Annotated in this window: 49 protein-coding genes, 2 tRNA genes and 2 pseudogenes (2 of these 53 only partly in view); 25 read left to right on the forward strand and 28 right to left on the reverse strand. The window is 67.1% G+C overall.

Going from position 1 to position 57,671, the window contains the following annotated elements; genetic code table 11:
* The 6 genes from IPI67_14595 to IPI67_14620 all read left to right on the forward strand — a co-directional run.
* Positions 1–1,116, forward strand: partial view of a serine protein kinase PrkA gene (locus tag IPI67_14595; protein MBK7581427.1) — the 3' portion only. It extends 1,140 nt beyond the left edge of the window; the window shows 1,116 of its 2,256 coding nt (coding positions 1,141–2,256); its start codon lies beyond the left edge, outside the window; it ends in the stop codon at positions 1,114–1,116.
* 9 nt (positions 1,117–1,125) lie between these two features.
* Complete coding sequence (locus IPI67_14600; protein ID MBK7581428.1) at positions 1,126–2,391, forward strand: APC family permease; 1,266 nt, start codon at positions 1,126–1,128, stop codon at positions 2,389–2,391.
* A gap of 178 nt (positions 2,392–2,569) precedes the next feature.
* Positions 2,570–7,204, forward strand: coding sequence for a hypothetical protein (locus IPI67_14605; protein ID MBK7581429.1), 4,635 nt, complete (start codon positions 2,570–2,572; stop codon positions 7,202–7,204).
* A gap of 151 nt (positions 7,205–7,355) precedes the next feature.
* Positions 7,356–8,156: a TatD family hydrolase gene (locus IPI67_14610; protein ID MBK7581430.1), complete on the forward strand. Its 801-nt coding sequence runs from the start codon at positions 7,356–7,358 to the stop codon at positions 8,154–8,156.
* A 6-nt stretch (positions 8,157–8,162) separates the two neighbouring features.
* Positions 8,163–9,506 carry a TonB family protein gene (locus IPI67_14615; protein ID MBK7581431.1) on the forward strand — a complete coding sequence of 448 codons (1,344 nt, stop codon included), beginning with the start codon at positions 8,163–8,165 and terminating at the stop codon, positions 9,504–9,506.
* 37 nt (positions 9,507–9,543) lie between these two features.
* Positions 9,544–9,617: transfer RNA gene (locus tag IPI67_14620), tRNA-Met, on the forward strand.
* A gap of 39 nt (positions 9,618–9,656) precedes the next feature.
* Here IPI67_14620 and IPI67_14625 read toward each other — a convergent pair.
* Both IPI67_14625 and IPI67_14630 read right to left on the reverse strand, forming a co-directional pair.
* A complete protein-coding gene (locus IPI67_14625) occupies positions 9,657–13,388 on the reverse strand; it encodes a VCBS repeat-containing protein (protein MBK7581432.1) in 3,732 nt (1,243 codons plus the stop codon).
* A gap of 88 nt (positions 13,389–13,476) precedes the next feature.
* Entirely contained in the window at positions 13,477–14,085 is a 609-nt protein-coding gene (locus IPI67_14630; protein ID MBK7581433.1) for a response regulator, read from the reverse strand.
* 143 nt (positions 14,086–14,228) lie between these two features.
* Here IPI67_14630 and IPI67_14635 point away from each other — a divergent pair, with 143 nt between their 5' ends.
* Positions 14,229–14,816, forward strand: coding sequence for an HD domain-containing protein (locus tag IPI67_14635; GenBank protein ID MBK7581434.1), 588 nt, complete (start codon positions 14,229–14,231; stop codon positions 14,814–14,816).
* Here the strand turns inward: IPI67_14635 and selD are convergent, their stop codons facing one another.
* Together selD and IPI67_14645 are read right to left on the reverse strand one after the other, a co-directional pair.
* Positions 14,817–15,779, reverse strand: a complete 963-nt coding sequence (selD, locus tag IPI67_14640; GenBank protein ID MBK7581435.1) for a selenide, water dikinase SelD — start codon at positions 15,777–15,779, stop codon at positions 14,817–14,819. It lies immediately after the preceding gene.
* A gap of 174 nt (positions 15,780–15,953) precedes the next feature.
* On the reverse strand, positions 15,954–16,454 hold the full coding sequence (locus tag IPI67_14645) for a hypothetical protein (GenBank protein ID MBK7581436.1): 501 nt from the start codon (positions 16,452–16,454) through the stop codon (positions 15,954–15,956).
* A gap of 136 nt (positions 16,455–16,590) precedes the next feature.
* Between IPI67_14645 and IPI67_14650 the strand changes: the two genes are divergently transcribed.
* Positions 16,591–17,190 (forward strand): helix-turn-helix transcriptional regulator, encoded by a 600-nt coding sequence (locus IPI67_14650; protein ID MBK7581437.1) that lies wholly within the window; start codon positions 16,591–16,593, stop codon positions 17,188–17,190.
* Here IPI67_14650 and IPI67_14655 read toward each other — a convergent pair.
* The 7 genes and pseudogenes from IPI67_14655 to IPI67_14685 form a co-directional block, all read right to left on the reverse strand.
* Positions 17,162–18,508, reverse strand: a complete 1,347-nt coding sequence (locus tag IPI67_14655; GenBank protein ID MBK7581438.1) for a tryptophanase — start codon at positions 18,506–18,508, stop codon at positions 17,162–17,164. The genes IPI67_14650 and IPI67_14655 overlap by 29 nt on opposite strands.
* Before the next feature lie 11 nt (positions 18,509–18,519).
* Entirely contained in the window at positions 18,520–20,700 is a 2,181-nt protein-coding gene (locus IPI67_14660) for a hydrogenase iron-sulfur subunit (protein MBK7581439.1), read from the reverse strand.
* Position 20,701: 1 nt separating this feature from the next.
* The gene (locus IPI67_14665) at positions 20,702–21,775 is read right to left on the reverse strand and encodes an SCO family protein (protein MBK7581440.1); all 1,074 of its coding nucleotides are present in this window, start codon (positions 21,773–21,775) and stop codon (positions 20,702–20,704) included.
* 54 nt (positions 21,776–21,829) lie between these two features.
* A pseudogene (locus IPI67_14670) lies at positions 21,830–23,533 on the reverse strand (cbb3-type cytochrome c oxidase subunit I).
* 91 nt (positions 23,534–23,624) lie between these two features.
* On the reverse strand, positions 23,625–24,152 hold the full coding sequence (locus IPI67_14675) for a cytochrome C oxidase subunit II (GenBank protein ID MBK7581441.1): 528 nt from the start codon (positions 24,150–24,152) through the stop codon (positions 23,625–23,627).
* A 10-nt stretch (positions 24,153–24,162) separates the two neighbouring features.
* On the reverse strand, positions 24,163–24,312 hold the full coding sequence (locus IPI67_14680) for a hypothetical protein (GenBank protein ID MBK7581442.1): 150 nt from the start codon (positions 24,310–24,312) through the stop codon (positions 24,163–24,165).
* A 23-nt stretch (positions 24,313–24,335) separates the two neighbouring features.
* A complete protein-coding gene (locus IPI67_14685) occupies positions 24,336–25,811 on the reverse strand; it encodes a hypothetical protein (protein MBK7581443.1) in 1,476 nt (491 codons plus the stop codon).
* 93 nt (positions 25,812–25,904) lie between these two features.
* On the opposite strand from IPI67_14685, the gene IPI67_14690 reads away from it, so the two are divergent.
* Positions 25,905–26,390 (forward strand): Rrf2 family transcriptional regulator, encoded by a 486-nt coding sequence (locus IPI67_14690; protein ID MBK7581444.1) that lies wholly within the window; start codon positions 25,905–25,907, stop codon positions 26,388–26,390.
* 58 nt (positions 26,391–26,448) lie between these two features.
* Here IPI67_14690 and IPI67_14695 read toward each other — a convergent pair whose 3' ends face one another.
* The gene (locus tag IPI67_14695; protein ID MBK7581445.1) at positions 26,449–26,859 is read right to left on the reverse strand and encodes a c-type cytochrome; all 411 of its coding nucleotides are present in this window, start codon (positions 26,857–26,859) and stop codon (positions 26,449–26,451) included.
* A 349-nt stretch (positions 26,860–27,208) separates the two neighbouring features.
* Here IPI67_14695 and IPI67_14700 point away from each other — a divergent pair, with 349 nt between their 5' ends.
* Entirely contained in the window at positions 27,209–28,327 is a 1,119-nt protein-coding gene (locus tag IPI67_14700; GenBank protein ID MBK7581446.1) for a TIGR04053 family radical SAM/SPASM domain-containing protein, read from the forward strand.
* 2 nt (positions 28,328–28,329) lie between these two features.
* On the opposite strand, the gene IPI67_14705 is transcribed toward IPI67_14700, so the two are convergent.
* The 7 genes from IPI67_14705 to IPI67_14735 form a co-directional block, all read right to left on the reverse strand.
* A complete protein-coding gene (locus IPI67_14705; protein MBK7581447.1) occupies positions 28,330–29,043 on the reverse strand; it encodes a Crp/Fnr family transcriptional regulator in 714 nt (237 codons plus the stop codon).
* Between the two features lie 89 nt (positions 29,044–29,132).
* Positions 29,133–29,993 (reverse strand): hypothetical protein, encoded by an 861-nt coding sequence (locus IPI67_14710; GenBank protein MBK7581448.1) that lies wholly within the window; start codon positions 29,991–29,993, stop codon positions 29,133–29,135.
* 43 nt (positions 29,994–30,036) lie between these two features.
* Positions 30,037–31,089 (reverse strand): WYL domain-containing protein, encoded by a 1,053-nt coding sequence (locus IPI67_14715; protein MBK7581449.1) that lies wholly within the window; start codon positions 31,087–31,089, stop codon positions 30,037–30,039.
* A gap of 39 nt (positions 31,090–31,128) precedes the next feature.
* Positions 31,129–31,419, reverse strand: coding sequence for a hypothetical protein (locus IPI67_14720; GenBank protein MBK7581450.1), 291 nt, complete (start codon positions 31,417–31,419; stop codon positions 31,129–31,131).
* Positions 31,420–31,507: 88 nt separating this feature from the next.
* Positions 31,508–32,128, reverse strand: coding sequence for a ribonuclease H-like domain-containing protein (locus tag IPI67_14725; protein ID MBK7581451.1), 621 nt, complete (start codon positions 32,126–32,128; stop codon positions 31,508–31,510).
* 90 nt (positions 32,129–32,218) lie between these two features.
* Positions 32,219–32,701 carry a J domain-containing protein gene (locus tag IPI67_14730; GenBank protein ID MBK7581452.1) on the reverse strand — a complete coding sequence of 161 codons (483 nt, stop codon included), beginning with the start codon at positions 32,699–32,701 and terminating at the stop codon, positions 32,219–32,221.
* 93 nt (positions 32,702–32,794) lie between these two features.
* Complete coding sequence (locus IPI67_14735) at positions 32,795–33,988, reverse strand: hypothetical protein (protein ID MBK7581453.1); 1,194 nt, start codon at positions 33,986–33,988, stop codon at positions 32,795–32,797.
* A gap of 92 nt (positions 33,989–34,080) precedes the next feature.
* Between IPI67_14735 and IPI67_14740 the strand changes: the two genes are divergently transcribed.
* Positions 34,081–34,434 (forward strand): hypothetical protein, encoded by a 354-nt coding sequence (locus IPI67_14740; protein MBK7581454.1) that lies wholly within the window; start codon positions 34,081–34,083, stop codon positions 34,432–34,434.
* Positions 34,435–34,491: 57 nt separating this feature from the next.
* Here the strand turns inward: IPI67_14740 and IPI67_14745 are convergent, their stop codons facing one another.
* Positions 34,492–34,791, reverse strand: a complete 300-nt coding sequence (locus IPI67_14745; protein MBK7581455.1) for a hypothetical protein — start codon at positions 34,789–34,791, stop codon at positions 34,492–34,494.
* A 125-nt stretch (positions 34,792–34,916) separates the two neighbouring features.
* On the opposite strand from IPI67_14745, the gene IPI67_14750 reads away from it, so the two are divergent.
* Positions 34,917–36,641: a hypothetical protein gene (locus IPI67_14750; GenBank protein MBK7581456.1), complete on the forward strand. Its 1,725-nt coding sequence runs from the start codon at positions 34,917–34,919 to the stop codon at positions 36,639–36,641.
* 124 nt (positions 36,642–36,765) lie between these two features.
* Here IPI67_14750 and IPI67_14755 read toward each other — a convergent pair whose 3' ends face one another.
* The 4 genes from IPI67_14755 to IPI67_14770 form a co-directional block, all read right to left on the reverse strand.
* Entirely contained in the window at positions 36,766–37,656 is an 891-nt protein-coding gene (locus IPI67_14755; protein MBK7581457.1) for a hypothetical protein, read from the reverse strand.
* Positions 37,653–38,708, reverse strand: a complete 1,056-nt coding sequence (locus tag IPI67_14760) for a hypothetical protein (GenBank protein MBK7581458.1) — start codon at positions 38,706–38,708, stop codon at positions 37,653–37,655. The genes IPI67_14755 and IPI67_14760 overlap by 4 nt, the downstream gene beginning before the upstream one ends.
* 112 nt (positions 38,709–38,820) lie before the next feature.
* Positions 38,821–39,447 carry a hypothetical protein gene (locus tag IPI67_14765; GenBank protein ID MBK7581459.1) on the reverse strand — a complete coding sequence of 209 codons (627 nt, stop codon included), beginning with the start codon at positions 39,445–39,447 and terminating at the stop codon, positions 38,821–38,823.
* A gap of 255 nt (positions 39,448–39,702) precedes the next feature.
* Positions 39,703–39,776: transfer RNA gene (locus tag IPI67_14770), tRNA-Pro, on the reverse strand.
* 204 nt (positions 39,777–39,980) lie between these two features.
* On the opposite strand from IPI67_14770, the gene IPI67_14775 reads away from it, so the two are divergent.
* Together IPI67_14775 and IPI67_14780 are read left to right on the forward strand one after the other, a co-directional pair.
* The gene (locus tag IPI67_14775; protein MBK7581460.1) at positions 39,981–41,312 is read left to right on the forward strand and encodes a hypothetical protein; all 1,332 of its coding nucleotides are present in this window, start codon (positions 39,981–39,983) and stop codon (positions 41,310–41,312) included.
* Positions 41,313–41,381: 69 nt separating this feature from the next.
* On the forward strand, positions 41,382–41,894 hold the full coding sequence (locus tag IPI67_14780; GenBank protein ID MBK7581461.1) for a hypothetical protein: 513 nt from the start codon (positions 41,382–41,384) through the stop codon (positions 41,892–41,894).
* Positions 41,895–41,905: 11 nt separating this feature from the next.
* Here the strand turns inward: IPI67_14780 and IPI67_14785 are convergent, their stop codons facing one another.
* Positions 41,906–42,889, reverse strand: coding sequence for an electron transfer flavoprotein subunit alpha/FixB family protein (locus IPI67_14785; protein MBK7581462.1), 984 nt, complete (start codon positions 42,887–42,889; stop codon positions 41,906–41,908).
* A gap of 15 nt (positions 42,890–42,904) precedes the next feature.
* Positions 42,905–43,735, reverse strand: coding sequence for an electron transfer flavoprotein subunit beta/FixA family protein (locus IPI67_14790; GenBank protein ID MBK7581463.1), 831 nt, complete (start codon positions 43,733–43,735; stop codon positions 42,905–42,907).
* Between the two features lie 245 nt (positions 43,736–43,980).
* On the opposite strand from IPI67_14790, the pseudogene nadB reads away from it, so the two are divergent.
* From nadB to IPI67_14820, 6 genes and pseudogenes are all read left to right on the forward strand, one after another.
* Positions 43,981–45,589 (forward strand): annotated as a pseudogene (nadB, locus tag IPI67_14795) (L-aspartate oxidase).
* A 7-nt stretch (positions 45,590–45,596) separates the two neighbouring features.
* Complete coding sequence (locus IPI67_14800; protein MBK7581464.1) at positions 45,597–46,688, forward strand: patatin-like phospholipase family protein; 1,092 nt, start codon at positions 45,597–45,599, stop codon at positions 46,686–46,688.
* Between the two features lie 86 nt (positions 46,689–46,774).
* On the forward strand, positions 46,775–47,776 hold the full coding sequence (locus IPI67_14805) for a PrsW family intramembrane metalloprotease (GenBank protein MBK7581465.1): 1,002 nt from the start codon (positions 46,775–46,777) through the stop codon (positions 47,774–47,776).
* The gene (locus IPI67_14810; GenBank protein MBK7581466.1) at positions 47,773–48,654 is read left to right on the forward strand and encodes a zinc-ribbon domain-containing protein; all 882 of its coding nucleotides are present in this window, start codon (positions 47,773–47,775) and stop codon (positions 48,652–48,654) included. The genes IPI67_14805 and IPI67_14810 overlap by 4 nt, the downstream gene beginning before the upstream one ends.
* A 14-nt stretch (positions 48,655–48,668) precedes the next feature.
* Complete coding sequence (locus tag IPI67_14815) at positions 48,669–49,139, forward strand: hypothetical protein (GenBank protein ID MBK7581467.1); 471 nt, start codon at positions 48,669–48,671, stop codon at positions 49,137–49,139.
* A 129-nt stretch (positions 49,140–49,268) separates the two neighbouring features.
* Positions 49,269–49,727 (forward strand): hypothetical protein, encoded by a 459-nt coding sequence (locus tag IPI67_14820; GenBank protein MBK7581468.1) that lies wholly within the window; start codon positions 49,269–49,271, stop codon positions 49,725–49,727.
* Here the strand turns inward: IPI67_14820 and IPI67_14825 are convergent.
* Positions 49,666–50,085, reverse strand: a complete 420-nt coding sequence (locus tag IPI67_14825; protein MBK7581469.1) for a hypothetical protein — start codon at positions 50,083–50,085, stop codon at positions 49,666–49,668. The two genes, IPI67_14820 and IPI67_14825, sit on opposite strands and share 62 nt — an antisense overlap.
* Positions 50,086–50,249: 164 nt before the next feature.
* On the opposite strand from IPI67_14825, the gene IPI67_14830 reads away from it, so the two are divergent.
* On the forward strand, positions 50,250–51,305 hold the full coding sequence (locus IPI67_14830) for a ketoacyl-ACP synthase III (protein ID MBK7581470.1): 1,056 nt from the start codon (positions 50,250–50,252) through the stop codon (positions 51,303–51,305).
* On the opposite strand, the gene hflX is transcribed toward IPI67_14830, so the two are convergent.
* Positions 51,228–52,937: a GTPase HflX gene (gene hflX / locus IPI67_14835; protein ID MBK7581471.1), complete on the reverse strand. Its 1,710-nt coding sequence runs from the start codon at positions 52,935–52,937 to the stop codon at positions 51,228–51,230. The genes IPI67_14830 and hflX overlap by 78 nt on opposite strands.
* An 81-nt stretch (positions 52,938–53,018) precedes the next feature.
* Here hflX and IPI67_14840 point away from each other — a divergent pair, with 81 nt between their 5' ends.
* The 4 genes from IPI67_14840 to argH all read left to right on the forward strand — a co-directional run.
* Positions 53,019–53,972, forward strand: coding sequence for a homoserine kinase (locus IPI67_14840; GenBank protein ID MBK7581472.1), 954 nt, complete (start codon positions 53,019–53,021; stop codon positions 53,970–53,972).
* 70 nt (positions 53,973–54,042) lie between these two features.
* Entirely contained in the window at positions 54,043–54,939 is an 897-nt protein-coding gene (locus IPI67_14845) for a M48 family metallopeptidase (GenBank protein ID MBK7581473.1), read from the forward strand.
* A 145-nt stretch (positions 54,940–55,084) separates the two neighbouring features.
* A complete protein-coding gene (locus IPI67_14850) occupies positions 55,085–56,833 on the forward strand; it encodes a dynamin family protein (GenBank protein ID MBK7581474.1) in 1,749 nt (582 codons plus the stop codon).
* Positions 56,834–56,877: 44 nt separating this feature from the next.
* Positions 56,878–57,671: the 5' portion of an argininosuccinate lyase gene (argH, locus tag IPI67_14855; protein ID MBK7581475.1), read on the forward strand. It continues 538 nt past the right edge of the window; only the first 794 of its 1,332 coding nucleotides appear in the window; it begins with the start codon at positions 56,878–56,880; the stop codon falls past the right edge of the window.

Genomic DNA, 57,671 nt, shown 5'->3' on the forward strand with positions numbered 1-57,671 from the left:
GAGCACCCGGAGTTCGAGAGCTTCCGCGGTCGCCTCGAGCTTTTGAAGGTCCCGTACCTGCGGAGTTGGCTCGAAGAGCAGCGCATCTACGACGCTCAGATCGCGCCGCAGGTCCGGAAACACGTCGCCCCGCACGCGACTCGCATGGCGGCGATGTTCGCCGTTCTGACCCGCATGCGTCGACCGAACTCCGATCGCTACGAAAAACCTCTGAAGAGCCTGGTCGGTGATCTGACCGCGATGGAGAAGCTGGACCTCTACGCCACGGGCACGGCGCCTGCCCGGCTGGACGAAGAGAGCCAGAAGGTCCTGCGCGCGTCCATCGGTGACCTCTACTACGAGAGTGACACCTACCCGATCTACGAAGGGTCGACGGGGGCCAGCCCGAGGGAGATGCGCACGTTGCTGCTGGATGCGGCGCAGAGCCCGCTCTACAGCTGTTTGTCGCCGCTGGCGGTGCTCGAAGAGCTCGACCGGCTGTGTGAGCGCACGAGCGAGTACGCATGGCTTCAGGAGGAGAAGGTCGCCGGCAGTTATCACGACCATCGCCAATTTCGCCTGGAGCTGCGCGAGCGTCTGCTGGAGACGCTCGAGGACGAGCTGCGGGTGGCCAGCGGGTTGGTGGACGAGACTCGGTACCGCGAGCTCTTCGACCGCTACATCACCCACGTGAGTTACTGGGTGAAGGGGGAGAAGCTGCGAAACCCGCTGACTGGACAGTACGAAGATCCGGATCCTCGCCTGATGGGTGAAGTCGAGACTTTGCTCGGCTCCGCCGACAAGGCCGAGGACCTGCGGCACTCCTTGATCAGTCGAGTTGCGGCCTGGGCCATCGATCACCCCGGCGACGTGATCGACAACAGTCTGGTTTTTTCCTTGCAGCTGAAGCGCATGCAAGATGCTGTCTTCGGCGAGCGGCGAGTCGCGGTAGCCAAGCTCGCGCGCGACCTGGTCGTGCTCCTGTGTGAAGAGGGAAGTGGGCTCGACGAGCCTCGCCGGGTCGAAGTGCAGGCGGCCGCCGAGCGCATGAAGGCACGCTACGGATATCAAGACGGTTCGCTGGCCGACGCGGTCACGGTGTTGCAGAGAGAGCGGTTCGGCGACCTCTTGCACTGAGGTCCCGTCGTGCGTGACCGAATCGAGTCGCCGGCGGCAAGACGAAGCCTCGGGTTCGGCAGCCTGCTGACGCTCGGGGTGAACGGAATCGTCGGGGTGGGGATCTTCTTTGCGCCGAGCGAAGTGGCGGCACTCGTGCCGGGCACCGCCGGGTTGTCCGTGTACGTGCTGACGACCTTGTGTCTGCTCCCGATCGCTTTTGCCTACGCTGCCCTGGGCAGTCGCTTCGACGAGGACGGCGGGCCGTACGTATGGGCCCGGGCGGCCTTCGGCCCGACCGCCGGTTTTGCCGTGGGCTGGGTGGCCTACGTGTCCGCGCTCTTCAGCACCTCGGCCGTGATCGCCGGGCTCGCGCAGCATGCGGGCCCGCTGCTCGGTTTTCACGGCGAGGTCGGACAGCGTCTGTTCGCGGTGCTTGCGGTGCTCGCGCTGTCCGCGGTTGCATCGAGTGGCCTCTCGCCGAGTGCGTGGGTGTGGAGCGGCATCACCGTGCTCAAGCTCTTGCCGTTGCTGTTGATAGCGGCGCTGTTCCTGATGGCGGGCCCCACACTGCCGAGCGCGGACGCACCGGCGCGCGCGGATTTCGCCCGTGCGGCCCTGGTCGTGGTGTTCGCGACGCAGGGTTTCGAGATCGTGCCGGTGCCAGCGGGCAACGCTCGGGGTTCGGCGCGGGTGGTTCCCGCCGCGACGATCCTGTCGCTGGTCGCGGCGTCAGCCCTGTATGTGGTGCTGCACGCCGCCTGTTTGACCTCGCTCCCCGGGCTGGCGGTCGAACCGGCACCGCTGGTGGCTGCCGGCAACGCCCTCGGCGGCGCGCGCGTCGCCCGAATGGTCGCCGTCGGCACCAACCTCTCGGCCCTGGGGATTGCCTTTGGGATGTTCGCGATGACGCCGCGCTACCTGGCCGCGCTCGGGCGCCCGGACGGTCTCGGTCTCTGGGTGGCGCGAGAAGACCGGCGGCACGTCCCGCAGCGTGCGCTCTGGCTCACGGCGCTTGCGGTGAGTGCAGCGGTGGTCTCGGGACGCCTGATGGAGTTGTTCGCGCTGTCGAGCGTCGCGGTCGTGGCGCAGTACGGCATGAGCGTGGCTGCCCTCGCCAAACTCTCGTTTCGACGCACGCTTGGGCTCTCTCCCTGGCACGCGCTGGCGGCTCCGCTCGCGCTAGGTGCGGTCTGGTTGGTTGCCCGAGCCGCGCGAGCCGGCGAGCTACTCGTGGCGGCCGGCGTACTTGCACTCGGCGCTCTGGTGCTCGGTGTGCGTCGACGCCTTGCCTAGGGCGGATGCTCGGTCCTGCGGATTTTCCAGGGGAATTGGAACGGCAATTCGGCCATTTTTCGGGCTGGCCGTCGGGCCGCTTGGGTGTAGGCTACCGCCGCTCGGGGCAGAGCCGGCGTGGGCGCGCAGGCACTTGAAACGTCACCTTGGCGGCCGTCGAGTTACGGGAGGAGTGCGGATGTCATTCGCGTCGAAGTGGCTGAAGTTGGGTGTGCTCACAGCGCTGGTCGGTTTGGCCGGTGGTTGCGCCGATGAGCGTGAACCGATCAACAAGGTTCAGGCAAACGCCCTGGCGAAGAGCTTCTTCGTCGGGGATGACTTGAAGACGCCGGAGGACGACCCGGAGTTTTACACAGCGGCGACCATCACCGACGTCCCCTACGGAGCAGATCAGGCGGGGGTATTTCCGGGGCTGGTCGGCGGACTGCGTCGGGTCAAATGGGAGATCCTCGAAGACGTGCTCAACGCGCGCATGACCTACGAGGAAATCGAGGGCTCGGACGGCCACGGAAACCGCAAGACGAACACCGGCCGGGTCATCGGCTCCTGGCACATCAAGGCGCATTTCGACGTCAAGCGCGCCTACAACGCCACCACGGGCGAGGAGCTGAACGTCATCGAGGAGAACTCGAGTGACCGGCCCTGGTACGAGCGCAAGTACTTCCGCGTCGACTGGTCGCAGAACCTGGTCGCCAGCTCGATGGGCTGGGACCCGATCGCTCAGCAGGGCGCCTTCGGCGACAGCCTCGATACCGAGAGCCTTCAGTACTACGTCGATGATCCGAACAACCCGGACGCCCCGCATTTCGACGGCAAGGACGGCTACTTCGACGTCACCAACAAACTCTACCTCAAGCCGAAGATGGTGACCGTCTTTGGCCAGACGGTGAACGCCTGCCTGTATCGTGGAAGCATCGTCATCGGGGCGACGGCGCCCTGGGGCAACTGCGAAAACAGCGAGGTCACGATCCGTTATTCGTTCAAGAAGGTCGCCCAGCCCGGGGACAAGAACTACACGGACTACGAGCCGATCCACTGGGACGGCTCCCGCATGAACTCGTTCGGTGTCTTCACCCAGGACCGCATGGGCTGGGACAACCGCTACGGCATCATCGACAACGAGTGGCGGCGCTTCGCCCAGCGCTACAACATCTGGGCTCAGAGCCACACGACCGTCGAGTGCAATACGCCGGCGCAGCTCACGGCCAAGCTGGATCCCCACACGGACGCGGACCAAAACGGCACCGAGGATCAATGCGAGACGGCCGGCATCGGGTCGCGCTGTGATGACCTGTCGGGCCTGTGCACGATCCCGTACGCCAAGCGCGAGCTGCGCCCCGTGGTCTGGCGCTACACGGTCGGTCCCGAGAACGACACGGTGATCTTCGACGCCACGAGGCGAGCGACATTCGAGTGGGACATTGCGATCCGAGGCGCCGTGCAAGCCGCGCGTTTGGTCGAGTGCAAGCGCACCGCTGGCAAGAGCGCGGGCTTGCCGGACGCGGCGGCGTGTGCGGGGCAGTTCCCGATGAAGGCCGGGGAAGAGGCCGCCGACATGGCCCCGACCTACGCGAGCATCCGCCCGATGGTGGTGCTCTGCCACAACCCGGTGGCGGAGGGCGATGATGGCGCCTGCGGGGACATCGGCATGACGGTACGGCCGGGCGACATCCGCTACCACCACGTGAACGTCTGGCCGACGCGTCAGAATCAGTCCCCGTGGGGATACGGACCGACGCTCGCCGATCCACTCACCGGTGAGGCGATCAGTGCGGGCATCAACGTGTACAACGCCGTCACGGACACCGCGGCCCAGAGCTTCGTCGACCAGTTGCGCTGGCTGAACGGTGAGCTGAAGAGCGCTGACATCTCGACGGGCTCCTACATCCGCGACTGGGTGTCGCTGGACAACGACAAAGGGGGGCAGGGCGCCCGTGAGCTCGCGGGTGGTTTCAAGATGACCCGCGCGGAGATCAACAAGCGCATGGCGGGCATCAAGGGCCTCAACGCCGAGGCGGTCAAACCCGAAGCGGTCGCGAAGGCAAAGGCGCTGCTCGACCCCCGCAAGGTGCGCGAAGATCTCAAGACGGACCTGTGGTGGAACCGCTTGCCGCCCGAAGTTGGCGGCAGCGGCCGCGCGGAGTTCGACCAGCGCATCAACGCCGCGAAGGGCACCAAGATCGAGGCCCAGCTCATGAACAGCATGTGGTCGCAGATGGCGGGTGTGGACCCCTCGAAGCCCGTGGACGACGCGGTGCTCGAGCAGGCCTCGCCGCTGCGCGGAATGCGCTCCCACATCCTGCGCGAAGCGGAGCAGCAGGTTCACCTGAACCTGGCGAAACACGGTCAGTGCATCGTCGGTGCGCCCGAGCCCACTGGGCTGCCGGCGCTCTCGCGGGTGATCAAGAAGAAGTTCCCGGCGGGGGCGAGTGAGACTCCTGGTGAGACCAAGGTCCGCGTCGACCGCATGTGGGACTACCTGCGAGGGCGCATGCACTACGCGGTGATTGCCCACGAGATGGGTCACACCGTCGGCTTTCGCCACAACTTCGTCAGCTCTTACGACAAGTTCAACTGGCGGCCGCAGTACTGGCAGCTGCGCACGGACAACGACACCGTCAACGAGCCGTGCACGGACGCGGTCGACGACGGAAAATCGTGTGTTGGGCCGCGTTACTGGGACCCAATCACGAAGGAGGAGCACGACAACTCCATCTACACCTGGCAGCACACCACCACGATGGACTACGCGGGTGATCTGACGCAGGACATGCTGGGTCTGGGCGTGTACGACTACGCCGGCACGCGTATGTTCTACGGCGACGTCGTCGACGTGATGAACGATCCTGCGATGGTCGCGACGGTGCGCAACAAGGACGGAGAGATCGTCGTCGAGGGCACGCCGGCGGGCAACGAAGTTGCCGGCTTGGTGGACTTCGCGGGTGGGCTCCTGGGTCAGGTCGTTGCGCGCCCGGACGACAACTGGGGCAGCAACGCCGAAGAGCTGATGCACTACTCGGAGTGGAACAAGTGGTTCCACTTCATCCGCGATTGCAAGCCTGCGGACACCTCGCCGCCCGCCGACTGGGATGCCCAGAAGGACGGTGAGTACGACCCGCTGTTCGACGGCCACATCGTCAAGGGGACACGCTGCGAGCGCGCGCCGGTCGATTACGTCGGGTACACGGAGCTGTTGCCCGATCAGCTGTCGGACCAGACGGGCACGAACCCGCGCTTCTTCACCTCGCGCCGGGCGCGGGACCTCACGGGTCGGCCGCGCATGCCGTACGGGTTCGAGTCCGACGAGTACGCGGACGGCTGGTCACCGTCGACCTATCGCCACGACAACGGTGGCGATTTGTTCGAGGAGCTGACCTTTCACTCGAACCTGTATGAAAGCCGGCACATCTTCGACAACTTCCGCAACGGCCGGGTCAACTTCACGGTCTACGGTGCCTACCAGCGCGCGCTCAGCCGCTACCACGCCAAGATCAGTGGACTCACCCAGGGTGTTGCGTACGTCGCGGGCTTTTATGCGCACGAGTATGCAAAGAACCTCGGCATACCCCTGGCCACCATCCTGAGCGCCTACTTCGGTCAGGGTGGCTATTTCTACGACACGGGCGTGGGCGCGGCCCTCGGGTTCGATCATTTCGCCCGCGTGCTGACCCGGCCGCACATCGGTCCGCACTACGCGGAGAGCTCCGATCCGCAGAGCCCACTCCTGCCGGAAGACGATGTCATTGGTGGTGTGTCCGCCGGCGCCGGGATCGACCCGACGCTGGTCGACATTCCGAACGGGGCGAGCGTTGCGGCGAGCGGCGACGTGTCGTTCGGTGGCAAGCCGCTGAGCAACGATTTTCAGTTTGGTCAGGGCTACTGGACCATCGATTACCTGAACCAGTCCGGCTCGTACTACGAAAAGACGTACGCGTTCGAGGCCATGCTGGAGGCGTCCTACCGGTCGTTCAACTTCTGGCGCTTCGACGGCCTCGATGCGCGGTTCGGGCACATCAACTACACCGATCTCTGGGGCGACGGCATGCGTCGCATGATCGGCTCGATGCTGACCGGCGACCGCGGACTGTTCGCCGCTCGAGTCACTTCCGAACCGAACGGTGCGCCGCACATCGTCGAGACCGACAGCGGTCCAAAGTACCCGGAGAGCCCACTTGGCTGGGTGTCGTTCATCTCACCCAACGGTCCGGAGATCTGCTGGCCGGTCAACGGTACGCTGCTCTGCCAGACGGCGCTTGGCGACCAGGTCGGGGGTGGAAACACACTGAAGGGCTCACGCCCGGTCGATCCACAGCTTGGCTACGAGGTGCAAAAGTTCATCCTGTTCTGGTCCTACGTGTACCTGCCGACGGCGGAGACCTGGGACTGGGTCGACCTGATGCGCATGTACAAGCTCGGGTCGGACCTCGATCCGGGCTACTTGCCGAAACAGCGCGTCGAGTGGCGTGATCCGGAGACCGGACAGCGTTATCTCGCCAAGCGCTACGGCGACGAGACCCTGCTCGGCAAGAAATACGACAAGGGTATCGCTGCCAAGATGGTGCAGTGGGCGAACACACTCACCGCCGAGGCTTACGAGCTCGACGCAACCACGCCGTTCGATCCCGACACCGGCGCGGCGAACATCAAGCTCGATAGCGAGGGCAAGCCCATCTACAAGGGCGCCACGATCTGCGACGACAACAAGAAGTGTGTCGAGCTGCGGCTGTACCGCGGGTTGATGGACTTTGCTCGTGATACCGCGGCGACCCTCGGCTTCCCGGAGCCAGCGTTGCAGGTCTACGGCGGCAACTGAGCTGAATCGGGCGCGGTAGCGCACGGAGTTGGCCGAACGCCGGTCCGTCTCCGTGTGTGCCGCGCGCGATGTGGTACCTCCATCCGCGTGGCGCGGCCCCGGCGTACGCTGGCGGCCGTGAGCCGTGGGCCGGATCGCCCGTGAGTGAACCATGCTGATCGACACCCACTGTCACCTCGACGTCAGCTACTTCGCGGAGGGATCCGAGGCGGTCATCGAGCGCGCCCGGGCAGAAGGGGTGTCGGCCTTCGTTTGTATCGGCGTCGGGGGTGAGGCGGCGACACGATCGGCGGTCGAGCTCGCCGGGCGTCGCCCCGACGTGGTTGCGACCGTGGGGGTGCATCCGCACGACGCGGCGAGTTACGGGCCGGACCTGTCGGCGCTCTTGGCCCAGCTTGCGCAGGGACCACGCATTGTCGCCATCGGCGAGGTGGGACTCGACTACCACTACGATCATTCCCCGCGCGAGGTTCAACGCGACGTGTTCTGCACCATGGTCGCGTTTGCCCGGGAGCGACGTCTGCCCATCGTGGTGCACACCCGCGAGGCGGCGGCCGAGACGCTCGAGATCTTGGAGCGGGAAAGGGCAGCGGACGTGGGCGGGGTGATTCACTGTTTCAGTGAGGACCGCGCCTTCGCGGCGCGAGCGCTCGACCTCGGCTTCGACCTTTCGTTCTCGGGCATCGTCACCTTCAAGAACGCGCGAGCGGTTCAGGACGTGGCGGCGTGGGCTCCCGCGGACCGCATCCTGGTCGAGACCGATGCGCCCTACCTGGCTCCGATCCCGCTGCGGGGAAAGCGCTGTGAGCCGGCCCACGTGCTGCACACGGCCCGGGCCATCGCGAGCCTGCGCGGGGTAGATTTGGCGGAGTTGGCCGAGATAACCAGCAAGAATGCCTGCCGGCGCTTCGGGCCGTTGCTGGCGGCGGCGGCGGGCATCAGCCAGAATTGAGGCTGGATGTCCGAGGCCCGTCCGTTCAGAGCACCCGGGGCGCTCGTGGCGTCGGTGCTCTTGCACGGTGCGGCACTGGGCGGTGGTGCTTGGCTCTTTTATCGGTCGATGGCGGAGCCGCGAAGCCTGCCGGCGCCAATGGCGAGCATCGAGGTCAGCGTCGAAGAGCCCGGGCTCACCCTGCCGACCGTGACGGCCGCGGGGCTCTCGGGTGTTGCAGATCCCGAAGCCGTGCCAGAACAACGGCCGACCGCGCTGCCTTTCGGTGGGGAGCGCACACCGCGCCCCGATCTGGACGAAGCGGGACGGGGCGGTACGCGGGAGGCCAGTGAGCGCGCGCTGAACCTGGCGGACAGCGTCGACGGACTCAGCCTCGATCGGGATCCGATGAACCGCCTCGATCGCAGCCAAGTGCAGCGGCTGCGGACTGGCCAACTGCGCGAGTCGTGGGACGATCGGCGGGCCACGCCGAACCCGATGGAGTTGACCTTCGTTGCATCCGGCTCGGGCCGACTCGCGCTGCGTCGACCGGTTGCGGAGCGCGACCCCTCGCGTGGCACGTCGAGTGGCGGAACACCCTCGGAGCTCGGCGCGGTGCTGGGTGGAGTCGCGCTCGACGACGGCGCCGGAGCCTTCGGACCGACCGGTGGCGCGGAGGCCGGGGGGACTCGTGCGCTCGGGGCGCTGGGTACATACAACGGCTCACCCGGGCGAGATCATCGGCGGAGCGCTTCGGTCGTGCTCGCGCGCCCGATGGTGCCCCGCGCGCGCGCGGCAGTGCCTTCGCTGAACAAGGGGCGACCGAACGACGACACGGACAGCTCACAAGATGTCGCGAACGCGGTCGAGTCGTTGATTCACGCGAGCACCGCAGGCGGTCGGGTGGGCAGCGGAGCCGGGGGAGATCCGGGCCCGGGGCGCCCGGCAAGCGGAGGCGCAATCGGCGCCGGCTCGCGTTCGGCGCCCTCGGGTACTGGCGCCGGCGCGCTCAGTGACATCGGCGCGGATCCGGGGGTGATCGGATATTTTCGCGGGGTCGAGCGCAAGGTCGAGCCCTTCTGGCGCAAGGCGTTCCCCGACTGGGCCATCGCGGACGGACGTTCGGGTCTGGTGACGGTGAACCTGGTGATCAACAAGGACGGCAGCCTCGCCGCGCTTGCGGTTCTGCGGCCGAGCGGCATCGAGGAGTTCGATCGCAACGTGGTCGCAGCCATCCGCCGCGCCGCGCCTTTCGCCCGGCTGCCAGTCCGGCTCCTTCCGGGCCCGCAGCCGCTGCGCATGACCTTCGACGCCACCAACCCCGCCGTCGGGCGGGACGGCCCCGGCAAGGGGCGTCGCGGAGGCCCTTGACCAAGGCCGGGTCTACCCCCCATAGTGCCGGCCCCCTGCCGAAGTAGCTCAGCTGGTTAGAGCACGCGCTTCATAAGCGTGGGGTCGTCGGTTCAAGTCCGACCTTCGGCACCGAGTGATGCGTGTCCGGGCGCGGAGCGCCCGCGCGGGTCACGCCGCGCGTCGTCGGCGGCGGGCCAGGAGGGCCGCGAGCGGCGCCAGCAGGAACAAGCCGCTGTCGGGCGGCTCCGAGCCGGCTGCGCGGCACCCACATCCGCCTGCCGCGGCGAGCGACCGCGTCGGGACCTTGTTGGGGCCTTCGGCGATGACGCACTTGCCCTCCGCATCGATCTCTCTGGCGCCGACTCCGCTCTGAAGCTTGCCCTGCTCGAGCGGCGTTGCGTAGTTGCCGGTGTTGCGGTTGTCGTGGCGGAAGCTCTCCCAGCTCACGACATCGTCGGTCTTCCCCTCGGTCTTCCAGGCGTAGAGGAAGCCGCTGCGGCTGTTGACCACGACCTCGAGGCTGTCGTCGCCGTTGATGTCGCCGACCGCCGTCGTTGCGATGACCCAGTTGCCGGTGAACTTCGGCCAGCCCTTGGGCTCGACCCCGCAGGCATCCGTCGCGTGTACGAAGTAGCCGGCGCTGCCGGTGATGACCTCGGGATAACCGTCGCCCGTGATGTCCGCGATCGCTTGGCTGTTGAAGAAGGTGAAGTCCTCCAGCACGACCGGGCTCCCGGGCAGCATGTGCCCCGTCTTTCCACTCCACATCGCCAACAAGTGCTGCGCGGGGCCCTTGGCGGGCTGACTCGAGAGGAGGTTCTGCGCCATGCTGAGCGAGGCGCCGCTGGCCACGATGTCGAGCACGCCGTCCTGGTCGAGGTCCCCCATCGAGGGCTGAGCGAACAGCGGAAACATCGTGTCCGGTTGGTTCGCCTTGGAGTCGGCGCCGAAGATGCTGGTCGGGGCGAGGCCGCGCTGCACGGCGCCGGTGTCGTTGTTCGTGGTGACCGGCAGCGCGTTGGTCGGCGTCGAAGACAAGAGGTTCTGCGTTCCTGGATCCGTGGGCAGAATGTACGGCGCGCTCGCGTTGCCGTGCATCACGGCCTCGGGGACGCCGTCGCCGTCGAAGTCACCCGCCATGGGGGAGTTGCTCACGCCCTCGGCGATGACCGGGAACAGGTTGAACGACACGGTCGAGACCGGCCAGTTCTTCAGATAGGGAGTTGCACCCGCCTTCGTGCCGCGCCCGTCGATCAGGTAAAAAGCCCCGGCGTAGCCGGCCTTGCCCAGTTTTTCGTTGGAGCCGACCAACACGTCGGGGCGCTGGTCGCCGTTGAAATCTGCGACCGCCGCCGAGGTGAAGATGCGGTTGTACTCGCCGCTGCCATCGCCCCCCTCGTAGTGCACACCCACGGGCCAGCCATCGAGCATGCTGCCGTCTGCCTTGAAGATGTAGACCTTGCCGTCGAAAGCTGGCTGGACGATCTCGTACTTCCCGTCGCCATCCATGTCCTCGATGGTCGGGCTGCCGAAGGCGCCGCGCGCGATCCGGGTCTGGGTATCCATGCAAGGTTTGTCCGTCGGTTTGGGCGCGCCCTGCGGACACGACGGAACGTCCGGCAGACGCTGGGGCCAGCCGGTGAGGGCGCTGCCGTCGTTCTTCACCACGTAGACCGTGCCGGAGTAGGACGTGACGACGATGTCCAGCTTGCCGTCCCCGTCGAGGTCGGCGATCGCCGGCGTCGCGACGATGGACTCACCCGCCGAGCTCTTGTCGACCAGACTGTCCGCGCTCGCGTAGCCCGGCGCCGCCAGGTAGCTCGGGGTGAGATTTGGGTTCAGTCCGTCCGCGGGATTGGTCTTGAAGGGGAAGCCCTTCACGTACGCCGGCTTGCCGCTCGCGGTGCTGAGCACGTGCACGCGACCGTCCGAGGTGCCAATGATGATGTCCCTGACGCCATCGCCGTCGATGTCGGCGAGCTTCGGGCTCGATTCACCCGAGGAGCCCAGGTAAAACGGGAAACCGTCCAGCAGATCAGGGTCTTCGTGCACCGAATACGCCCGACGAAGCTCGCCGGCCACGTCCCCGACGGTCCCGCCGTAGTGGGCGATGGCGCGTACCCGAACGGTGATGGTGCGGTCGTTCTCGCCCAGGGGGCTGTCGCTGTCCCGCTCGTGGGTGACGTCGATCTCGCGTACGTCGAGCGACGCGAGCGGGGTGCCGTCGCCGCCGAGCACCGGCACCTCGCTGCTCTTGATGTTCTCGGTCTTCTTGATCAGCTTGAAGGCACCCTCGAGCGGCTGCACTCCGGGTGCCCACTCCACGATCACGGTGTAGAGCGGCGCCCTTCGCGCCTTGACCGTGCCCATGATCGGGACCGCCTGGGTGAGCTGGTCCTTGTACAGGGTCTCGAACCAGAACGGCCGAACGATGTCGACGTCCGGCGGGATCTTCCCGGCCTCGACCCACTCGACTGCGGTGTTGGCGTTGACGCGGCCGTAACCAAAGCGCTGGTCGAAGCCCTCCTGTGACCAGTAGAAATCCGAGCCGGGTTTCTGGGACGCCTCGATGTTGATGTCATCGGCCGTCTTGATGAACAGCTGCAAGACTTCACCGGGGGACAGCGGCGGGTCGAGCTTCGACTGGAGAGCCATCGAATAGACCAAGCCCGCGAGCCCGGAGAGGCGCCCGGTGGCTTCGCTGGAACAGCCGGTCCCCGAGGCCGAGAGGAAGTTCTGGGCGCCGTAGTTGGTGCAGTTGTTGAACGACAGGAAGCTCTTCGCCGTGGTGCTCTGGTCATCCCCACCGAGCATCGTGACGGCGTGCACGGGCATGGTGTGGTTCGCGGTCGCCGGGTAGTTGTGGTGGCGACTGTTCTCGTCGGCCATGCTCGCGACCACCACGGTCCCGCGGCTCCAGGCGTAGTCCATCGCGGTTTGTGCGAAGGGCGTCATGTTGATGGTGCCCAGCGCCTCCTGGATCACCTTCGCGCCATTGTCCGTGGCGTAGACCACGGCCTTGCCGAAATCTTGGACGTCCGCGATGAAGCTGTCGCCGACCCGGAGCAGCGCGAAGCGACACTTGGGGCAAATGCCCGCGTCGCCCATGCCGTTGTTGGTCGCCGCGGCCGAGTCGCGGGCCTCCCCCGTCCCGTGCCCGTAGCGGGTGTCGTCGTACGGGTCGTTGTCGTTCTTCATGAAATCCCAGCCGGAGATGTCGTCGACGTAGCCGTTGCCGTCGTCGTCGATGCCGTCCGAGAAGTTCGCGATCAGATCACCGGCGTCGAGGATGCCGTTCTGGTTCCTGTCGCCCTGCGGATGTTTGCCGTCGTCGGGCGGGGTGAGCCCCGGGTGATCCTTGTAGTCGCCAGCGGTGAAGATGCCGTCGCCGTTGCAATCAAAGAGTTTCTCCGTCGGCTTCGAAGGGTCGAGGGGAGCGCACGCCGAGCTGTCCGCCTTCAGCGGCGCGTGGGTCGCGAGCTCTCCGATGTTCAGGTAGGCCTTCTCCGCCAGATCGGCCTCGTCCCACTTGATGCCGGAGTCGAGGATCGCGATCAGCACGCGGTCGTCACCGATGGTGTGGCGCCATGCCAGATCGACGCTCATGCCAGCGGCCGTCTCGCCCGGGTTCAGCTGCGGCACGAAGGAACCGGGGGAGCGCTCGGGAATGAAGGAGTAGAACTGCCACTGCCCACTCTTGCGCTCGCCCGCCTTGGCGCTGGCCACGTAGGGGTAGGCTGGATCGTTCGGCCAGTACTTGGGGGTCTTCATGTCGTCGACCGTCGCCGTCAGCGGCGGCGGCCAGTCGGCGCGGCTCGGAGCAGCTGCCAAGAGCAGCCAGAGGAAGCCGGCAGAGCCCATGCCCAGGCCAGCGAGGCGGCGAAAAGCGCGATAATTCATGGTTTGGCTGATGGCTCCAATTTCAAGCAGGGTGACACGGTCCGGGGCGTTCGGCCCGCGGCGGCGCGAGGCGAGTCGCGCTCGGGCCTCAGTTGTCGCCGAAAAGATCCTGGATCTTGGTGTCGAGGGCGAGGGCGATCTTGTACAGGCTCGAGATGGACGGACTGCTCTCGGCGCGCTCGATCTGAGACAACAGCGAGATGCTGAGCCCCGTCCGGCGGCTCATCTGTTTGAGTGTCAGTTCCTTGGTCTTGCGCAGGTTGCGAATGGTGTCGCCGATGATCTTGTGGAGCAGTTCCTCGGGGGTGCGCGCCAGTCCCTTTTTGCGCATGACCCGCGCGAGCACGTCGCGGAACTCGTCCACGTTGAACGGTTTCTTGATGTAGTCGACGGCGTCCAGCTTCATGGCGGCGACGGCGGAGTCGAGGTTGGGATGGGCTGTGAAGACGACCACCGCCACGTCCGTGTCGTGCTCGCGAATTCGCCGCAGTACTTCGATGCCGTCGAGCTTGGGCATCATCAAGTCGAGGATGATGACGTGGTACGCACCCTGTCTCACCTCGTCTTCGACGAGAGTCGGATCGCTGAGCGCCTTGACGGTGAAGCCGTCCTTCTCGAGCAGCGTCTGCATGTAGTCGCAGATCGCGCGATCGTCGTCGACGATCAGGATCCGCACAGCGGGAACGTCAATCGGCACGGCTGCCTCCGGTTCTAATGGCGACGGGCCCGCGGTGGCCGCCGCTCGATTGCAGTGTCACGAGAATACCTCAAGTCGTGTCTGCCCTGGCTGGAAAAAGCTGCGCGTCCGGCAAACGCACCCACACAGGGTAGAGTTTGGGCGTGAAGCCCGGCCCCGCCTATTCGACCCGGCTCGACGAGGCCCTCGGGTTCGTCGCCGACGCCTTTCGTCACCGAGCTCGCAAGGGTTCCGGAGTGCCGTACCTGTCGCACCTGCTGGCCGTGGCCGCCTGCGTCAGTGAGCACGGCGGGGACGAGGAGCAGACCATCGCGGCCCTGTGCCACGACTATCTCGAGGACATCCCGGGCGCGGACGCGGCACTCCTCGAAAGCCGCTTCGGCGCGCGAGTCGCGCGGTTGGTCGTGGGCCTGAGTGACTCGGTGACGCAGCCGAAGCCGCCCTGGAAGGAGCGCAAGCTCGCCTACCTCGCCAAGCTGCGCGACGAGCCCGACGAGCTCAAGCTGATCAGCGCCGCGGACAAGCTGCACAACGCGTCGGCGATCTTGCGGGATCACCGCGCGATCGGCGAAGCAGTCTGGGATCGCTTCACGGCGACCCGCGACGAGACCCTCTGGTACTACCGAGGAGTGCTCAGCGCCCTCGGGACCGGCTGGAATCATCCGCTGCTCGACGAGCTCTCGACTGCCGTGCGGGCAATGCACGCGGCCGCTGGCACACCGCTCGACTGACTACGCGAGCACGAGCTTTCCCGGAGTGCCTGCCACGAGCTCCCCCACCACGCGCGCTTCTCCGCCGAGGCGTGCGAGAGCGGCCTGTGCGCGGTCGGCCGGTAGCGAAAGGAGCAAGCCGCCGCTCGTCTGCGCGTCCGCGAGCAGGGTCACGAGCGCGCTGTCGTGGGCGGCGCTGCCCTCGAGGTGCGCACTGACGTAGCGCAGATTCTTCTTGCTGCCACCCGGGACGTGCCCGGCCCGCGCGCAGTCGAGCGCGCCGGGCAAGAGCGGAACCTGGTCGACGAACACCCGCGCCTCGAGCGCGCTGCCGGATGCCAGGTGGAACAAGTGGCCGAGCAAGCCGAAGCCCGTCACGTCCGTCGCGGCCGTCACCCCGTGCTCGAGCCCCACGTCCTTGGCGGCTCGGTTGAGCTGTTTCATCCATCGGGTCGCTTCGTGCAACCAAGCAGGGTCGGCCTGATCGGAGCGGGCAGCCTGGGCGATCACGCCGGTGCCGATGGGTTTGGTGAGGATCAGTTTGTGCCCAGCGAGGGCGCGACGGTGAGTCCAGGCGCGCGCCGGAACCACCGAGCCCACGACGGCGAGGCCGACCTTGGGTTCGCTGTCGCGAATGGTGTGGCCGCCGACGATGGCGCAGCCCGCCTCGTGGCACTTCGCCGTCACCCCGAGCAGGATCTGCTCCAGCACCTCGAGTGGGACGGCGTCGGGGATCCCGACGAAGCTGAGTGCCACCGACGGCTCGGCCCCCATTGCGTACACGTCGGAGAGCGCGTTGGCCGCCGCGATCTGTCCGAACTCCCCGGGGTCATCGACGACGGGTGTGATCACATCGAGCGTGAGGACGAGTGAGCTGCCGGCGCCGGGTGATGGAGACACGATCGCCGCGTCGTCGAAGGGACCCGTCTCCGTGTCCAGCCAACGATGAGAGAGCGTCGGGAGTTTGCTCAGGACCTGGACCAGGTCCTCCGCCGGAAGCTTCCGGGCTCAACCCCCGCCTTGGACCAGGCGCGTCAAACGTAGCTCAGGCATGCTTCCTCCTCTCTCTCGGGTTCACGTACCACGCGCCTGCGCCCACGGTCGAGCATCGGAGGAGCTTCGAGCGGGGAGCCGCGGAGCCCAGGCTCGTTGAACGGCTCAATCGTCGTCGTCGTCGCGCGTGGTTGCGGTCTTGGTCTCGGCGGTTCCGGGCGTCGTGTAGGCGCTGCCTGCGCCCTCCGCGTAGACGAGCTGTCCCCCGCGGTGCGCCGCGTTGTAGGCGAGCCCCACGAGCCCGAGGCTGCCCACGATGCTGGCACCGGCGAGCGCCTGCTTCAGCGAGTCGCGTTTCGATAGAAGCGGCGCCGCGGCCAAGACGAGGACGCCAAACCCAACCAGGGTGAAGAGCTTGGCGGCGTCCTCGTGTGCCTCGATGCTGGCCTCTCGGACGACCTTCTCCACTCGCTCCTCATCGCCCTCTCCAGTCTTCATGGCGACCACGGCGCCGACGGCGAGCACCGCCTGAAGCGCCACGACCACCACCCAGGTGCGGGCCGGCAGCCAGCCGCGCCGCCAGGCGAGCAGAACGCCCAGCGCAACGAGCGGGACCAGGACGGCCAGAGCGACGGGGAAATGAACGACGGCTGGATGCAACGGCATGACGACTCCTCGTGGGCGGGGCCAATGCGGCTCCTGGCATCGAGGGGTGCGTCCTCTCGGCGCGCTGAACCATCCGTCAAATGACCCATGAAGCCGCTGGTGCGGTTTTTTTCCCGCAGTATGCTGCGTGCGCCGGATGTCCAACGGGCCCGAATCCGAACGCCGCCGCACGCTCCTCGGTGTGGTGCTGTACCTGCTGATCGCGCTCACGATCGGCTCCGATCTGGTTGCGGACTACTCCCACGGTGCGGGTTCGGCCCACCTTGGGCTGGAGGCGTTCGTGGTTGCGCTGGCCTCGGTCGGAGGTGTGGCCTTCGCGCGTCACTGGCTCAGCCTGCGGCAACAGGCCAGTGAAGCGCGGGCCGAGGCCGACGTGCTGCGCGGCGAGGCGGCCCAGCTCGAGTCTCGGCTGGCCGAGCAGAAGGCCGAGGCCGCGCGCTGGCAGAGTGAGGTCAAGGAGCTGATCGACGGGCTGGGTGCTGCCATCGACCGCCAGTTCGAGCGCTGGGCGCTGTCACCGGCGGAGCGGGAGATTGGCCTGCTTCTGCTCAAGGGCTTGAGCCATCAAGAAGTGGCGGATCTGCGCGGGGTCAGCGAGCGCACGGTTCGCCAGCAGGCGCAGTCTCTGTACAAGAAGGCGGGGCTCTCGGGTCGGGCGGATCTTGCCGCCTACTTCCTCGAGGATCTCTTGCTGCCGAGGACGAAGCTCAAGCGAGCGGAGCCAGCCGAGCCGTGAAGTGGCGGAGCAGGGGCGCCTCTTCGACGATGCGATAACCGCGGATGATTGGCAGGCGTGCCGCGACGCGTTCGGCGGTCTCGATCACCCAGTCGACGTGCGACGCGGTGTACACCCGGCGAGGCAAGGCGATGCGCACCAGCTCGTGCTGAGCCGCTGCACCAAACATCAAGCTGCCGATCTCCACCGTTCGTACGCCGCCCTCGCGATAGAGCTCGACGGCGATGGCTTGTCCCGGGAGCTGTGCGCGCGGCATGTTCGGTAGAGCGCGGCCAGCATCGACGAATACAGCGTGACCGCCCGGCGGCTCGACGATGGGCAGACCCGCTTTCACGAGCCCCCGCGCGAGATACGCCACGGTCGCCTCGCGGTAGCGCAGGTAGTCCGGATCCAGCGCCTCGATCAGCCCGACCGCCATCGCCTCGAGGTCGCGACCCGCGAGACCGCCGTAGGTCGGAAAGCCCTCGGTGAGGATCAGGAGTACCTCGAACTTCTGGGCCCAGTCCGCGCGGCGCGTGGCCAAGACGCCGCCGATGTTGACGATACCGTCCTTTTTTGCGCTGAGCGTGCAGCCGTCCGAGAGTGAGAACAGCTCGCGAGCGATCTGCTCCGGCGTGTGATCTGCAAAACCCGGCTCGCGTCGCTTGATCAGCCAGGCGTTCTCGGCGAAGCGCGCCGCGTCGATGAACAGCGGCACCTGGTGCGTGTCACACAGCGCGCGAACCGCCCGCAGGTTCGCCATCGACACGGGCTGGCCGCCGACGGCGTTGTTGGTGAGGGTCATCATGACCAGCGGCACCCGAGCCTTGCCGGTGAGCGCCCGCTCGAGGGCAGCAAGATCCATGTTGCCGCCGAAGGCCGGGTCTTCGCTCTTCGGCAGGTCGAGCGCAACGCCGCCGACGTACTCCAGGTTGGCGCGGGTCGTGTCGAAGTGGGTGTTGTTGGGGACTACGTCGCCCGGCTCGACGATGGCGTCGAACAGGATGCGCTCGGCGGCGCGCCCCTGGTGCACCGGGAAGACGTGCGGCAACCCGGTCAGGCGCTTCAGCGCGGTCTCGAAGTGGTCGAAGCTTCGACTGCCCGCGTACGACTCGTCGCCGGCGAGCAGCGCGGCCCATTGGCGATCGCTCATGGCGCCCGTGCCAGAGTCGGTCAAGAGATCGATGGTCACGTGCTCGGCGTGGAGCTTGAACAGGTTGTAGCCCGCCTGCTCGAGCAGCGCGTCGCGCTCGGCACGGGTCGTCAGAGGGATCGGCTCGACGGCCTTGATCCGAAACGGTTCGATCACAGTCCGGAACGGGACTTCGGGTTCACTCAAGTTTGCCTCACTCACTCGTACCAGACGAAGTTCGTCATCTTGTCGAACAGCACGACGGTGTTGTGCCGCGGCGCAAGCGTGACCCTACGAGTGGTCGTATGGTCGAACTCGCGATCGTCCATGCCATCCCCCAGCTGAATCGTCACGTCGTGCGGACCGGCGGGGAGGGGAAAGCGCTCGATGCTGATGCTGTTGCCGTCGCCCCAGATCCCCCGCGGCTCATAGGCCTTGTTCGAGAGCTCGCGTCCGTCGACCTCGACCCGCACCCGCACCGCGACTCGCCGTCGCTCACAGATGCGTTTCTGGCGCATGTGTTTGGGCAGTTTCGCCAGCTCTTCGGCGCTCGGCTCCCGGCAATTTTCTCCGGCCTTGCCCGGATGTTTGAACGAAACGACGAGCTTGGGTGAGGGATCGGCGGGGGTGCGGTACGCGACCGCCGTGCCTGCCCAGGTCACGAGGCCGAACATGGCCGCGATGCCCAGACCGGCGATGAGTTGGGTTGCACGCCCGGGCCGGGCGCTCTTCGGTCGAGGCGCCCGCGCCGCAAAGGCCTTTGCCTCGTCCAGCAGTCGCCGCCGCTCGGTGCGAAAGAGCTCGACCACCAGCAGCTGGCCGGGCTCGACCTTGTCCGTTCGCAGGACGGGCTCGCGCGCGCCGGTCATGCGTTCGCCCGCCCAGCGCCCGCCTTCACGGTACATGCAGCTGCCGGGTCCCGAGGCCACGATCATCACACCGCGGGCGCCGCGCCGCAGCGCGCGCTCGACGGTGAGTGGGTGGACCCAGCCCGCACAGGGGATCCGCACCACGGCGAAGCCAGGCAACTCCTTGCAACGAGCGGTCTCGTCGTCGACGCTGAGTGTCGCCCCTGCCGACTCGCTGCACATGAGAGCGAGCAGCGGCTCCGTCTCCGCGCTCAGGGTCTTGTCCACCAGTTGATCGATGCGATGGCGCTGCCGGATGCTGTCGAACCAGGTCAGGCCGACCCCCGCCGAGTCGCACGAGCCGGCGCAGATCCCGCAGCCGACGCACTTCTTGGGATCGACCTGGGCCATGACCCCGAAGGCTTTTCCGTCCGTGCGCGGCACCATCTGGATCGCGGCGTAGGGGCAGTTGCGATAACACTTCTCGCAGGCGTTGCAGCGGGCTTCGACGACCCTGGCAGGGCGAGCACGGCCGGTCGCGAGGTACCAGGGGATCGGGAAGAAGAGCGCGCCGGCACCGAGCACCATGGCCCAGAGCACACCCCCACTCATGCGATCGGTGAGCCAGATCGGCGCGAGGTACCACCAGTCCATGGTGAACCCCTCGGGTTGAAGCGCCATCTTCGCGGGGCCCACCACGTCGGCGGGGAACACGATGCTCACGAGAAAGAGCGAGGCGAGCACCCACACCGTCATCACGCGACGAGTCAAGAACCAGGGCCGCGACAGGCGGGTGATGTGCAACCAGAGGGCGATGCCCATCGCCAACGGCAACAGCATGTGCAGGAAGAACACCACGAAGAAGAGCAACGAGTTCAGGCGATCGTCGACCAGAAACGACCGCGACAGCGGGTCGGCGAAGATCGGCAGGGTGTCGAGCAGGTGTCCCGAGCCGAGCGCGATCAGGTGGCCTCGCTCGTCCCAGACCAGCCAGTAACCGAGCCAACCGATCAGCCACAGCAGACCGAGCAAGAGCAGACCGGTCACCCACGCGAGCCAGCGCGCGCCGCCGAATCGGCGCTCGAAGAACAGCTTCACCGCGTGAATTCCGACGAACAGCAGGGTCGCGTCGGAGCTGTAGCGGTGCACGCTGCGCATCAGGCCGGCGCCGAACCGGGAGTGCCCCATGGCAACGACCGAGTCGTAGGCCGAATGCACACTCGTCCGGTACCAGATCAAGAGCACGATGCCGGAGACGATCGCGACGATCAGCGAGGTGTTGGCGATGGCACCCGTCTGAGTGAGCGGGTTGAGCTCCGCCGGAACCCAGCGCTGGATCAGCGCGTCCAGGTGCTGGAATGCCGCGTTCGGCAGGCGCAACACGCGCTCCCCACGCACCTTCGGCTCGACCCGCTCTCCATCGTCGCGGATGACAGTCAGTGAGCGGCGCTCGGACTCGTGGGGTTCCGTAACGTCAGCTTGCGGGGCAGGCGCAGGCGACGCTGTGGTCGCCTCGCCCCCGGGTGACTCGTCCGGGGTGCTCTCGGACATGTCAGGCTGCGGGCTCCCGTAACAACAGCTTCAGCGCGTCCGTGAGCCAGCGCTCTTGCCGCTCTCCGAGGGTGAGGCGGTAGGCCACTTGCCCCAGCTTGTCGACCACGATGAACAGGTTCGCGTGGTCGATCTCCCCGCTCATCGGGTTCTTGGAACGTGCGATCTCGAGCAGGTCGAGGGTGTGGTCGACCTCGCTCGGGTCGCCCGACAAAAGGCGGTATTCGGGCGCTTTGACCTGATAACGGGTGGCCGTCTTCAACATCACCTTTTGAGTATCGTGCTCCGGGTTCAGGGTCACCGCGAGCACGCGCACGTTGTCTCGGTCTGCTCTTGGTAGCTGCTCCAGCGCCCGCTTCAGCTGCGCCATGATGAGTGGGCACGTGTGAAAACAGGTGGCGTAGATCCCCGTGACGACCACCACCTTGCCCTTGAGCGACGCGAGCTCGACGCTCACCCCGTCCTGATCCGTCAGCTTCACGGCAGGGGCCGGCTTGGCGGTGCGCAGCGCCACCGCGGGGAATGGCTCGGCTGCCGCCGCAGCGGTCTTGCTCCCGACGCTGATCAACGAGACGAACACCGCGGTGACCAACACGCCCGCGACGGCGAAGTAGGGAAGCATGGCCCGCCTGCTGGTCTGCCAGATCTCCTTCACCGGTTTCCACCAGATGAAGGCGAGCACGCCGAACATGACGGCGGGTTGCGCCAGAAAGACGCTGACGTAGCCGAACTCGAGCCTGCCGGTCTCTTGATCGAGGCCGTAGCACCAGACCCGAAACTCTTCGGCGAAGGCGCCGATGCCCATGGCACTCTTCGGCACCACCAGCATGGCCAGCTGGAACACCTCCAAGCCGGCCATGATGGCCATCATCAGCACCGGAAAGCGCCACGACGAGAAGAACGCGTGGGCCGCTGCGAGGGGGCGGGGCAGCCCCGTCGCCTCGTCGATCGCCAGCGCGTCGGTGGCCCGTCGGCGCTGGGCGCCCGCGCAAACGATCGGCTCTGTACCGTCGGCGGGCAAGGCGGAGCTCGAGCCCGCCGACTCTGCTGGCGGCTCTGCTCCCGAATCGCTCATTGTGTCGATTCGAGGGCGCAGGTCATCAGCAGAGTCGGTCATGGTCCACCTCGCTCAGCGGACTTGCCAGACGTCCGCGAGCGCTTTCCAGTTTGCGAAGTAATAGACCGCGAAGGATACCAGGAGGATCAAGGTGAGCACGAAGGTGCCGGGCGCTTTGTGCGCGTCGTCGCCGTGGTGCTCCGCTTCCTTCTCGATGATCTCTGCGGCTTTTTCTAGTTCAGTCATTTTCGTGCCTCCTCACCAAGCCGCCATCTTGCCGTCGATCTTCTTGCCGAAGAACACCGCGACCACCGTGGGCAGAACGTACATCAAGAGGCCTGTGAAGGCGACGATGCCGCCGATGCCGACCATGGCCAGCCAGACATGCACGCTGGGATCGTAGCCTGCCGCGTGGGTCGCGCCAGTGAACTCGATGTCCCAGTGGCGTCGTGAGACACCGTAGGATCCGGCGAACGACATGCCGAACGAGATCAGCACGATGCCGAGCGCGAACACGAAGGGCTGCGCCTTGCAGATGGCGCGCATCGGGTACTCACGGCGGAAGATCAGGGGAACGACGTAGTAGCTGACCGCCATGAACGCGAGCGTCGTGCCGCCGACCACAGTCGAGTGGAAGTGGCCCGGGATGCGCAGCGTGTTGTGGGCGATGATGTTGATCTGCTCGGTTCCAAGGGTCACGCCGGTGATGCCACCGATGAAACCGAAGATGACCAGGGACAGGAAGAACCCGGAGAAACCAGGATTGCCCCAGGGCGCCGCGCCGAGCCAGCCGAACAGACCCTTGTTGTGGCCCTGCTTGCGCAGCGCGACCTCGACCGACGCCGGCACGGTGTAGCCGTGGATCATGGAGGCCAGCACGGCCAGGTACATGGCGTACGACGTGTTCCAGATCTTCCATCCGGCGCCCACGCCTGGATCGACCAGGAGGTGATGCGCCGACGCGAGGTTGATGAACAGGATGTAGAACAGGAACGCGGTGCGAGACACACCCTGGTTCAGCACCTTGCCGCCGACGGTGAGGGCGCTCAGCAGGTACCAGATGCTGACCATCGCCGAGACGTTGATCTGCTGTGAGGTGTGACCAATCCCCCAGAAGACCAGGCGGTAGACCGCCGCGTCCATGTTGGGGATGATGCCCAGTGCCCACAGCCAGGTGGGCACGAAGATGGCGGCGCCGTGGAGCAGCGCGGCCACCGCGATGATCGCGGCAGTGATGGCGCCAAACACGACCAGCGGAACCGAGCCCTTGTAGGTCTTGTCGCGCTTGGCGATGTAGATGGTCGCCAGGAAGTTGATCACGCCGATCAGCGCGCCAACCGCAAACAGAATGATGCCCAGGTAATAGAGCTGGTGCGCCTTCAAGGGCGCGTAGGACGTGAACATCACATCGGCGTTGCCGCTCAGCACCATGACCGCGACCAACCCGCCGCCGGCCACCATCAAGAGGAAGCTGACCCAGGCGACGGTGCCCGATGCCAGTCTCGACTTCAGTAGGACGGTGCCAGCGAAGTAGAGCACCGCGATCTCGAAGAAGATGATCCAGAGGATCAACATCGAGAGCCCGTGGAAGGTGACGAGTCGGTAGTACCACTCGGCCGGGAGCAGGTGGACCGCCGGCCAGCGGGTGAGGGCGATCAAGAGCGCCGCGATACCACCCAAAAGAAGGCAAACGACGGCTGCCACCGCGTTGAACTTGATGAACTTCTCGGCCGTGAGATCGACCGTGAAACCGGTGGTCCCGCACACCCGGCTCATGCCGGCGGCGTGGTTGCCCTTGGGCTCGGCGTCGTCGCCGGCGTCGCCCGCGACTGCGTCTTCGACAGTGGGATCCATTGTCGTCATCTGACTACTCCGTCACGATGATCTTGCCGGTCATCTGGTGGTGCCCGATGCCGCAAAATTCGTTGCAGATGATCGGGAAGTCCCCGGTCATGGTTGGGGTGATGGTGAGCACGTGGTCGTATCCGGGTAGGACCTCGAAGTTCATGTTGATGGGCAAGAGCGAGAAGCCGTGCTGGATGTCCATCGACGAGACGTGCAGGCGATAGGTCTGGCCTTTTCGCAGCTTGAGGATGGGGAACCAGGTCCACATCTGGGCTTGCAGGTAGGCGTCCCCGCCGGGTGCCGGTTCGACCACCGGAAAGCCACCCTTCTCGTCGACCTTGTTGGACGCGACGAAGCTCGTGACACGGGCGGCGAACTTGGCGGGTTCGACGGTATACGCTTCGCCGGTGCTGTTTTGTTTGCCCTTGAAATGCCAGTACGGCATCGCCAGGGTGAGCACGATGCACCAGAGCAGCGCGAGGCCGATCCAGGCGCGTTCGGTGCCGGAGGGCGCTTTGAACCAGTCTGCGGGGGGGGCGTGGATTCCCATCGAAGTCTCCTCAGGGCAAGAGCGCCGGCTTCAGGTTCTGGAGCTCGATCAAGCCCCAGATTGTGTAGGAAATGGTCGGCAGGAGGACCCCGAGCGCGAGCAGCACCCAGGGGTTGTCGAGTAGCTTTTGGATCGGATGTATCTGCGCTGGTTCAGGCATTGAGTCCTCCCGTTTTGTTCGAGTCATTCAGCCGCGCCTCCGCGGGTCGTGGTGGTGTCGTGAACGGGCGCGGGGATCAGGAACGAGCCAGGCCCGACCAGCTCCCACGCCGAGACTTTCGCGCGCTCGCGCTTGAGGTAGGCGCTGACGACGATGGCCAGAAAGAGCACTCCTGCCACGATGGCCAAGAGCCCTCCGAGACCCATGACGCTGAGCCCGAGCTTTTGCGCGAGGCTTCTTGCGTTCTGTTCAGCCCCGTAGAGCTTGCGGCCCATGCCGTGGGCACCGGCGAGGGCAAAGCCGATGGCGAAGATGCTCTGCCCGACGCCAAACAGTGCCGGCTGCAGGTGAGCCGCTCGCTTGGCGAGGCGCGAGGCGCGAACCGGAACTCCGACCACCTCGAGCAGCGGAAAGCTGAGGGCCATGAACGCGACCGTCACACCACCGATCGAGGCGTGATAGTGCGCGGGGATCACCGTGGTCGAGCCGCGGATCAGCGCGCCGAGAATCCAACCCAGGGTGGTGAGCCCCGCGCTGGCGAAGAAGCCGACCAGGCGCACGTCGCCGAAGTCACGCCAAGACAGCGTCCCGTCCTTGAAGCCCCGTCGCACCGCGCCGAGGCACAGGATCAGCAGGATGGCCGCTGGCGGGAAGATCCCCCAGCGCATCAGCAGGGTGAACCCTTCGCGCGCGGCCACGTCTTGCATGCCGGCCATGCCGAGCAGTGGGGCGGCCGTCCAGGGCAGGAGCAAGAGCGCGAACAACGCGGCTGCCACGTTGCGCGACACCGGTGAGCGTCCCAGCACACCAGCCAGCAAGATCAGCCAGACGCTCAGCATGGCCGCGGCGCTGGTGAGCTGCAGCACATGGCCGCCGCCCCAGTTGCCGAGCTCGTAGAGGACCGTCGGCTCCAGGCCCGTCGGGCGGCGAAGCCAGCTGGCGGCGAACGTCAGCGCTGCGATGATCAGCGCGATGCCGGTGGTGCGAATGCCCGGCACGGCGGCTGCGGGTATCGAGAGCACGACGCCGGGCGCCGGCTCACTCGGCCAGAGACGGCGATCCACGGCGCTCATCAAGACGCCCGCCGCAAACACGACCAGGCCACTGGTGAAGAGCCAGTGGTCGATCACCGGCACGTAGTTCGCGAGGATCGGCTGCGCGCCGGGAGCTCCCGCCGCCAGGAGCAGCATCAGCACACCGACTGCCCCGACGTACACGCCGGCGCGGCTGACCCGCGAGCTTCTGCCCGCACGCGGCAACAAGAAGAGCAGCGCGCCTGCGAACGCGTACACCCAGACCAGGAGTGACAGGTCGACGTGCACCACCAAACACCGTCGGAAGAACGCCGGGTCACTGATGAAGCGCGCGAACACCGGGGCGCGCGCGACCACCAGGAGCGCTGCCAGCACCCCCGACAGGAGCAACGAGGCAACACCCAAGAGCAGCCAACGCCGCGCGCCGCGCGCTTCGGGGGAGTCGTGGGAACTGGCGTCGATCATGCAGGGCATCCAGGTGACTTGATGTCTATGGACATCGTGGTCTATTGATGTGGTGCGTTTCAATGGCCTCTTGGGCCCGAGGTGACATCGGTCATGCGCAAGTCAGGTGCGGCGAAGAAACGGCGGAACACCGCGGTCGGAGGCGACAGAATTGCGCCGCTCTCGCAGACGGCTGAGTACGCCTTGCGTGCGATGACGCATCTGGCACTGCGAGCCGACCAACCGGCGCTGACGGCGACTGAGCTGGCGTCCGAAACCCATGTACCGGTGCACTACCTGTCCAAGGTGCTCCGGCGCCTGGTCGCCGCGGGGCTGCTTGCCTCGCAGAAGGGGCACGGCGGAGGTTTTTCCCTGGCTCGACCTGCGTCGGAGATCCAGTTCGCCGACGTGCTCGGCGCCATCGGCGAGGCTCCCGTCGGTGGGCGCTGTGCGTTCGGCTGGGGTAGCTGCGACGCAAAGAATCCGTGCCCGCTGCACCCGGCGTGGACGGCTCTGAACGACGCCCTGCAAGGTTGGGCGACCCGCACCAGCCTCGGCGACATCGTCACCCAGCCCAACCTGCGCAAGCGTCGAAACTGACGGCAATTCGCCCAGCATTTCGCCGTTTGCGCGGTCGGGTGGGATCGTCATTCCAGGTTCACTTCTTCAGGCTGCGGACGTGTTTCACGAGCGCGTCGAGCAAGGCTTCCTTGCTGCGCAGATCCGGGTTGCCCGGCATGGCTGCGCTCTTGCCGATGGAAGCGCCGCCCTCGAGGATCGCCTTCTTGATCTCCTCGTCCTTCACCGAGCCCTGCCAGGTGGCATCCGTGAAGTCACGCGGCTTGGGGGTCAGCGCGGCTCCACCGGGCCCGTCGCCGCCACCGTTCTCGCCGTGACAGACGACGCACTTCATCTTGAAGTACGCCTTCGGATCGTCAGCGCTTGCGGGTGCCGCTGCCCCCGTGGTTGCGCCGACCGCCGCGCCCGAAGCCTTCTCTTCCTTGTTGCAGCCAAGCGCCGTGAGCGAAAGCACACCCGCGACCAAGGCCATCTGCCATTCAACACGCATATGAAAATCCTCCGAGTACTTCCCGCCCGGCGCGACTTGTACACCAAGCGGCGCGGCCCATGTGCCGCGGCCCGGACCCTAGCTGACAACCCTCAGCCAGGGGCAGCCACTGCAGGAGCCGGGCCAAAACCAAGGGGGGAATGTGCCCTCCAGAGACACCGGTCTGCGCAAGCGCTGCGCTTGGGCATCGGTTGCCGGCAAGGCTCGCGCGGATGGGCGGGATCGGGGTCGCCCCGTTGCGGGCCCAGGCAGAACGGGTACAGAGAAGCGCCCGGCAGGCGCCCGATGGTTTCTCGCTGGACGGCACTACCGGGCAGGGGCACACCGGTTGCAGACCCCCGCCTCGGCCATGGCCAAGTTCGACGACCACCCCTTCATTGCGATCTGGGAGACCACCCAGGCTTGTGATCTGGTCTGCAAGCACTGCCGGGCTTGCGCGAAGGCCGCTCCCGATCCGCGGGAGCTCACCACCGCCGAGGGCAAGCGCCTGCTCGACAGCCTGGCAGAGGCTCACGTGCCCCTGGCGATCCTGACCGGGGGTGATCCTGCGAAGCGTCCGGATTTGATCGAGCTGGTACGGCACGGCAAGGCGCGCGGGTTGATCATGGGACTCACCCCAAGTGCGACCCCGCTCGTGACGCCCGAGCTCATCGCTGCCCTGGCGGACGCCGGGCTGTCACGTCTTGCCATCAGTGTGGATTCACCCGACGCCGAGCTGCACGACGCCTTCCGCGGCGTGCCGGGCAGCTTCGAGCTCTCGCTGCGGATCCTCTCGGATGCCAAGCGCGCGGGCATCGGGACTCAGATCAACACCAGCATCACGGCGAGCAACGTGCATCTGATCGCCGAGATGGCCGAGCTGGTGCGCGAGGTCGGGGTGGCGCTCTGGAGTGTCTTCTTCGTGGTGCCGACCGGGCGCGCTGGCGTGAAGATGTTGCCGAGCCCGGAGGCGGTCGAGGTTGCGCTCGAGCAACTCGCCGACATCGCCGAGCGCGAGTCGTTCGCCGTGAAGACCACGGCTGCGCCCCACTATCGGCGTGTCCTGGCCCAGCGGAAGAAGGCAAACGGTGCGAGCGCGGAGCAGGGGACGCGCGGCAAACAGGGGTTGCGCGTCAACGACGGGCGCGGGTTCTTGTTCGTGTCTCACCTCGGTGAGGTCTTCCCGAGCGGGTTCTTGCCAATCCCTTGCGGCAACGTCCGCGACACCGAGGTGATGCAGATCTACCGTGAGCATCCCGTTTTTCAGGAGCTCCGCGATCCCGACGCTCTCGGAGGAAAGTGCGGCGCCTGCGAATACCGACAGCTCTGCGGCGGCTCGCGGGCGCGCTCTCACGCGATCACCGGCGATCATCTGGACTGGGATCCCCTGTGCGCGTTCGTACCCGAGGGTTACGCGGAGCAGTTCGAACAAGATCTGCTGCTCCGCGCCCGCGCCGAAAAATCGAGCTTGAACGTGCTCGAGGGCTGAACTCAGCGGGCCAGGGCTTCGAGCCCGTCGCCGCCGCCGGCTGCGCGCAGTGCCTCCAGCTTGTGGAGCGTGAAGCCGTGGTGTGTGGTCGCGAGCACACCCTCGCGCTCCCAGCGGGTCATGACCCGGATGGCGGTCTCGAAGCTGGTGGCGACCAGCTCGGCGAGCTCTCGACGCGAGAGCGCGACCGGGATGCTGTGAGAGCCATCATCGAAGTCGTCGCCGAAGCGCTCGTAGAGCTTCAGCAAGAGTGTTGCCAGTCGCGACTCGACCGAACCCGCGGACAGCACTTCGACCTTGTCGTGAAGCGCCGTCAGCTTGGTGTGCATTGCGCAGGCCATCGACATCGCGAGCTGCGGACCGGTCCCCGAGGGGTCGGTGACGAGGTTGCTCGGGATCGAGATCACCGTGGCGTGTTCAGTCGCGACCACGGCGTCGGCCGGGTAGGGGATGCCTCGGAGGACGGCGAGGTCGCCCACCGTGTCCGGCGGACCGAAGATGCCGCAGATGGAGGCGCGGCCGCGCGCTGCGGGGCGCACGACCTTGACGAGACCGCTCTTGATCACGGTCAACGACTTGGCGACGTCGCCCGCCCGCCAGAGCAGCTCACCCCGATCGAGCGTTCGGCTGGTCGACGAGGTCGCCATCCGGTCCAGCAGGCCCGAGTCAGCGCCGGACAGCGCCTGCGCACGCTCGATGAACTCCCGGACGCCCATGACAGACGTCAGCTTACCCTTCGGGTATTCCAACTGCACTGCTTCCTTGGGGGGGCGCACCCCGCGCTGCGCACAAACTGCGCGAAAGCTCACTTGCCGGCGAAGATCCAGGCCGCGGTACCCTGGGACAGACGCTGCCATTTCGCGTAGCTCCGCACCGCGCCCGCCCGGATCTCGGAGCGGGTCTTGCCGTCGCCGATGCCCTTGAGAACGGCCTCGAGCAGGTAACCCTCGGGGGCCATCAGTTGCCGGGTCATCACCAAGGTCGGCGAGCCGGCGCGCCGCAGCTTGGCGCCGAAGTACTGCTCCGAATAACAGGCAAGCACGAACGAGGGCAGCGCGCTCGGCGCTGCTTCTGGCTCGGGGAGCTTCAGTCCGTCCATCAGGCGATTGTGCCCCACGTAGCCGGCCACCTGAACGGTCAACACCCGCTCACCCGCTCCATCGTTCACCCGCAAGGTCTCTCCCGTCGAGGCGCTCCGAAAGAACCCTGTGACCGCCTGGTCGATGCGGTCCCCGTGCACCGCATCGAGCACGACGAGTTGCTCGATGGGCTCGGCTCGCGACAGTCCCCAGCGTTTTGCCGGAACCTTGCGCCGGTAGACCGCGCGCTCGAGGACCACGTCGTCGAGCGCGGTCACGCTCAGGCGCTCCCAGCCGCTCGATTTCCGATCGAGGAAGCGGCGAGCGCCGAAGATCGCACCCCAGTAGATGTTGTGGCTGAGATTGCCCGCGCGACCTGCGATGCCACTGCCGCAGTCGATCTGTCGATTCGAGCACAGGGCGACCCTCACGTGGACCACCAGGGGTCGGCCCTTTGCGAGCTCTGCCCGGAGCTGCTTCGGGTTCCAGTCGGGGGCGCCCGCCGCGGGCGGCGGCTCACCGAGCGCGGCCCGCGTGACGAGCAAGAGGACGAACGTCAGGGCTACGACGAAGGTTCGGTGAGCCACGCTGCCCCCATCGGCCCGCAACCAGCGAGTGTGACAGCTGAGATCAGCGACGCCGCGTCGAGCCGGCTTTTTTGCCGACTTTCTTGCGATAGGTCCGGCCCATCGCTGCCACCGTCGCGGTCAGCTCCTGACGAAGCTCGGCGGGCTCGAGCACCTCGAACAAGGGTCCGTAGCTGAGGAGCCAGCCTCGGAGCTCCATCGTGTTGGGGACCGTCGCCTGCACCAGCTGATGCTCGGCGTCGTGCGCGGAGAGCTTCTGATCCTTCGCGATCGGCGTTTCTTGCAGGAAGCCTGCGACGTCGTGATGAACGAGGGCTCGCAGCCTCAGCGGTTCGCCCCGGGCGAAGCCGAGGCCCCCCTTGATCAGATGTGAGTCGAGATCGAAACCGTTGGGGCGGTGAACGGGCTCTTCCATTGGCTCCGCCCGCAGCATGCGGTGCAGGAGCATGTGGCTCACGTCGTCGTAGTCCCAGAACGTACAGACCAAACTCAGCACTCCGTTGCGCGCCGCGAGGGCGAGCGGGCTCACCACGTACTCCTTCTCGGCCTTCGCGCCTTGTTTGCGATACCAGCCGCGGAACTTCCGGTCCTCGAGCAACGCCGCGTACACGACGTCCAGGACTCGGGGTGGCACGTCGGGCGGCACGAGGGGGAAACCTCGAGGGATGACCCGGACCTTGTCGAGCCAACGAGCGATGCGCGTGCTGGTGTGTGCGCTGAGGACCTCGCGGGCGCGGGCGAAGTGCGGCTCGAGACTGGCCACGGTCGAACGAGGCATGGCCTGAGACAGGTGTGCGCGCACGAGCTCGAAGGTGACGGCGGCGGGGACCCCCATGCCGGGGATCTCGACCAGGGGTGCGTCCCCATCCCACGCCCACTGATAGGGTTTCGTGCGGCGGTCGCAGCGGAGGGTCAGGAATTTCGTGCCGATGCGCTCGAGATCGCGCTGCACGCTGCGCGCGGTCACGGTGATTCCTTCCTCCTCGAGCCGGCGTTTCAGGGTCACGGTGTCCGTGCGACGCGGCGACCGCGGGACGTGACGGAGCAGCGACCACAGGCGGTGCAGGGTGTCGACGTCGGGGCCGGAGCGGGGCACTCGGGGAGGATAGGGCAGCGTTTGGTTTCGGGAAAAATGTCAGCTGCGCAGCGCGTGCGCGGCGCGAACGACCACGTCGCGCAGGGACTCGGCATTCGGGAGCGAGGTGCCGCCCGGTGTGACCCACGTCCAACCGTACGGTTTCTTCGTATCGTCACAGCGCAGCGGAAGCCGTCGGGACAGCCGCTCGAGATCTCGTTGTAGCGTGCGGCGCGTCACGTGAATGCCGTGGGCCTCGAGCCTTGCCGCGAGGGTTCCGGTGTCGATGCGCCGCGGCTCAGGCGGGATTTCCCGGAGCAAGAGCAGGTATCGGATGAACGCGTCGGACAAGGGGCAGGCTCGTGCTCTGGAGCATGCGCCCTACCTGCGACGTCTCTTGTCGCTGGTGCACGCGCGGTCGAAAAAGACCTCGGACGGGTCATGCCCGGCTGGGCGGTCGCTCGCGTCGCCATGGATTGGTGAGGGCATCGGCCAGATCCGGCAGGTGCAGGATGTCGTCGGCGTTGTGATCGAGGACCAGCGCCCGGGAGTCCTCACACTGTTCGTGCAGCCAATCGTGGTAGGCGAGGACCATCTCGTAGCCGCTCGCGTGGTCGTGGCGCTCGAAGCCGAAGTGAGCGAGGACCGTCTGCAGTCTGCAGTCCGGGAGCGACCCGTCGAGCCGTCGCCAGCGCCGCGCCTCGGGCAAGAGGTCCCAGTGCCGCAGCCGCGGCCAGCGGAGCTGGTAGAGCGCCGCGCGCTGCTCGAGGAAGGGCAGGTCGAAGCCTTGGCCGTTGTAGGTGACGACGGTGGTGAATTCTCGGAGCTCGCGGGCGACGGCGCGAAGCACGTCTGCTTCATCGCATGGGCGGTCCACGAAGTATTGCTCGGCGGAGCGCTCACCGTCGGCAGCAAACGCGAGCCCGACGACGGTGACGTGTGCGGCGCGCGGTGAGAGCCCGGTGGTCTCGATGTCCAGGAAGACCATCTCGCTCTCGTCGCTGCCGACGAAGGCGAGGTGAGGGAGTGGGCGAGGGACGCTGCAGAGCCAGTGCGACATGCGGCTCAAGCTACGTGGCGCGGCTGGGGTGGCAAGCGCTGGGCGGACAGACAATGTCCACCGCCGAGGCGCGGTTCGGCGGCGCTGCGTTCAGCCGGCGCGGTGCACGAGCAGCCAGAGCAGCGCGGCAAGCCCGACGAGCACCAGCAGTGCTGCGGCTCGTTGCAGGTGATCCCGGCGCCGCCGCGCACGGGCATCCCGCGCTTCGCGCAGATCGTGCTCCGTGGCGAGGGCGTGCATCTGATCGGCGTTGGCGGCCACGGCGAGCTCACTCCGCCGAAGGGAAATCCTGCCCAGCTCACGCGCGAGAGCAGCGCGCACCCGACCCTCGCGCCGGTCGCGCTCGTCCTGGTTGCGCAGCGCGGTCGGGTACCCCCAGCGTTCCTCGTCGTAGAGCTTGCGTCGTTCCGGATCGGACAGGGTGGCGCAGGCTTCGGCCATCAGGTCGAGGTGATCCTTCAGCTGGATGACCTTGCTGCGGTGGTGGACGACTGCGCGGCGGCGGTAGGCCTTGGCGATCTCGCGCTGGGAGGCGTCGCGAGGGACGCCGAGGAGCTCGTAGTAGTTCTGCATGGGGCGGGCTCTCCGGTCGATCGGGGAGCGTAGCATTTTGGGGGCCCGGTGCTGGCGGTGGAGAAGTGGCCGCGGGCGCGGCGTCGAAGGCCGCTACGGCTGGCAAACGACGACGGAATCGACCTCGAGATCGTCCGGATCGTACACGGGCGCGGTGTCCGGTCCCACGTGCCAGGTGGTGTCCGGTTGCACTGCGAAGTCGACGTAGGGCCGCCAGGGGAGCGCGAGGATCGTGGACAACTGGGTGTCCGTGATCTTCCCGGCGAGGCCCTGGGTAGCGGAGGTGACAGTGCGCAGGAGCACGCGCGCTGCGCCCAGGGTGTCGCGGTAGAAGTACTTCACGTTGGGCGGGTTGGCGCTCGCGTCCCACTCGACTTCCCACACGTGCAGCGCACCTGTCAGGTTGGCGAAGGGACCGGCGGTGTTGCCCGTGGTGTTCGCGGGGGCAGAGCCGAGCCAGGTCGTGACGAAGAAGACGTTCGGATCTCCCTGAACCCCTTTGGTCTTGGTGTCCCACCAGGTCTCCATCAGATCGAGCTCGCCGTAGTTGGCGCCCGAGTCGGTGTTGCGCGCCCACAGGCCGGGGAAGATGCCGCGCACCGGCGGCGGCAGCTTCGCCAGGAACATCATCAACCCCTTGCCCGGCGCGTACCCCTTGGTCGCGCGCAGCCAGCCTCCCGAGTAGTAGTTCGTGCCCGCGCACTTCGCCGGCTGCTCGGGCGTGGCGTTCGGATAGGGATCCACGCAGTGCCGGTGCGATGCCACGCGCAGCCGCCCCTGGGAGACCGTCACGTTCGACGCGAGCATCTTGGTCAGCTGAGTGAACGTCCCGCCGCCCGTGTTCTGTTGCACGACAGACCACTTCGCGGTGTCCACCGCAGTGCCGTCGAAGTCGTCACGGAAGACCTCTTTCCCGAAGGCGGTGGGGCAGCCGAGCTTCGGGTTGCCGCCCGCGTCGGACCCGGCGTCGGCGTCTGCACTCCCGCCATCGGGGCTGGTTCCGCCAGCCCCCGTCCCGCCCGCGGAGCTGTCGTCCGGAGCAGCGTCGCTGGTCGATGTCCCCCCGCTCGAGCTGGTGCCCGCGCTGCCCGCAACTCCCCCTGAGGCGTTTCCTCCCGAGGCGGAAGTGCCGCCGGTCGAGCCGCCTGTGCCGCCACTGTTTGCACTCCCGCCGCTGCCCGCCGTGCCGCCGGACGCGCCTGCCGCTTCATCGCCGTCGGAGCTACACGAGGTTGCAGCTAGGGAGCCGCTGAGCAGCAGGATCGGTAGTTTTCGAAGTTTCCTCACAGCCGGCCAATGTATCAGGCTGCTGCGAACAAAGCTCGCGCGCGCACGGCGACGGCCAGCGTGCCGGCGCTGGACCGGCTACGCTTGCGCACGTGAGGTGCTCGGTCGTTCTCGGCTTCGTGTGCGCGATGGCGTGTGCGAGCGACCGGCGGCCAGCCGGACCGGCCGAGAGCCGTCCGGGGCCGGGAGCCACGACCCTGGTTGGAACATTCCGCGGGCCCTTTGCGACCGCGGAGTTTTGTGGAAACTGCCAGACGCAGGATCGCTTCTTCGACGAAGCGACGCGCGAGGAGCTGAACGTGCTCTTGCCGATGTCGCTGGTCAAACATCCCCTCGTGCAGAGTCAGGCGCGGTGTCGCGCCATCGGGCGGTTCGTGCAGCACGTCGGCAGCTGCGGGGAGGGCAGCTGTCGGTCGTTCTCGGTCGAGGCGGTGGAGCGGCCGTAGCGGAGGAGCGCGCGCTTCGCCTGTCAGCAATCGAACCGCACCGGCGACGCGCTGGGATCAGTCTCTCGGTTCGGCCAGGTGAGCTGCGGCGCGGGTTGCGACGTCGCGCAGGTTCTCGCCGGTGGCGGGTGTTGCTGCCGTTGGTCCGACCCAGCTCCAACCGTAGGGTTTGCTCTCGTCGTGGCAGCCGAGCGGCAGGCGCCGCGACAAGCGCTCGAGGTCGCGCTGGAGCGTGCGGCGCGTGACGCGGATCCCGTGGTTCGCGAGCCGCTCCGCCAGCGTGCACGTGTCGACGCGCCGAGGCGACGCGGGGATCTCGCTGAGCAGCAGCAAGTAGCGCAGGAACGCATCGGTCATGCTGGTTGGCCTCGAGGCCCTCTGGCACCTTCCGGGAAAGTACTGGAACCCGTTCGCGATCGCGATGGGGGAGAGCCCCAATTCGCGACGAACCGACGAACCCGCCCCTGAGATAGACTGGGCCAATGCGTGCACCCTACCTCTCGTTCTGCATGGTGCTCATCGCTTGCGGCTCGGACGATGGCGGCAAGGACGCACCGGGAACGGGCGGCGCCTCGAGCACCGGCGGCGCGGGCGGGACGAGCAGCGGTGGCTCCGCGGCAACCGGGGCCAGCGGCGGCGTCACCGGTGGCGGAGGCGGGGTCGGCGGCAACGCGGGCGGCGCGGGCACCAGCAGCGGCGGTGGTGCGGGTGCTGGCGGCAGCGCGGGCAGCGGAGGCGGCTCGGGGGGCACCGCGGGCAGCGGCGGGGATCCGAACTGTGTGCCGTCGTCGCTCTACGGCAAAAACGGCGAGCTATGGACCGCGACCGGAAGGCTGCGTGAGTACGCGTGGGCTGGGTATCGAACGGGCAACGTGCCGCTGCCGAACCCGACCACGCCGACCAAGAGTGTGACCGACTTTGGCGCAAAGCCGGACGATGCCGGCGACGACACCCAGGCGTTCCTCGATGCGATCGCCGGGACCCCGAGCGGAGTGTTGACGGTACCGGCGGGTAAATTCGTGCTCACGCAGCGGCTCACGATCAAGAAACCCAACTTCGTGTTGCGCGGGGCCGGTGAGGGCAAAACCGTGCTCCATTTCCCGAAGTCGCTCGGTGACATCTACGGCCTCACGTTCAACAGCGCGAATCAGTCGAACTGGTCGTTCAGCGGCGCCTTCATCGAGGTCAGCGGCAGTGATGGTGGGGCGAAGCTCGCCGACGTGACGGCCGCGGCCAAGCTCGGCGACACGACGCTGAAGGTGTCGACGACCACGGGCATCACGGCGGGCGGCTGGGTGCGCCTGATGATGACCGATGCGGCGGGCTCGCTCTTCAAGGCGCTGCACCAGGGGCACTTCCCGGGCAACGTGGCCGAAGACGGGGGCAAGCAGGTGTTTCGCTTCTATTCGAAGGTGAAGAGCGTGGCCGCGGGGACGGTCGTGCTCGAGCGCCCGTTGCCGCTCGCGGTGGACACGCAGTGGAAGCCCGAGCTCCGGGCGGTGAAACCCAGTGTGAGCGAGGTTGGCATCGAGCACATGACCATGGAGTTTGCCGGCACGACCTACCCCGGCCATTTCAAGGAACACGGCTACAACGCGATCCAGCTGTCCGGTGTGCTGGATTCGTGGGTGAAGAACGTCACGGTGCTCAACGCGGACTACGGGGTGAACCTGCTGGGGAGCTGCCAGTTCGTGACGGTGACGGACGTCACCCTCGACACGAACATGGACCGCGGAACGCTGGTTGGGCATCACGGTCTCGACGCCGGGAGCGGCGGCGACCTGCTCTTCACGCGCTTCGACGTGAAGAAGAAGTTCGTGCACGACCTCACGGTCGACGGGTACGCACGCGGCATCGTCTGGTCGAACGGGAAGGGTGTGGATCTGTGCATGGACCACCACGGTCGTGCGCCCTACGGGTCGCTCTGGACGAACCTGGACATGGGTGCGGGCACGCGCCCGTTCCAGAGCGGCGGCTCGGCGAATCGCATGCCGCACTCGGCGGCGTACTCGACGTTCTGGAACCTCACGGCGGCCAAGGCGCTGGCGCTGCCCGCCAACGACTACGGCCCGCTGCTCAACTTCGTGGCCTTCCAGACCGGCGCCACCAGCGTGAGCTCGCCGTACGACTGGAAGCTCGAGAAGATCGCGAACACCGAGCTCTGCCAGCCGAACCTGCACGAGGCGATGCTGGCGGACATGCGCTGAGGGATCGGGGCGATCCGAAGGCCACCGTCCCCGGCGTGTTCGCCGATGCTCGATGGGTCTCCCTGCGCGGCCAGTATAGTCGGAGGTGACCGCCGAAGATCAGCGCTGAACGGGTGAAATAGGGCTATTTGCTGGCTGCCGAATCGGCAAGTGGTTCGACACAGTCGACCAGGAGGCGCTGTGCCGTGGCGCGGAGCTGTTCTTGCGTGACGCCCTTTCCGCTCAGCAGGCCCGTGTCGCAGGTGAACCACGCTTCCTCGAACGGCCCTGCATCGTCCAGCAACGCGCGAAGGCCATCGCCGGCGCGGCTTGCCAGCGTTTGCCACCGCTCGGGAAAGCACTGCTTCAAGGCGAAACGCCAGCGCTCTGCCCAGCGGTCTGTCTCATCCGGGCCCGCGAGCCACGCCAACGCGAGGACGCGCCCGACGTCTTTGGCCGAGCGCAGGATCGCTCGGCCTCCGACGAGCCCGGTCATTCTCGCGCTCCCCAGCGTTGGGTGCGAGAGCAGATTGGCCAAGGCCATCATGCACGGCGCCGCGTATTCCAGGCCGGAGTCAGACGCCTCGCGGTCGACCGCGGCGAGGGCGAGGAACTCGAAGCTGGGCAGCCCATACCACCCGTCGTCGAGCTCGATCGCGACCCAACTCTTCGCCGTCGTGCGTCCTGCCTCCGGAACATTCAGGAGCTCGACGAAGTACTCGGAATGCTCCGGCGGATACAGGCGAATGGCCCTGAGGTCCTCCGCAGGCTCGGCCGTGTTGCTCGGGTAACAGTCGTCCTTCGGACGCCACCCCTTGGCGATGAGCGTCGCAGCGATCTCGGCGGCGGTCTTCGCGTCGCCCGCCGGGTGGATCACGAGATCGGCGTCTTTGGTCTTTACGCCTCGGCCCGACAGCTCGTCTGCGAAGTGACACGCGGCGGCCAGGCTGCCAGCCACGAAGATGTGGCCGAGTAGCTCCTGCGGAAGCTCAGCGGCGATACGCGCGAAGAGTTGTCGATGATCGACTTCGATCACTCCGCCCTCTTTCGCAATCGTCGCACCAGCTCTTCGGCCTGGCCGTGCAAGCGGAGCTGTTCCAGATCGAGCAGCGTCTCAACGGGATCTGCCCAGGGCATCCTGTCGGCGTCGGCGAGATCGTACAGTGGTTCCCGGCGGCGAATGCGGTGGATGACCAATGAAACGGACGACCGCCCGTCGGTCGGTTGGAGCGCGGGATCCAGACGTTTGATGAACGAGAGCGACGGTCGCGCAGTCGGCGCGTGCACGCAGAGATCCAGTCGGGGCACGCCCTCTAGGTCCAGCTCCGGGTCCCAACGGCGCGCAGCTAAAACGCCCCCCACTGCGACGCCGGGGGGCTTCTCGCGCTGGAGGCGTTCGAGAAGCTCCTCGGGGCGTCGGGGCCGACCGGATGCGTCCACATAGTATCGGGGTTGCCGAATCCTCGGGGCTAGCGCGACCATTTCTTGCCATGCCCGGTGGGGAAAGGTTGCAAGCTCCACGCGCCGCCGCGAGTCCCTTCGAAGCTCGGGATCGAGTCGGTGGAGCGCGGCCCGAACCGTGGGCTGTGACAGTCCGGTCGTCGCCCCGAGCTCGTTGGTTTGGATGGCCTCCTGGTTCAGCAACCAGCGGACGAGCAGCACGTGCAGCACGTCGAAGTATACGTCGTACGGCTTCGACGGGCGGCCGCGCTCCTCGATGCTCGCGACCTGTCGTCCGAGCTCCAGGAGGTCCGCCCGTTCGGGTGCTGTGGTCACGGCCTTGCCGCTGACCGCGATCAATCTGAGTTTCTTGGCGAGCGTCGGGCGAAGCAGCGCGAGCGCACTTCGCCAAGCATCGGCAATGGACTCGGGCATCTTGTGGTCGGCGAGCACCAGCCAGCCCTCCTTGATCTCGGTCTCGCTCGAGTAGCTGGCAAGCTGCATGATCGCCGCGTGAAGATCGCGGACGCCTCCGATGCCGCTCTTGGTTTCGACGACGACCCCCGAGTCGTTGCTGAAGTCGACGCGGCCCGGCCCCGGGCGAAAGCCGCGCTTGCGCAGGATGGCTTCAACTCGGGTTTCATTCACAGTGGCAGAGTACTTCGGCTTAATGAAAGTGGCAACTTCAGTTGAAAGTGGCAACTGCTTGTGAAGTTGCGGGTTTCAGGGCCGAAGAGACGGCGTATTTGCGCCGAATCGCTCACCGCCGAGTGAAGTCCAGGGCGCGCTGAGCGAAACCGCGAAGCTCGGTGTCGTTGATCGGCACGGTCTGCCACGCCGCGTTGGTCTCCTTCCGGGGCGATTCGCGTGCACCCCCAGACTGGAGGTTCCGTGGCCCAAAAATCCGCTCGTGAACCGCGAGTCCGGCGAGCGGGTGGGTGCTGAAAACGTCGAGCCCGGCAGCGAGCGCGCTTTCGAGTGCGCGTTCACGACGCTGCCGGAGCTCGTTGAACAATTTGCAGCCATCGAACGCATTGAGGGTTTCCGGCGTCAGCTGCCTGTCGGCGTATTCGACGGGGCAATCAGCAATAGCAGTCGCTGGAGCCCCGGCGGCGCCAGCCAGATCGATCTCTGGGCAGTGGCGTCGGATGGGCTCACGATTCACCTCTTCGAGCTCAAGAAGCCGGACAACATCAAGCTCGGCATTCTGCCCGAAGCATTCTGGTACGCCCGCCTGCTCCACCGGATCAGGGAGCGCAACTTTGGTGGCCTGCCAGTCTCTGGCGGCGGCCCCCACATGGAAACGGTGCGCAATGCGAAACGCATCAAGATGTGGCTGCTCGCTCGCGTTTGCATCCGCTCGTGGAGCATGAGGGCAGGTCGCCACTCGAATGTTTCCGCGCGGCGCTTGCCGGAGCGGGACTCGATTTCGGAATCCTTCCCTTCGAACTCGAAGGCGACGGGCTCCGATTGTGCCCCGAGCGTCGGTGGCCGCCGAGCTCGTGAACCAGATAGCGACGCCCGAAGCGCTGGAGGGGTTGTACCGGTGGACCGCGCAATCCCCAACCCCGAGCTCGGGTGAAACGAGCTAACCGCCGTCAGAACTCGTATCCGTGTTCTTCGACGCTTAACCCGGGTTTTGTCGGGGCGGGCAGATTCGAACTGCCGACCTCACGGACCCGAACCGTGCGCGCTACCAAACTGCGCTACGCCCCGAAACCACCGGCTTGTTAGGGCCGGACGGGCGCGCGACCATGGTCGGTGGCGCGGATTCTGTCAAGCACGGGCGCGATCATTCGACGTTTTTCCAGCGGGCGGGGCGCATGGGGTGGGATGGGCGCGCTGTGGCGCCGAGCCGAGAGTCGCGGGCAGCTCCGCCTCGAATTGACGACCCCGCGCATCAGGAGGCCTCATCAACCCATGCGACGGCACACGCTGCCCACCCTCCTCGCACTCGCCACCTTCGCCACCACACCCACGTGGGCGTCGCCGGCCCACGACATCTGCGCCGATCTCGGGCCGACCCTCGGCGTCGGTGTGTCCAGCTTCTCCGCCGCCGGCGACTGGCCCGTCGTCGCCGAACAACAACACGGCGTCGACTGGAAATTCCTCTACCTGTACGTCGTTCCAAACAACGACCCCAAACCCGACGTCGCCGCTTTCCTCACCGCCAAGGCGTCGCTCGCAAAGTCTCTGGGCGCCGTGCCGGTGTTCACCTTCTACGAGCTCCTGCAGCTCGGACAGCAAAAGGGCATCAGCGGCAGCGAGGCGGACGTCGTGAAGGCAACACTCGCCGATCCCGCGCTGATGAAACGCTACTTCGAGGACTTCGTCTTCTTGCTCCAGACCGCCGAGAAATCCGGCGCGCCGAGCATCGTGCACGTCGAGCCGGACTCGTGGGGATTCATGATCTGGGCCATGGGCGTCGAAGGGAACGCGGACGCGAGTTCGATCCCCGTCGCCGTTGCCAGCTCGGGCGCCGCCGACGTCGCAGGCTTTGCCAACGACGCGTCCGGTCTCGGCAAGGCCCTGCTCGCATTGCGCGACAAGTTCGCTCCGTCCGTGCGGCTCGGCTGGCACGCGTCGAACTTCCGCGTGGGCCAGAAACCCGAGGTCGTGACTGGGTTCTACTCGAGCCTCGGCGAGTGGGACGTGCTCGTCACCGAACAGCCCCACCTGGAAGCCAACGAAGCCACCTGGTGGGAGCCCTGGGATACAACCCTGCTCGACACCAACGTCGCCTGGTTCTCGGCGCTGTCGAGCGCAACGGGCCTGCCCGTGTTGCTCTGGCAAGCGCAGATCGGCACGACGGACTACCACTTCTTCGACAGCGAGCCGGCGGCGCTCGACCGCTTCGCCAAGGCCGGCCTCGGCGGCGTGCTGTTCGACATGCGGGGCAGCGGCAACCCCGACGACTTCCGCGCCTACGAGAGCGCCAAGCTCGCGACGGTGCCGCCATCCTCTTCGACCGCAGGCGGCACCGCCGCGGACATGCGGACGCGACTCGCGAGCTACGCGAAGGCTCCACTCGTCTGGCCCGCCGGCTCACCGTGCGCAAGCGGCGGCGGCGCGTCCGGCGCGGGGGGCGGAGGCGCGGCGGCCGGTGGCGGCGGCGGGAGCGGGGAGCGAGCGGGCGGCGCGGGCGGCAGCACCGGGGCGCCGCGAGCAGCGGCGGCAGCGACGACGACGGCGGTTGTGGATGTCGCAGCGCGCATGGTCGAGGGTCGGACGGGCCGGCGGGGTTGGCGCTGACACTCAGCTTGCTGGCGGCGTTTGGCGTGCGCGCTGGGGCGCGCCGCGTGCGAAAGGTCGCTCCGGGTCATGGGCACTAATCTGGTTCCGAGGTTGTCCCTCGCTGCGACTGCGCTCATTGGCCTGGTTGGTTTGGGGCTCGCCGGACTGGATATGCACGTCCGCGAACGTCAGAACGCCAAGCGCGAGATCGCGGAGCTGGTCGCGAGCCGACTCGTGCGCGGCCAGCGCCAAGCGACACAAGATCAGCTGCTCTTCAACGACCGCGACGGCATGGGGGTCAGCGGCACCCCGGTGAGCGAGGTGCGTTACTGCGGGCTCGTGCGGCGAACCATCGCGCGCTACACGGAGCGGAACGAAGCGAACTGCGCGGGAACCGCCGTGGCTTGTGTCTCCGGCGCGAATGAACGCGTCGAACCCTGCCACCCGACCGAGATCAGCGAGCTGCCGAAGGAAGATGCGCGCCCTGCGGGCGATCGCGAGCATCCCAACTGCAGCGCCGGTTGGTCGGGTCCCGCGACGTGCGTCGTGCAAGTGGACGACCCAGCGGAAGGCCGCCGAGCCGTCGTCACCGTGCACTGAGTTTTCGGGAGTCAGCCTTTGGTGGCTTTGTGTTTTGCGAGCTCTTCGACCAGCGCCGGGACCGCCTGGAAGAGATCCGCGACCAGGCCGTAGTCCGCGAGCTGGAAGATGGGCGCCTCGGCGTCCTTGTTGATCGCGACGATGTTCTTGCTGCCCTTCATGCCGGCAATGTGCTGGATGGCTCCGGAGATGCCGATGGCGAAGTAGAGGGCCGGCGCCACGATCTTGCCGGTCTGTCCGACCTGCAGATCACCGGGGCAGTAACCGGCATCGCACGCCGCGCGGCTCGCGCCGATGGCTGCGCTCAGGCTGTCTGCCAGCGGGTTCAAGACCTCGAAGAACTTCTCCTTCAGGGCGCGGCCGCCGGAGACGACGATGCTCGCCTCTCCGAGATCGGGACGAGCGCTCTTCAACGCCTCGAGCGAGACGAACTCCACTCGACTTGCCGCGGTGCCCGGCGCGACCTTGGCGACCGCCTCGATTGGCGACGCGCCGCCGCTCGGAACTGCCGGCTCGAACTCGCTCTGCCGCGCCGTCGCGACCTGGATGGCCGTTCCGAGCTGCACGTAGCCGAACACGTTGCCCGCGAACATCGGACGCTTGAACGTCAGCTTGCCGCCCTCTGCGCTCACTCCGGAGCAGTCACCGGCGTAGGCCGCGTCGAGCCGCGCCGCGACCCGCGGCAGCAGATCTTTGCCGAAGCTCGAGGCGCACGCGACGACGAGACCGTAGGCCTTGCCGACCTCGGCGACGGTGGGCGCGTAGTGCTCCGCGAGGTAGTTCGCGAGGCTCGCGTCCTCACAGGCCAGCACCTTGGCGGCGCCAAAACCCGTGAGCTCCGCGGCCGCGGCCTTGGCGGCCGCACCGAGCACCAGGATCGAGAAGCTGCCGCCCAGGGTGGGCTGCGCTTGTTTTGCCATGCTGATGGCGGAGTGGGTGGTCTTTCGGACCTTACCCTCTGGGGTGAGCTCTGCGACGACGAGGATGTCTGACATGGTTTGCTCCTGAAATCAGATGACCTTCGCCTCGGTGGCGAGCTTCTGGACGAGCTCTTGCGCGTCCTTCACCTTGACGCCGGCCTTGCGCGCCGGCGGTGCGTCGAACTTGACGTACGTGCTCATCAGCGTGGCGGAACCCACGAGCTCCGCGAGCTTCTTCACGACCAGCGGCTTCTTCTTGGCCTGCATGATCGCGGGCAGGGGCGCGAAGCGCACCTCTTCGTAGGGATACTTGAAGCCTGCGGCGGTCTTCAGCGAGTACACACTGTCCGGCGCAACGACCCGGAGATCCACGGTCATGACGGCCGGGAACTTGACGCGCACACTCTGAACTCCACCATCGACCTCGCGACCGACGAGGAGGCCCCCGGCCTCTTCTTTAACGGTTGCCGCAAAGGTTGCCATGGGCCAGTCGAGCAGCTCGGCCACGGCCTGGCCGACATAGTTGCTCTCCCCGTCGACCTCCTGTTTTCCGAAGATGACCAGATCGGGTTTTTCTTCTTCGACCACCTTGCTGAGCGCGAGAGCGACCAGACGACCATCGAGGGCATCGTCGGTCGTGTCCACTCGGATCGCGCGATCGGCCCCGGTGGCCAGCGCCGAGCGGAGGTTCGTCTCCGTCTCCACCGGGCCGAGGGTCACTGCGACCACTTCGCCGAGCCGCACCTTCGGTGCCTTGCCGTCTTCGGTCAGGCGCAGCGCCGTCTCGAGGGCGTACAGGTCGAAGGGGTTGATCTGCCACTCGAGGCCAGCGGTATCGACTTTGTCGCCCGAGGCTGGGATTTTCACCTTGTTGTGGTTCGCGGGGTCCGCCACCCGCTTCAACGCGACCAGGATCTTCACGGCAAGCTCCTCTTCGTGTGGCCCGCCCACGGAGCAGGGTCTCCGTGTCTCGAGCCGCTCTGGGGTCTGGGCTGCCCGCCGACCCGCCCGAGATCTCCCGGAAAACGGCCCGATGGACGCGGCGTCAGGTAATTCCTTTGGAGCGTCGCGTCAATCACGACCACCACGCATTCTCTGCGATGCAGCTGGCCCGCGCGGGAATCTCTCGCGTTCGGAAGCCCCGGCGATGGAATACTGCCGGTCTCATGGCCATCACCACGGACTGCCTCGTCCTGGGCAGCGGCATCGCGGGCCTGACCTTCGCCCTCTCTGCGGCCGAGCACGGCAGTGTGCTCATCGTCACCAAGCGCGAGCGCGGGGATGCCGCTACCGCCTGGGCTCAGGGCGGCGTGGCGGCGGTGCTCGCGCCCGACGACTCGTTCGAGCGCCACGTCGCGGACACCCTCACCGCCGGCGCCGGCCTGTGTCACGACGTCGCCGTCGAGCTGTGCGTCAAGGAGGGCCCGGCCGCGGTTCGGAAGCTGATCGAGTACGGCGTCGAGTTCACGAAGAACGGGGACGGTGAGCTCGATCTGGGACGCGAAGGCGGACACACCGCTCGCCGCGTGGCGCATGCGGGGGACATCACGGGTCGCGCCATCGAACGCACGCTGCTCGAGCGAGTCCAGGAGCACCCGAACATCCAGCTGCTCGAGTGGCACATGGGCGTCGACCTCATCGTGCTCAGCAAGTTTGGTGGCCCCGACCAGTGTGGAGGCGCCTACGTGCTCGACGAGAAGACCGGCAAGGTCGACACGGTGCTGGCACACAGCACGGTGATCGCGACGGGCGGAGCCGGCAAGGTGTACCTCTACACCTCGAATCCGGATGTCGCGACCGGCGACGGAGTTGCCATGGCGTATCGCGCGGGTGCCGAGATCGCCAACATGGAATTTTACCAGTTCCACCCGACCTGCCTGCATCACCCGCAGGCGCGCACCTTCCTCATCAGCGAGGCGCTGCGGGGGGAAGGTGCGATCTTGCGCCACCCGGAGTCGGGTGAGGCGTTCATGCAGCGGCATCACCCGATGGCCGATCTCGCGCCGCGCGACATCGTCGCCCGGGCCATCGATTACGAGATGAAAAAGAGCGGCAGTGACTACGTGCTGCTGGACATCACCCACAAGCCGCCGGACTTCGTCAGGGAACGCTTCCCGAACATCCACGCCGAGTGCCTGCGCTACGGCATGGACATCACACAAAAGCCCCTGCCGGTCGTGCCCGCGGCGCACTACATGTGCGGCGGCATCACGAGCGACTTGCACGGGCGCAGCAGCTTGCCGGGGCTGATGGCCATCGGGGAGAGCGCGTGTACCGGGCTGCACGGGGCGAACCGTCTGGCGTCGAACTCGCTGCTCGAGGGCCTGGTCATGGGCAAGCGCGCGGCCGAAAAATTCGGTGCGATGATGCCGGAGCTGCGCCGGAACCCGCGCCCCGAAGTGCCCGACTGGGAGGTGGGCAGTGCGGTGCCGAGCGACGAGGCGGTCGTGGTGACCCAGAACTAAGACGAAATTCGCCGGCTGATGTGGAACTACGTCGGCATCGTGCGCAGTGACACCCGGCTGCGCCGCGGCGCGCCGGGTTGCGCTGCTCGAGGAAGAGATCCGTGAGTACTACTGGAAGCATTTCGTGAACCGCGACTTGCTGGAGCTCAGGAACATCGCCACCGTCGCGGAGCTGATCATCTCTTGCGCGGCCAGTCGGCGCGAGAGCCGCGGGCTGCACTCGACGCTCGATCACTCGGAGACGAACGCGGAGCTCGCCCTCGACACCGTGTGCAAGCGCGGTGTGGTGCCACACCTGCGCGGGCGCTGAGGCCCTCATGGCAGAGAGCCCACGCATCGCGCTGTGTCTCCCGGGCGGCGGGGCCACCGGTGCGATGTTTCAGATCGGTGCGCTGGCGGCGCTCGAGGATGGGCTGCAAGGGCTCGCGGAGCGGGGATTTGACCTGTATTTGGGCACCAACGGCGGTGCGAGCGTCGCCGCCGTGCTCGCCGCGGGGCAGGCTCCGGCGCGCATGTATCGGGCCTTTCTCGACCCGGTCGATCAGTATTTTCCCCTCGAACGCAAGCACATCCTGAAGATGGATTTCGACGCCTGGCGGCGCACGCTGGTGAGCGGCTGGCAGGCGCTTCGCCACGGCACGAGCAGCCTGATCTCGCGCGCGCCCGCGCCGTCGCCTGCCGCGCTCTGGGAGGAGCTCGACCGGTTCTACGACACGCTGCCCGCCGGGCTTTTTTCCCTCGAGGCGTACGAACGTTTCCTCGAGGACTTCTTCGTGCGTCGCGGCATCCCCAACTCGTTTCACGGCATGCCTCGCCCGCTCAGGATCATGGCCCACGATCTCGACTCGGGTGAGCAGGTGGCGTTCGGGGCGAAGGGCTTCGATCACGTCCCGGTCACGCGCGCGTGCATCGCCACGATGGCCGTGTCTCCGATCTTCTCGCCGGTGCGCATCGCCGATCGCTGGTACATCGACGCTGGGGCTGCCGAGGCGTCACACCTGGATCTCGCCGTGGGCGAGGGGGCAGAGCTGATCGTGGTCGTCAGCCCCATGGTGCCGGTGCGTGCACAGGCCGTCCCGACCGGGCACGGGCTCAAGGGGAGCCTGCGGGACAAGGGGCTGATGTGGGTGATGAACCAGTCCATTCGCATCGGCATGCACCGCCAGCTGCACGAGTCCCTGACGCGCGTCGTTGCGAGCGGGGCTGCGGACGTGCTCCTGATCGAGCCGGACCCCACGGATGCCATGTTGCTGATGCACAACCCCGCGAGCTTCGCGGCGCGGCGCAAGATCCTGGAGCACGCCTATCGCTCCACCCGGACTCAGATCGATACCTGGGTGGAGATGCGACACCCCGTCCTCGAGCGTGGCCAGTTTCGGCCGCGCCCCCGCGCGGACGGGGCCGACTGACGGCCGGCGCAAAACGCCGCTCCACTTCGGAAAAATCGACTACTGTCCCTGCCCACGACCCGTCTCGTGGTCGATGGGGTTCCCGCATGCTCTCGACACTGATCTCGACGCTGCTCCTGTCACTGCTCTACCTGGCAATCGTTCGCTTCGTCGACATGAACGAGAAAGAGCCGCTGTGGGCCATGCTCATGGTGTTCTTCCTCGGTGCCGGCGCTGCGGTCGTGACCTCGCTGGTCGCCAGCAACAGCTTGCTCGGCCTGAGTGTGTGGGCCAGCGCTTCCATCAAAGAGGTGGTGAAGTTCCTGGCCATCGGCGCGGGGGTCGGTGTGCTGGTGGCGTACGGCCAACGGCGCGGCTGGGAGGAGTTCAACGGCACCATGGACGGTATCGTCTACGGCACCTGCGGCGGCCTCGGGTTCGGCGTGGCCGAGCAGCTCGTCAATCAGCTGAGCTTCGCGAGCATCACCATTCCGGGCCTCGAGGTGTCGCAGGTCGGGAGCTTCGGCAAGCTCGCGCTGTCCGGGCTCTCCGACGGCGTCGTCGGCGCCATCATCGGCGCTGGCTTTGGTCTGGCATCCGAGGCGAAGCTGCCCGCGCTCCGCGCCATCGTGCCGGTGTGCTCGCTGGTCGGCGCCGTGCTCGCCGACGCCGGCTACCAGACGCTGCGCCGCGGCAACTCCCTCGGCGATAGCGGAGCGCTGCGGGCCAACCTGGCGCTCGGCGCCCCGGTCCTGTTCATCGCGCTGGTGGCGGTCTACGCCTTGATGCAAGAGCGGCGGGCGATCCACGGGCACCTCGACGACGAGGTCTCGACCGGCGCGCTCGGAGCGTCGGATCTGCCACTGCTCAAGAGTGTGATCGCCCGCCAGATCGCCTACGCCAAGGCCTTTTTCAGCTTCAAGCTGGGCTTCTATTTCGGGCTCCGCAGCCTGCACAACCTGCAAGTGCAGCTGGCCTTTGCCAAGGCGCGGCTCGCTCAGGAGTCGGATCCGGCGCGGCGTGCCCGCGTCGACTCGGAGGTCGCGAAGATCCGCGCCGCAGCCCTCGCACAACGACGATCTCTCGGCCTGGAAGGGGGTGCGTCATGAACTTCTGTCCCCAGTGTCGCTCTCAGCTCGATGCCAACGCCCGCTTCTGCGTGAACTGCGGACACACGCTGCCCGCCCAGCCGCCGGCTGGGCCTGCTGGCGGCCCGCGGCCCTTTGCGGGCGCGCCGGGTTACGCGCCTCCCGCACAACCACAGTACGGTGCGCCGCCTGCGCAACCGCAGTACGGCGCTCCGCCTGCACAACCGCAGTACGGTGCTCCGCCTGGTCCTCCTGGCTACGGTCCACCGCCCGGGCCTCCGGGTTACGGCCCACAACCGGTCCCCCCTCCGACGGACGACGACGGCGGTGGCATGAAGGTGCTTGGCGGTTGCGGCGTCGCAGGCTGTCTGGGAGCGGGCTTCGCCGTGCTGATGGGCATCGGGCTCATCTTCGTGTTCGTGATGATGGTCGGCTCGTCCTCGTCATCGAGCAGCGGTTCGCCGTCGTCCGGTCCGGGCGGCGAAGTCCCGACCAGCGGCTCAGCGCGGGATCTGATCCGTTCGCAGGTTGGCATCTTCAAGCTCGTCTGCACCACACCCCTCGAGAAGGTGCCGGCGGGAGTCATCGACAGCATCGGCGCCGTCTACGTCACGCCGAGTGGCAACAAGGTGATCAACGTGCTGCTCGTTTATCCGTCTGATTCAGTGGCACAGGAGCGAATCAACAACGTGTTCGCCACCACGGTCTCCAGCCTGAAGCCGGGCCAGAAGGTGACCCGGGGCAACGTCACCGACAGCTCCGGCGCCGTGCGCGGCAGCATCGTCGCGGTCACCGGCGCGAACCCCGAGTCGTTCTACTGGAACAACCGCAAGATCGTGGTGATCGTGGAGGGCCCGCCGCCCTACGCCAAGGCCTTCGAATCGAGCGCTCCGTATTGAGTGATACTCTCCGCATGAAGAGCCGGTTGTTCGCAATCGCGCTGCTACTCACGGCCTGCACCGAGCCCTATCGTGTGGGTGAGTTCGTGTGGGTCGAGTGGGAGGGGCGGAACTATCCGGCCTACGTCCTCGAGAAGAAGGGCACGGGGCGGTTCCGGGTGCACTTCGACGGCTACGACGCGCGCTGGGACGAGGACGTGACGCTCGACCGGATCAAGGGTCGCATCGACGGACCCGTGTCGGCGCCGCCGCCACCGGAGAAGGTGGCGCGAGCCTCGGGCGTTGCTCCGAAAGGCTCGGGCACCGCGGCGGGCGTCACCCCCTTCAACCCCGGGGACCGAGTGCGGGTGAAGTGGCGCGGCTCGAAGTATCTCGCGACCATCATGGCGGTCGCGGCCCCGGATCGTTACCTGGTTCACTACGAGGGCTACGAGACAGCGTGGGATGAGACCGTGAGCGCGGACCGCATCGAAGCCGCTCGCTGAGTCGGCGCGGAAACGCGGCGCCCGGGCGGGCGCTGCTGCGAACTTGGCCGTGGGTTTGGGCCCCTGTTAGGCGTGTTGGGGCGTGCCGCCCCGAGATGTCTCGTCTCGGCCGAGCCAGGAGATCGTCCCATGGGCCTCGTTCAGCTCAAGAACCAGAGTGTGCTCGCCGTGACCCTGTTGTTCACTGCGCTGATCGCCTGGGGCGCTCGCGCCGACGCCGGCACGTCACCCGTTTCGCTCGGTGAAGTGAAGGTCGTGCGCAGCGATCCAAAGCTCGAGCGCGCGTTTCGGGGTTTGGTCGAGCGGGAGCTCGGCGAGGTCGATCTCTCGAACGTGAGGCCGAGCGAGCGGTTCGTGCTCTCGGCGGCGCTCGTGCAGATGGCGACGCGCGAGAGCTCGGGGCAGACCGAGACGCAGGTCGTCGTGAGCGCAACCTTGCGTCAAGCCCGCGGCGGTTCGATCCGCGCGGTGATCCAGGGGCGTGCCCAGGCGACGGATCAGCCAAACAAGGTTCGGGCGGTCGAGCTCAGCGCGATGCGTGCGGCGGTTCGGAGTGCTCTGGGAAGACTGCCGGAAGCCCTGAAGTAATCCGCGCTTCTTCGCCGGGCATGAGCCCCATGCTGCGCCATGCGGCGGAGAGGCGACCGTGCTCACCGACGTCGAACACACTCGGGTCGTTGTCGGCGGCTCGCCGGGCGTGGCTGAGCCAGCGGGACGCGGAGCGCAGATCACCACAGGCGAAGTGGGCGAGGCCGCGGTACAAGAAATAGCGGGCACGCTCCCGCTCGCTCATCTCGTCCTGATCTGCCTCGAGGGCCCGGAGCTCGCCGACCGCATCGGCGTGCCGCCCCTCGTCGAAGGCATGCAGGGCCCGCCCCATTCCGCTGCCACAGCCGCTCCCGAACAGGATCAGGCAGAGCAGCACGGGCGCGGTGGACCTTTGCATGCCGGCCTTCTCGGCGGCCGCTGCGGCGGGGTTGCGCGTTTTTTGTGGCAGCGGTTCCGGGCGGCCGGCCACCGTGAAATGCGCTGGTCAAACCAATGATTCGTGTGACGAGACCTCGGCTCATCGGCTATCCCTCCCTGCGCCGAGGCGAGGGGACGAGCAGCATGTCGGGACTTCAGATCATCGGCTCGGGCAAACACCTGCCCGGCCGCCCGTACACCAATCACGATCTGGCGCGGGTCATGGACACGTCGGACGCTTGGATCCGGCAGCGCACCGGCATCGGGCAGCGCCACTTCTGTCCCGAGGGGCTCGGGGTGTCGGATCTGGCCGTCGAGGCCTCGCGCCAGGCGCTCGAGAACGCGGGGCGTGCGCCGGAGGACGTCGACTACGTTCTGTTCAACACCATGACGCCAGACCACGTGTTCCCGGGGTCGGGGGTCATCCTGGCATCGAAGCTCGGCTGTCGAGGTGTGCCGGCGCTCGATCTGCGGCAGCAGTGCGCCGCCATGATCTACAGCTTTCAGCTCGCGGACGCGCTGCTCGCGAGCGGCGCCGCGCGGACGCTCTTGATCGTGGGCGCCGAGGCGCACGCCGGGTTCATGCCCTGGCGAGACTGGGACATCCTGGAGCGGGACACCGGCGCGCGTCCGTCGCAGGCGGACTTCGAGCGGGCCACACACCACCGCGCCCTGGCGATCATCTTCGGCGACGGTGCCGGCGCGCTGGTGGTCGAGCGCGGGCCCCGGGTGGACTCCGGGCTCTTGGGGATCGATCTGCACGCCGACGGTCGCTTCGCCGATCGCTTGGCGATCCCCGCCGGCTTTCGCAGTCGTCCGTTCATTTCGGAAAAGACCGTGGCCGAAGACCTGTGGATCCCACGCATGGATGGGCGGGAGGTGTTCCGTCAGGCCGTGACGCTGTTGCCCAAGTCGGTCGCGCGGGCGTGTTCCAAGGCCGGAGTGAGCCTTCAACAGATCGACTGGTTCATTGCGCACCAGGCCAATGAGCGGATCAACGACGCGGTCCGGGAGCGGCTGGGGGTGCCGGCGGAGAAGGTGCCGTCCAACATCGAGCGCTACGGCAACACCTCGACGGCGACCATCCCGATCTTGACCGACGAGATGCGCAGGGACGGTCGGCTACGCCCCGGCCAGCTCGTGTGTTTCCTGGCCCTCGGCGCCGGGCTCCACTGGGGCAGCGCCATCTGGCGAGCGTAGCGGGATGCGCTCGGTGATGCGCTTGAGCAGCGTGATGGTGGTCGCCTTTTGCAGCGCGCAGATGGTCGTGGCGTTGGGGATGCGTTCGAACGGCTCGCGCTCCGCGACCGGCAGCTGGTCGACCTTGTTGTAGACGGTGAGGCGCGGCAAAGAGGAGAGCCCGAGCTCGTCGAGCAGCGCCGCGGTCGTGCGCTCGTGCTCTTCGTGCTCGGGATCGGACGCATCCACGACCTCGAGCACGAGATCCGCCTCGGCGGCCTCCTCGAAGGTCGCGCGAAATGCCGCGAACAAACCCTCGGGCATCTCGCGAATGAACCCCACCGTGTCGGTCAGCACGATGTTGCGACCATCGGGCAGGTGGAGCTGGCGTGCGCGGGTGTCGAGCGTGGCGAAGAGTTTGTTCTCGGCCAGCACGCCGGCATCGGTCAGCGTGTTGAGCAGCGTGCTCTTGCCCGCGTTCGTGTAACCCACGATGGCAACCACGGGGATGCCGCTGCGGGTGCGCTGGCGCCGGCGTTCGGCGCGTTTTTTCGACAGCTCGCCGAGCGCGCGCTCGAGCTGGTTCACGCGATCGCGGGCGCGGCGCCGGCCGATCTCGAGCTTGGTCTCGCCGGGACCGCGTCCGCCGATACCGCCGGTGAGCCGGCTGAGGGAGTCGTCCTTCAGCCCCAGGCGAGGCAGAGCGTATTTCAGCTGCGCCAGCTCGACTTGTAGCTTGCCGTCTCGGGTCTCGGCCCTTTGCGCGAAGATGTCGAGGATCAGCTGACTGCGGTCGATGACCTTCAGATCCGTCTGCATGCTGATGCCGTGGGCCTGCGCGGCCGACAGGTTCAAGTCGAAGATCAACGTCTCGACCTCGAGCTCGATGGCGCGCATCACGACGTCCTCGAGCTTGCCGCGGCCGAGCACCAGCTTTGGATCCACGCGATCGCGCAGCTGGATCACCTTGTCGACGACCTGCACACCGGCGGTCTCGGCCAGGCTCGAGAGCTCCGACAAACGAGACGCCGCGCGGTGCTGGGCGCCGGGCGTGCGTTTTTCGCCGACGTGGACCAAGATCGCGCGGCCGTCCTTGGCGCCGACCTCGCGCAGGCGAGCCGAGCTCTGGAACTCGCGCTCGAGCGCCGCGATCAGCTCGCCGAAATTCGGCTGCGGTGTGCCCCACGCAACGGGCGCCTCCACTTGATACGGCGTGCCGCTGCCGGCGTGCATGGGCACGTTGTAGGCCCAGGTCATGCTACGCGGCTCCCCGCCCGGGCTGAGCAACACGGCCGCGATGAGATCGAGGCGCAGGCGCGTGAGGTCGACCAGATCGTCGCGCGTCAGCGGTTCGTTGAACAGGTGCGTGTGCACCAGCCTGAGCGCGCGGAAGCGCCCTTCGGCGGCCCGGAGGCGGCCGATGTCGGGCAGCATGAGGCCCGTCGGGCTGCCGACGACCACGTAGTCGATCTGTCCGGAGCGGTGCACCAACGCACCGACCTGGCGTTGACTCTCGCGCGAGGCCTCGGCGAGCGAGCGCACGAGCTCCGGCGTGGCGATCTTGTCGAGCGGGACACGGCGACGGTAGACGCGCTCGAGCGCACGGAGAGCGCTCGGGGGCAGGCCCGAGGTATTTCCGTAGACTTCCGTCATCCGCCTCGCGAGGAGCGTGTCGAGGATAGCATCAAGCGGGGCACCCCGCCGGAGCGCCGCTCTTGCTATCTTGCCCGGGCGATGGCCCGCCTCACGCCGCTGGATCTGCCGGACGCCCGTGTGCTCGGGGCCGCGTTCGGCCTCGACGTGGCGGGCGTTGCGCCCGTCAGCGGCGGCAGCGTCAATTCGAACTTCTGCCTGGAGCTCGCGGACGGTCGCCGCGTGTTTCTCAGGATCTACGAGGAGCAAGACCGAGCGGGCGCCGTCCGCGAGCTGTCACGGCTGGGGGCGCTCGCGCGCCATGGGGTGCCGACGCCGGAGCCGCTGATGGGGACGGACGGCGAGCGCGTCGCTGCGTACCGCGCGAAACCCGTGGCGATGTTTCCGTGGGTGGACGGCGAGATCGTGTGCCAGGCACGTGTGCGGTCGGCGCACGCGCGGGCCGTGGGCGGCGCGCTCGCGGGCGTGCACCTGGCCGCAGCGAGGGCAGACGACGAGGGTCGGTTCACCGTTGCCGATCTGCAAGCGCGTTTGAGCCGCGTGCGCGAGGTGTCGAGCGACTGGGGTCGAGTGGCCGACGACCTGTCGGAGCGGCTCTCGACGTACACATCCCGGCGCGACCCCGAGCTACCCGCGGGGCTCATTCACGGAGATCTTTTCCGCGACAACGTGCTGTGGCGGGGCGAAACCATCGCCGCGTTGATCGATTTCGAGAGCGCATCTCGCGGGCCGTTCGTCTACGATCTGATGGTCTGTGTGCACGCCTGGTGTTTCGGCGACCATTTCGTGCCCGAGCTCGTCGAGGCCGCACTCGCGGGTTATCACGCGGTGCGTCGTCTCTCGCCGGCGGAGCAGGGCGCCCTCGAAGTCGAGGCAGCGCTCGGCGCTCTGCGCTTCGCGATCACCCGCATCACCGACTATTCTTTGCGGGCGGAAGCGGGGCAGCCGCCGTTGCGGGACTACCGACGTTTTCTGCAGCGTTTGGCCGAGATCGAGGCCGGCGTGCTGGTCTCGGCCCGACACGTCTTCGGTTGAGCCCGGGCTGGCGGGCGATTGCGCAGCCCCGATCCCGACGCTACGTTGCGGGAAACCAGAGGAGCACCGATTGGCCCGCGTCGAAGCGCTCGATTTCCAAAAGTTCGTCAACGACAGGAAACAAGGCCAACCGGGGGCAAGCTCGGGGGAAGAGTCCCACGCTTATGCCTACGCCTGGGATCGCAAGACCCGCGCGGCTTTCGAGAGCATGAAACCCGTGGAGCTGGCGGTCGCCGCCGGCGTGCGGATGTTCAAGCACATCGGCAAGGCGGAGCTGCTCGGGCACGCGGTCAAGGTTGGCCCGCGGCAATTTCCGCGGGTTCAGTCGCTGGCCGAGCGCTGCGGCGAGACCCTCGGCGTCGCAACGCCGACCTTGTACGTCGTCAACAACCCGCACCTGAACGCGGCGACGTACGGCACCAACGACGACTCGTTCATCATGATCCACTCGGGGCTCGTGGATCACCTCTCGGACCCGGAACTGATGAGTGTGATCGGCCACGAGTGCGGGCACATTCACAACAATCACGTGGTCTATCTGACCACGCTGCACATGCTCACGCGCATGGCTTCCATCTTCGTGCGCTACATCAGTCTGCCGGCGGTGCTCGCTCTCCGAGCCTGGTCCCGTCGCGCGGAGATCACGTGTGATCGCGCGGGTGCTCTGTGTGCGCGGGATCTCGACGTGGCCTCGCGCGCGTTGACCAAGCTCGCGCTGGGCTCCCAGAAGCTGTATCAGGAGCTGAACATCGAGGCCTTTCTGGAGCAGCACGAGGAAGCCCAGGGCAGCGTCGGGCGGTTCAGCGAGGTGTTTGCGACGCACCCCTGGTTGCCGAAACGTGTGCTGGCCCTGCGCCTGTTTGGTGAGAGCTCGCTGTTCCGTCAGCACGTGGGGGCGGGTGACGACGGCCTCGGCATGTCGGACGTCGATGAGCGGGTCCATGAAATCGTGAAGGTCCTCGGCTGAAGGTCGAGGGTAGGGGCGGCGCAAACCGGGCCGTTCCTGCACACGAGCCGGGCCCCTGCGCTGGAGCCGCGGGCGCTTTGGGCGCTCGAAAATTGCTCGCGCACTCGTGGCTGGCCGTCGGGCAGCCAATGGCTACTATGCCCGGATGCTGGAAGCCTTCCGCGAGCGAAAGCTCGAGGTCATCGAAGCACTGGGGAACCTGTCCGACGTCGCCCGGGCGGTCGGCGCTGCGTCATTGGCAGCGCGGGTCGACACCGATCTGGTGAAGAAGCTGGAGCGCGACCGCTTCCACCTGGTGGTGGTCGGTGAGTTCAACCACGGCAAGAGCACGTTCGTGAATGCGCTGCTCGGCGAGTCGGTGCTGCCGGTCGGAGTGACCCCGACCACGGCGGTGATTCACCACATCGTCTGGGGTGATACCCCGAGCTCGAAGGTCGTGCTCGAGTCGGGAGACGAGGCGCCGCTGCCGTTCGAGGACGTACGCACCTTCGCCACTGGCGGAGCCCGCTCAGCCGAGGCGGTGAGCTACGTCGAGGTGGCGTACCCAGCGGAGCTGCTCAGGGAGCGCATCGTGCTGGTCGACACACCCGGAGTGAATGACCTCTCGCTCACCCGGGCGGAGATCACCTACGGCTACATCCCGCGTTCGGACGCGGTGCTGTTCGTGCTCGACGCCGGGCAGCCGGTGAAAGAGAGCGAGCGTCAGTTCCTCGAACATCAGCTGATCGGCAAGTCCCGCGACAAGATCGTGTTCGTCGTGGCCAAGAGTGACATCTGGTCGGAGGCGGAGCGGGAGGAAGCCTTGGGTTACGTCCGCAATCGTCTGGGTGCTCTGGTGGAAGCGCCGCCGGTATTTGCTGTCAGCGCCCAGGCTGCGCTGGCAGGGCGCAAGGACCAGAGCGGGATCGACGAGCTGGTCGCACACCTGACGCATTTCCTGGCCGAGGAGCGCGGTCGCATCTTGCTCACCAACGCCCTGGGTGAGGGGCGCGCGGCCGCCGGCGTGCTCGGCCGCGGCGTGGATGCCCGGCGGCGCGCGGCGGCGATGAGTGATGAGCAGCTGGCACGGCGGCTCGAGCTTCTGGAGTCCGATCTGGCCGGGCACTCCGACACCATCGAGTCGCGGCGGCTGGCGATCCGAGAAGAAGCCGGCGCCATCAAGGCCTGGGCGCGCCGCGATCTGGATCGTTTCTGCGACGACGTCATCCGGCAGCTGCCGCAGATCTTGGAGCAGTCTCGCGGTGAAGATCTGAAACTACACCTCGGGCCGTTCTTCGAGCAGTCGTTCCGGGAGTGGGCCGAGGCGGAGACTCAAGAGATCGCGCGGGCGCTCGAGAAGCTCGCGGAGCGCATGGTGGCCCTCGTGAAGGACGATGCCCATGACGTTGGCACACGCGTCAGCGGCGCGATGGGCGCCGATCTCAAGGCGCCACCCATCGAGGTCGATCGGTTCGCGTACGACGTGGGGATCTTCGCCGTCCTGAGCCTCGGCATGGGAGTGATCTTCGCAAACGCCCTGCTCGGTGGCCTGCTGCTCGCGGCAGCGCCGGCCCTCGCGCTCTGGAATCGCGGGCGCACCGAGGCGGAAATCAAGAAGCGGGCGCTCGAGCTGGGCCCGCTCGTGCTGCGCGAAGCCGCGGCCAAGGTCGGTCCCAAGATCGACGAGATGGTGGACGAGTTTGCGGTCAGGCTGGACGAGTGGGTCGTGACGGCGGGGCAGGAGCTGCACCGCGAGATCATCGAGGTGCTCGCGGCGGTCTCGGCCGAACGCAAGGCTGGGGAGCCGGATCGCGACGCGGAGCTCGCCTGCTGTGATCGCGAGGCGGCGCGGTTGGCGGAGGCGAGCGAGCGGCTCGAGCTGTTGACCCGGAAGCTGGCAGGAGCCCAGGCGTGACCGTCGCTCGTGGTGGGCGCCTGGGCGCGGCGGTCGATGCGGCAATGGAAGCGCTGAACACCAGCGTGGACGTGGATTCGGCCCTGTGGCGTGAGGACATTCAGGGTTCGCTCGCCCACGCGAGAGGGCTTGGGCGCGCGGGTGTGCTCTCGGACGCCGAAGTGCTCGAGCTGTCACGGGGGCTCGAGCAGATCACGGGAGAGATCGAGCGGGGAGAGCTCGTGTGGGACCGCGCCAAGGAGGATGTTCACATGAACATCGAGGCGCGCCTGACGGCGATCTGCGGTCCGGTGGGCGGTAAGTTGCACACCGCCCGCTCGCGCAACGATCAGGTCGCGACCGATCTGCGGCTCTACGCCAGGCGCCGCGCAAACGAGGCGCTCGACGCACTCGACGATTTGGGGAGAGCCATCGTCGACAAGGCCGCGGACGAGATCGATACGCTGATGCCCGCCTACACGCATCTGCAGCGCGCGCAGCCGAGTCGTCTGTCGCATCACTTGATGGCGTGGCAAGAGATGCTGTGGCGCGATCGCGGCAGAATCGCCGATGCGCTCGTGCGGCTCGATGAGTGCCCGCTCGGGGCCGGCGCCGTCGCGGGCACGGGTTTTCCCCTCGACCGCGAGGCGACGGCCCGCGAGCTCGGCTTTCGGCAGGCCACCAGGAACAGCATCGACGCCACGGGCAGCCGTGACTTCTTGATGGAGCTCGGCGCTGCTCTGGCCATCCTGGGTGTGCACCTGTCGCGCATCGGAGAAGAGATCGTGCTCTGGTCGAGCCAGGAGTTCGGGTTCATCAGCTTGAGCGACCAGTTCTCCACCAGCTCGAGCATGATGCC

This window comes from Myxococcales bacterium, from assembly GCA_016706225.1.
In the GTDB taxonomy this organism is placed as follows: Bacteria; Myxococcota_A; Polyangia; order Polyangiales; family Polyangiaceae; genus JADJKB01.

Coding starts and splice junctions, on each gene's coding strand:
- IPI67_14605 (MBK7581429.1), top strand. CDS start 2,570: ATGTCATTCGCGTCGAAGTGGCTGAAGTTGGGTGTGCTCACAGCGCTG.
- IPI67_14610 (MBK7581430.1), top strand. CDS start 7,356: ATGCTGATCGACACCCACTGTCACCTCGACGTCAGCTACTTCGCGGAG.
- IPI67_14615 (MBK7581431.1), top strand. CDS start 8,163: ATGTCCGAGGCCCGTCCGTTCAGAGCACCCGGGGCGCTCGTGGCGTCG.
- IPI67_14625 (MBK7581432.1), bottom strand. CDS start 13,388: ATGAATTATCGCGCTTTTCGCCGCCTCGCTGGCCTGGGCATGGGCTCT.
- IPI67_14645 (MBK7581436.1), bottom strand. CDS start 16,454: ATGCCGTTGCATCCAGCCGTCGTTCATTTCCCCGTCGCTCTGGCCGTC.
- IPI67_14650 (MBK7581437.1), top strand. CDS start 16,591: ATGTCCAACGGGCCCGAATCCGAACGCCGCCGCACGCTCCTCGGTGTG.
- IPI67_14660 (MBK7581439.1), bottom strand. CDS start 20,700: ATGTCCGAGAGCACCCCGGACGAGTCACCCGGGGGCGAGGCGACCACA.
- IPI67_14665 (MBK7581440.1), bottom strand. CDS start 21,775: ATGAGCGATTCGGGAGCAGAGCCGCCAGCAGAGTCGGCGGGCTCGAGC.
- IPI67_14675 (MBK7581441.1), bottom strand. CDS start 24,152: ATGGGAATCCACGCCCCCCCCGCAGACTGGTTCAAAGCGCCCTCCGGC.
- IPI67_14680 (MBK7581442.1), bottom strand. CDS start 24,312: ATGCCTGAACCAGCGCAGATACATCCGATCCAAAAGCTACTCGACAAC.
- IPI67_14685 (MBK7581443.1), bottom strand. CDS start 25,811: ATGATCGACGCCAGTTCCCACGACTCCCCCGAAGCGCGCGGCGCGCGG.
- IPI67_14690 (MBK7581444.1), top strand. CDS start 25,905: ATGCGCAAGTCAGGTGCGGCGAAGAAACGGCGGAACACCGCGGTCGGA.
- IPI67_14695 (MBK7581445.1), bottom strand. CDS start 26,859: ATGCGTGTTGAATGGCAGATGGCCTTGGTCGCGGGTGTGCTTTCGCTC.
- IPI67_14700 (MBK7581446.1), top strand. CDS start 27,209: ATGGCCAAGTTCGACGACCACCCCTTCATTGCGATCTGGGAGACCACC.
- IPI67_14705 (MBK7581447.1), bottom strand. CDS start 29,043: ATGGGCGTCCGGGAGTTCATCGAGCGTGCGCAGGCGCTGTCCGGCGCT.
- IPI67_14725 (MBK7581451.1), bottom strand. CDS start 32,128: ATGTCGCACTGGCTCTGCAGCGTCCCTCGCCCACTCCCTCACCTCGCC.
- IPI67_14730 (MBK7581452.1), bottom strand. CDS start 32,701: ATGCAGAACTACTACGAGCTCCTCGGCGTCCCTCGCGACGCCTCCCAG.
- IPI67_14745 (MBK7581455.1), bottom strand. CDS start 34,791: ATGACCGATGCGTTCCTGCGCTACTTGCTGCTGCTCAGCGAGATCCCC.
- IPI67_14750 (MBK7581456.1), top strand. CDS start 34,917: ATGCGTGCACCCTACCTCTCGTTCTGCATGGTGCTCATCGCTTGCGGC.
- IPI67_14775 (MBK7581460.1), top strand. CDS start 39,981: ATGCGACGGCACACGCTGCCCACCCTCCTCGCACTCGCCACCTTCGCC.
- IPI67_14780 (MBK7581461.1), top strand. CDS start 41,382: ATGGGCACTAATCTGGTTCCGAGGTTGTCCCTCGCTGCGACTGCGCTC.
- IPI67_14785 (MBK7581462.1), bottom strand. CDS start 42,889: ATGTCAGACATCCTCGTCGTCGCAGAGCTCACCCCAGAGGGTAAGGTC.
- IPI67_14800 (MBK7581464.1), top strand. CDS start 45,597: ATGGCAGAGAGCCCACGCATCGCGCTGTGTCTCCCGGGCGGCGGGGCC.
- IPI67_14805 (MBK7581465.1), top strand. CDS start 46,775: ATGCTCTCGACACTGATCTCGACGCTGCTCCTGTCACTGCTCTACCTG.
- IPI67_14810 (MBK7581466.1), top strand. CDS start 47,773: ATGAACTTCTGTCCCCAGTGTCGCTCTCAGCTCGATGCCAACGCCCGC.
- IPI67_14815 (MBK7581467.1), top strand. CDS start 48,669: ATGAAGAGCCGGTTGTTCGCAATCGCGCTGCTACTCACGGCCTGCACC.
- IPI67_14820 (MBK7581468.1), top strand. CDS start 49,269: ATGGGCCTCGTTCAGCTCAAGAACCAGAGTGTGCTCGCCGTGACCCTG.
- IPI67_14825 (MBK7581469.1), bottom strand. CDS start 50,085: ATGCAAAGGTCCACCGCGCCCGTGCTGCTCTGCCTGATCCTGTTCGGG.
- IPI67_14830 (MBK7581470.1), top strand. CDS start 50,250: ATGTCGGGACTTCAGATCATCGGCTCGGGCAAACACCTGCCCGGCCGC.
- hflX (MBK7581471.1), bottom strand. CDS start 52,937: ATGACGGAAGTCTACGGAAATACCTCGGGCCTGCCCCCGAGCGCTCTC.
- IPI67_14840 (MBK7581472.1), top strand. CDS start 53,019: ATGGCCCGCCTCACGCCGCTGGATCTGCCGGACGCCCGTGTGCTCGGG.
- IPI67_14850 (MBK7581474.1), top strand. CDS start 55,085: ATGCTGGAAGCCTTCCGCGAGCGAAAGCTCGAGGTCATCGAAGCACTG.